Here is a 56,021-nt window from a genome sequence, read left to right on the forward strand (position 1 = left end):
CGCCATGGTCGGCGACGGAGCCATGCAGATGCAGGGGATCAACGGCCTGGTGAACATCGCCAAGTACTGGAAACAGTGGAGCAACCCGAACCTCGTGGTCCTGGTGCTGAACAACGGGGACTTGAACCAGGTGACCTGGGAGCAGCGGGTGATGAACGGCGACGCCAAGTTCGCGGCCTCCCAGGATATTCCGCGCTTCCCGTACGCCGGTTACGCCGAGATGCTTGGCCTCGACGGAATCAGGCTTGAGGACCCGGGGCAGGTGCGTGAGGCGTGGAAGACCGCACTGCGAGCGAAGCGTCCGGTGGTGATCGATGCCATGTGCGACCCGGACGTCCCCCCCCTGCCGCCGCACATAACTTTCGACCAGGCAAAGGGATTTGTCGCCTCGCTCTTCAAAGGGGATCCGAACCTCGGCGGCATCATGAGCCAGTCCGCCAAGCAGATGATGTCCAAGCTCCTCGTGAGCAACGAGAAGTCGTAGATGAGGGAGGGCACTGAAGGAGCAACCTGCGCCCAATGAGCCTCCCGCCGTTTAGCTCTCATTGAAAACCGGGGAAAGTGCGTTAGCCTCAAACTGTCGCAACCGACGAGGAGGGGCGCATGAAAATTTCGACCGAGCAGTTCCGGGTGAAGCCGAAAGACCAGGTGAAGCTGACCAAGTCCCCCACCTTGGTAGATCCTTTCTACCGCTCCAAGGAGGAGTACCGCGAGCTTCTGAACGAGCAGATCGAGCGCATGAGCGCCCTGCAGGGGCTCCTCTACGCGAATAACAGCTGGTCGATCCTGCTCATCTTCCAGGCGATGGACGCGGCGGGGAAGGACAGCATGATCAAGCACGTCCTTTCGGGGATCAACCCCCAGGGATGCGAGGTCTACTCGTTCAAGCACCCGAGCGCGGAAGAGCTCGACCACGATTTTCTCTGGCGCAGCATGAGGCGTTTGCCGGAGCGCGGACGCATCGGAATCTTCAACCGCTCCTACTACGAGGAGGTACTGATCGTCCGCGTTCACGCGGAGATCCTGGCCGGCGAAAACCTGCCGGACGCCCTGGCTGCCAGGAAGGGGATCTGGCGTGACCGTTTCCGGTCCATGGCGGATTTGGAAGCGCACCTTACCCGCAACGGTACACGCATCGTGAAGTTCTTCCTCCACGTATCCAAGGAGGAGCAGCGCAAGCGGTTCCTGGAACGGATCGACAATCCGGAGAAGAACTGGAAGTTCGACCGCGGAGACATCGAGGAGCGCAAGCTCTGGAAGCGTTACATGGATGCCTACGAGGAGTGCCTGAACGCGACCAGCACCAAGGAGTCACCATGGTACGTCGTCCCGGCGGATGACAAGAAGAACGCGAGGCTCATCGTGGCGCAGGTGCTGCTGGACCTTTTGGAGGGACTGAAGATGAAATATCCGGAAGTGTCCGAGGAAAGACGGGAAGAGTTGCAAAGGATTCGTCAGGAACTGGCGAAGGGGTGACAGCGAAGAGGCGGCTTGCGCCGCCTCGATTGAAGGTCGTACCTCGTGCTGTGTCATCGAGTAATGCCGCGGCCAGCCAAGAGAGCTGCCACGAGCATCACTACGGCGATCACCAGGAACAGGTAGAAGAGCAGTTTCGCGATGCCGGCCGCTGCTGTGGCTATTCCACCGAAGCCGAACACCGCAGCGATGATCGAGATGATGAAGAATATCACTGCCCAACGTAGCATGACCTTTCACCTCCCCATGGTTCATTAGCTTCCTTGAATAAAGTGTATCATGGGAGATTTCGGGTTTAATAGCTTGTCTTTTTTTAATAATTGGAGACGGAAAAGTCGCAGCAGGCAAGGAAAGGGCCGACCCATTTAGGGCCGGCCCCGTCTCTACTTGAGCTCCATCGGCTCGTCGCAGCAGGTCGCTTCGATCTCGCATGCGGCACCGCAGGTCTTTGACTTGCAGGCCCGTGTGACGGTCAGTTCAACCTCGCAATCTTCCGTGCTGCAGATCAGGACATCACCCTCTTCCACTTTCATGGCCCCTCCTCCTTTCTTGGATAATTTTAACCAGGCCCGATTATAGCCGTTGTCGCACCGCCCGCAACCGGTCATCCCCCTTCCAGGTTTTCGATACACCGCTCCAGATCGATGCCGGGGCCAAGCACGCCGGCGAAGAGGTCGCCCATCCGCTCCAGGCGCCCCGGCATGGTCCGGATGGTGAACTGAACGGGGTCGAGCCCCGGCTTAACCTCCTCCCACTTGAGGGGCGTGGAGACAGGTGCGCCCGGACGGGGACGGATGCTGTAAGGGGCGGCGAGCGTCTGCCCCGGCTTATTCTGGAGGAAGTCGAGATAGACCCGTTTCTGGCGCAGTTTGGGGCTGCGCACAAGGCTGGTGAACTCGGGAACCTTGTGATGCGCCAGGGTCGCCACGATCTTCGCGAAGCCGCCCGCGGTGTCGTAGTCGTACTTTCCGCCGAGGGGGACGTAGATATGGATCCCGGTGGCGCCGGAGGTTTTGGGGAAGCTTGCGGCGCCCGCCTTTTCCAGCACCTCCCGCACCGCGAGCGCCGCGTCGATGACCTTGGCGAAGGGGATGTCTTCCGGGTCAAGGTCGATGACGAAATAGTCGGGATAGTCGAGCTGCTGCAGGCGCGAAAGCCATGGGTTGATCTCGATGCAGCCGAGGTTCGCCATGTAGATGAGGGTTGCCTCGTCCTGGCAGACGAGGAACTTGATGCTCTTATCGACGTGCTTCGAGTAAATCTCGCGGGTGGCTATCCAGGAGGGGGGAAGATCTCCGGTCTCCTTCTGGAAGAAGCCGGGTTCCGCGATGCCATGAGGGGTGCGGTACAGCGACTCGGGGCGGTCGACGAGGTGCGGTAGCATGGCGTGGGCCACGGTCCGGTAATAGGCGACCACGTCCCCCTTGGTGTATCCCTCTTGCGGCCAGAACACCTTGTCGAGGTTGGTGAGCTCGATGCGATGCCCGTCGAGAAGCAGGGTCTCGTTCCGGCCGTTACCGGCGGAGCGCTCCTTTCTGTGCGAGCTGGTGGGGAGGCTCTGCGCCGATGCGGGGGCGTCATCCGTCTTTGAGGGGGAAGGCGCGACTGTCAACGGCGTAGCGGAGGGCTCCGGTGCCGCGAGAGGGGAGGGTTCAAACTCGGAGCGGACCAGCTCACGCACCACGCTCCTCGGGTCCTTGTCCTCTCGAAGGCCCAGGAAGATCGGATGGCGCATCACGTTCTCTTCGGTCCACTCGGAAAATTCCACTTCGCAGACCAACTCCGGCCTGACCCAGGTAATGGGCATGTCTGATTTCACCGGCGACTCGAAGGGGGACTTCGCCTGCACCAACGGTTGCAGCATGTCGTGCATCTCCTTTAGCCCCGCGTCGTCGAACCCTCCGCCCGCAAAGCCGATGCAGACGAGCCGTTCGTCCTCGTAGACGCCTAGCACCAGCGAACCAAAGCCTTTCCTGCTGCGGCGCGGCTCGGTGAAGCCGCAGATCACCGCCTCCTGCTGCATGCGGATCTTGATCTTCAGCCAGTCCCTGCTTCTGCGGCCGGTCTGGTAGGTGCTCGTCGCACGCTTGGCGAGAATCCCTTCCAGGTTGTTGCGGCGGGCGAGGTCGAAGAACTCGCGGCCGTACTCCATGATGTGGTCGCTGTAGCGGATGTCAGGGAGGTCGGGGAGCAGGGCGCGCAGTCTTTCCTTGCGGGCGAGAAGCGGCCGGCTACGCAGGTCTTCCCCGTTCAGGTACAGGAGATCGAAGGGGAAGTAGCAGATGTTGCCGCGCCCGGTGCGCTGGTAGTTCTGCAGCAGCTGGAAATAGGACCGGCCGCTTTCGTCCAGGACAACCACCTCGCCGTCCAGGACGGCGTTGACGTTCAGTGCGGAAAGGGAGCGCACCAGGGAGGGGAATTTCTTATTGAAGGAGAGGTTGTTGCGGGAGTAGAGGAGCACGTCGGCGCCGGAAAGTTCTGCGATGGTGCGGTAGCCATCCAGCTTGATCTCGTAGAGCCAGTCCGGGTCGTCGAAGGGCTCGGCAGCCGATGTGGCGAGCATGGGCGAGATCTGGTGAGGCATTTCGGCAGGGGGGTGGGTGGTCCCGGCCAGGTACTCCCTGTCCGACTGGTCCGACTGAGCTGGCTGGGCAGTCTGCTCAGACTCAAAGCTGCCGACGCGGCGCGCGGGCACCCTCCCGGCGCGCAGGTCCTCGATGGTCGCGTTGCTCACCACGGAGCGCTCTTGCAGGGTCACATCCTCGCTGCTGGCGAAGCGGTCGTTTTTCTTGATCAGTAGCCAGGAGTTCCCCTTCTCACCCTTGATCCGTACCAGCGCAAACTCACCGCTCACCTTCTCGCCGCGCAGGATGAACTTCAGGTCCCCCTTCCGCAGCCCCTCCCGTAGAAGCTCGAGACTCCGCTCCCGCTCCTCGGAGGCTGCGGCGTGGAAGGTCCCGGTGTCCCAGATGATCACCTCACCTGCGCCGTAATTACCCTTCGGGATGACGCCTTCGAATTCGCCGTACTCGTAAGGGTGGTCCTCTACCATCATGGCAAGCCGTTTCACCGCCGGGTCCAGGGACGGGCCCTTAGGAATTGCCCAGCTCTTCAGCACCCCGTCGATCTCAAGACGGAAATCGTAGTGCAGGTGCGAGGCCGCATGCTTGTGGATCACAAAACGCAGCGCGTTGGCAGCCTTGCCGCCTTGGCCCGCCGGCTCGGGTGTCTTTGCCAGATCTCGCTTGCGATGATATTCCTCCAGCCCCATGAGAACACCTCCCTTTGCTGCACATGAGTCTATCACAGCGAAAACAACGGGCTCGTCAGACGACTTGATCATCAACACACCGTAAAGCAGCGGTTGGCACCCCTCCCCCCTCCGGGCCTACGCCCACCGTAGGAGCTACGGCCCGCAGGCGGGGGCGGGGACGCATAGGCAACTTTATTCCTCATTCGTCTTTGACAACGAGAGCGCGGTGGCTAGATTATTAGGCGTTGTCAATTTTTAGGAAGGGGCGCCCACCGGGGCGCAGAAAGGAGAAGCAAGATGAAGGTCCAGCAGATCAAGGAAATAGCACAACGTATGGAGATCCCCTGCGGCAAGCTGAAAAAGGGCGAACTGATCCGCCTAATCCAATGCATAGAAGGGAATATCGCGTGTTTCGATTCGGGGCAGTCGGGGCAGTGCGGCCAGCAGGGATGTCTATGGGCCGAAGACTGCAACTGACGCCGGGACCGTAAAGGAGGCTCCATGGACTTCGACTACACCAAGTACCGCTACCTCCCTGAGTGCAAGGACGGCTGCGGCGCGATAACCGACTGGCTGGAGAGCAGGGAAATGGCCCGCGAGGCAGGTGAAAACCACAGCAAATCGAAGGGGCACGATTGGGTCCTGCGCGAAAAGATGAGGGAGGAGTAGGAGCTGCAGTCCATGCTATCGGCGCTTCATGCTGCCTGCAGGAGGGAAAACAGTGCGGACAACCAAAATCTATCCGGAGGTAACAGCATGAACAGGGACGACATTCTCGACCAATTGGAAAAACTGATCCAGCTCGACGTCGACGCAACCCATGCCTACGATCAGGCGATCAAGAACGTTAACGAGCCGATCATCAAGGACAAGCTGATCCAGTTCCAGGCTGACCACAGAAAGCACATCGATCTTCTCTCGGCTAAGATGCTGGAACTGGGAGGGACGCCGCCGGAACTCAGTTCGGACTTCAAGGGCTTCCTGATCTCCGGCTTCACCGCACTCAGGAGTCTGACCGGGACCAAGGGTGCCCTCGAGGCGATGGAGAGCAACGAGCGGCTCACCACAAGTCGTTATGAGGAGGCGTCGAAGCTGGATCTTCCCGTCGATATTTCCGCCATCGTGCGCGCCAACTACTCCGATGAACAGCGCCATCTCTCCTTCATTCGCGAGGCGCTCCCGACGGTGCACAAGTAAATCCGGGCAGGTAGATAAAGGAAGGTGCGGTTTTAAGCCCGCGCGGTTGACCGATCAAAAGGGAGCCCGGGTCCGGCAGGATTCGGGCTCCCTTTTGTTAATGAAAAACCAAATGTTAGCGGTCTTACCCTCCGCGGAACCGCGTCTTTTGGGCGTGTTGACACGGGGGGGCTCTCATGTATCGTTGATGAGGTTTTGCGCCGATGCGTAAGGTCCGTGGCGGTGACGTCACGGGGCCGGGAGGTGGCGTATGGTTGCAAGCGGTTGGCGGATGGAATCAGGTGCCACGGTCCTGGAAGAAGGTGGCGTTCAGTTCCGGGTCTGGGCCCCGAAGTCGAAGGCGGCGAGCGTCCTGATCCTGTCAGGCAAGGCGGCGGGGACGGTGCCGATGCAGCCTGAGGGAAAGGGGTATCACTCGGTTACCGTGCCGGGCGCGATGGACGGTGACCGTTACCTTTTTCAGCTGGAATCGGGAAAGACCTATCCGGACCCGTTCTCCCGATATCAGCCCAACGGGGTGCATGAGCCTTCCCAGGTGGTGGACCCGGGGCTCTTCCACTGGATGGATGAGGGGTGGCAGGGTATCCCGCTGGAAGAGTACCGGATCTACGAGATCCACGTCGGCACCTTCACCAGGGAGGGAACCTTCGAGGCGGTCATCGAACACCTCGACTACCTGGTGGAACTGGGTGTCTCCGCAATAGAGCTCATGCCGGTCTCCCAGTGCCCGGGAAGTCGCAACTGGGGGTACGACGGGGTGTACCACTTCGCCCCCCAACACAGCTACGGCGGTCCGGACGGCCTCAGGCGACTCGTGAACGCATGCCATAAAAAGGGGCTTGCCGTCCTGCTGGACGTGGTCTACAACCACTTCGGACCGGAGGGGTGCTACCTCGACGAGTTCGGTCCCTATTTCACCGAAAAGTACCGCACTCCGTGGGGGCGTGCCGTGAACCTCGACGGCGCCGACAGCGATCCCGTGCTGGACTATTTCCTCTCCAACGCAGGTTACTGGATCAACGAGTTCCACTTCGACGGGCTGCGCCTGGACGCCGTGGACTGGATCTTCGACCAAACCCCCAAGCCACTTTTAAGGCGCCTGGCCGACGAGGTGCATCGGCAGCGGGAGCGCCTCGGGCGCGGGATCTACCTTTTCGCCGAGAACGACACCAACGACGTCCGCCTGATCAACTCCCCCGAGAAATGCGGCTTCGGCCTCGACGCCCAGTGGTGCGACAACTTCCACCATGCCCTGCGCGCGCTGCTGACTGGAGAAACCACAGGCTACTACGAGGACTTCGGCCAGTTCGCTCAGTTGCAGAAGGCTTTCAGCGAGGCCTTCGTCTACACCGGTGAGTATTCCCGCTACCGCAGGCGGCGTCACGGCGGCCCGACGGAGAGGCACCCCGGCTTCCAGTTCGTCGTCTTTTCCCAGAATCACGACCAGGTCGGCAACCGCAAATGCGGGGACCGGCTGAGCGCCACCCTTCCCCTCAACCAGCTTCTCCTTGCCGCCTCGGCCGTCATCCTTTCCCCTTACCTGCCGCTTCTCTTCATGGGGGAGGAATACGGCGAGCGTGCGCCGTTCCACTATTTCATCGACCACGGCGACCCGGAGCTGGTCGACATGGTGCGCAAAGGGAAACACGAGGAGCACGCCTCCGGCGTCTGTGAGGGGGAGATCCCGGACCCGGCGGCGGAGGAGACCTTCCTGGAGTCGAAGGTGAGCGTTGCGACTCCGAAAGAAGGAGAACAGGCGGTCATTCTCGAGTTCTACAAGAAGCTCTTCTCCCTGCGCGCCTCGTTGCCCGCCCTGCGGGTCTTCCAGCGCGACGCCATGGAGGTCTTTGGGCTGCCGGAGCAGAAGGTGCTCTTTTTAAGGAGATGGACCGACGGGGATGCCGCCATCTGCCTGTTCAGCTTCAGCAACATCCAGCAGGAGGTCCCGCTTGCCCTTCCACAGGGGAGCTGGGAGCGGGTGCTAGATTCCTCGGCCGCAGAGTGGCGCGGCCCGGGTGAGGAAGCACCGGAAAGGATAGAGGCGGGTAACGAAGGACATCAGGAGACGGTGCGGATCAACCCCTTCAGCGTTGTCGTGTACAGCGCGAAGCTTTGAGGAGGAAGTCATGGCGCAGGAGAACGATACCCAGCGTTACGTGTGCATCCACGGTCACTTCTACCAGCCTCCCAGGGAGAACCCGTGGCTCGAGGCTGTGGAGATACAAGATTCCGCTTCCCCATATCATGACTGGAACGAGCGCATCACCGCCGAGTGTTACGCGTCGAACTCGGCCTCCCGCGTTCTGGACGGCGACAGCCGCGTCATGGACATCTCTAGCAACTACGCGAAGATAAGCTTCAACTTCGGCCCCACCGTCCTCTCCTGGATGGAGCAGGCGGCACCGAGAATTTACCAGGCGATCCTCGACGCGGACAAGCAGAGCATGGAGTGGCGCTCCGGTCACGGCTCCGCCATCGCCCAGGTCTACAACCACATGATCATGCCGCTTGCCAACGCGCGGGACAAGCGGACCGAGATCGTCTGGGGCATCGCCGACTTCGAGAAGCGCTTCCAGCGCTTCCCGGAAGGTATGTGGCTCGCCGAGACCGCGGTGGACCTCGAGACGCTCGACATCCTCGCCGAGCAGGGGATCAAGTACACCATCCTCGCACCGCACCAGGCCGCGGCCTACCGCGCCATTGGCGAGGAGGAGTGGCTCGAGGCGGAGATCGACCCGACCCGCTGCTACCTTTGCAACCTCCCCTCCGGCCGCTCCATCAACCTCTTCTTCTACGACGGCCCCATCTCCCGCGCCGTAGCCTTCGAAAAACTTCTCGAGAGCGGGGAGGCGCTCGCCGGCAGGCTGGTCGGCGGTTTCAACGACGAGCGCGGCTGGTCCCAGCTCATGCACATCGCGACGGACGGGGAAACCTACGGTCATCACCAGAAGTTCGGCGACATGGCGCTTGCCGCCTGCCTGAACCATATCGAGAGCAATAACCTGGCGCGGCTCACCAACTACGGTGAATACCTGGAGCTTTGCCCCCCGGACACCGAGGTGAGAATCCACGAGCGCACCTCCTGGAGCTGCGCGCACGGGGTGGAACGCTGGAATAGCGATTGCGGTTGCTCCGGCGGCATGCCGGGGTGGAACCAGCAGTGGCGTCAGCCGCTACGCGCCTCTCTCGACTGGCTGCGCGACCGCCTCGCCAAGGGGTTTGAGCAGAAAGGGCGCGAACTCTTCAAGAACCCATGGCGGGTGCGCGACGCGTACGTCGAGGTGATCCTGAATCGCGGCATGGAGGTGGCGGAGCAGTTCCTTTCCCGACACGCCTTACGCGAACTCACGGCGGAGGAGAAGATCCGGGCCCTTAAGCTTCTGGAGATGCAGCGGCACGCCATGCTCATGTACACGAGCTGCGGCTGGTTCTTCGACGAGCTCTCGGGGCTTGAGACCGTGCAGGTGATCGACTACGCGAGCCGGGCGTTGCAGCTTTCCGAGGGGGTGGTCGATGGGCCGGTGGAGAAGGGGTTTCTGGAGCGGCTCAAGGAGGCGAAGAGCAACATACCGGACTACCAGGACGGACTCTGGATCTACCGCAACTTCGTGCTCCCGATACGGCTCGACCTGATGAAGGTAGGTGCTCACTACGCGTTCAGCTCCCTCTACGAGGATTACGAGGAGCATTCCCAGATCTACTGCTACGCCATCGCGAGGGAGGAATACCACAAGGCCGCCACTCCCGACGCGGTGATCGCCATGGGGCGCATTCACGTCGCGAGCGAGATCACCGAGGAGAAGAGCTGTCTCACCTTCTGCGTCGTGCGTATCGGGAGTCATGACTTCAAGGGGGGCGTGATGGAGGTCTGCGACCAGGGGGGATACACCGCCATGCGCGAGGAGATGAGCGCCGCCTTCGACAAGGGGCTGTACTCGGACCTGGTGCTCCTCATGGACAAGCACTTCGGCACGCACAGCTTCTCCCTTCTAAACCTCTTCAGCGATGAGCAGCGCAAGATCATCGGTCAGATCATCAACCAGAACCTCGAGGAGAGTATCGCAAGCTACCAGGAGATGTACGAACGTGTCCGCCCCTTGATGGAGTTCGTGAAGGAGACCCGCGTGCCGGTGCCGCATGTCTTCATGGCCGTGGCCCAGCCAGCGCTGAACGAGGCGCTCAAGCACGCCATGAGCGAGGAGGACGTCGACGAGGAGGCGGTGCGGCGCATCGTAGGCCAGATCAGGACCTGGGGAGTGGGGATCGAGGAGCCAGAGACCGAATACTACATGCGGCGTCATCTGGAGAAGCTCTCCGCCCAGTTGGTTCAGGACCCGACCGACGTTAAGGTGATCGGGAGGATGCAAAAGTACATGGATCTTCTGAACGAGATCCCGATCAACATGGTGCTGTGGCAGATGCAGAACGACTATTACACGCTGGCGAAGACCGTTTATCCCGAGTTCCTCGAGCGCTCCGGCCAGGGCGAGGAGGGGGCAACCCAGTGGCTCGAAGCCTTCCAAAGGCTGGGGGACACCTTGCGCTTCAACACAGGAGCGGTGCTGCCGCAAGGATAGACGGGGGAGAGCATGGACCAGCACTTGCCGCAGGCCCGCATACCGAGCGCCACCTACCGGCTGCAATTCAACGCCGGGTTCACCTTCGCCGACGCTGAAAGGATCGTCGGCTACCTGCACGACTTGGGCGTCAGCGACGTGTACGCCTCCTCCTACGTAGCCGCGAAGGAGGGGAGCGTACACGGCTACGACGTAGTGAACCAGACCATCTTCAATAAGGAGCTCGGCGACGAGCAAAGCCACCAGGCCTTCGTCGACGAGCTCTCCCGCCATGACATGGGGCACATCCTCGACTTCGTCCCGAATCACATGTGCATCGAAAGCGGCGACAACGTCTGGTGGATGGACGTACTCGAGAACGGGATGAGCTCCCTCTACGCCCACTTCTTCGACATCGACTGGGAGCCGGTGAAAAAGGAGCTGACCGGGAAGGTGCTGCTGCCTCTTCTGGGTGACCAGTATGGCAGGGTGTTGGAAGGGGGAGGGCTGCAGCTCATCTTCCGTGACGGTGCCTTCTTCGTCCAGTGCAACGCACTGCAGATCCCGGTGGAGCCGCGCAGTTACCTGTTGATCCTGCAGCATCGGCTGGATGCCCTGAAGGAGAAGCTCCCCCCGGAGGCCGGGCCGCTCCAGGAACTACTGAGCATCGAGACCGCCCTGCAGCACCTCCCCCTTCATACCGAGCGGGACTCGGAGAAGATGAACGAGCGGCACCGCGAGAAGGAGATCATCAAGAAGCGCCTCGCTCAGCTCTGCTTCGACTCCGCCGAAGTGGCTGAATTTGTATCGGAAAATGTGATGATCTTCAACGGGACCAAAGGCGACGCCAATTCCTTTGATCTGCTGGACCGGCTGCTGCGGGACCAGGTGTACCGCCTCTCCTACTGGCGTGTTGCCACCGAGGAGATCAACTACCGGCGCTTTTTCGACATCAATGCCCTCGCCGCGATCCGTATGGAGGACCAGACCGTCTACGACCTGACCCATACCCTGCTGTTCCGGCTGATCCGGGAGGGGAAGGTGACCGGGGTTAGGATCGATCACGTGGACGGGCTTTACGACCCGGTCACCTACTTGCAGCACCTGCAGAAAAGCGCCTGGATGAATCTGAGGGAAAGAAGCGAGGGAGCCCCACCCGAGGAGGGCGCCGAAGCAATCCGTGAGGAGTGGGCGCGGCAGTACGACGAGGTGCTGGAGAGGGATCCGGGCTGCAAGCCTTTTTACACCGTGGTGGAAAAGATCCTCATGAAGGGAGAGCTCCTCCCCGAGCAGTGGCCGGTCTGCGGCACCACCGGCTACGAGTTCCTGAACAGCGTGAACGGCATCTTCGTGGCGAGCGATGTCGCGAAGCAGTTCGACCGTATCTACGACCGCTTCGTGAAGCGCGGGTCCGATTTCACCGAGATCGTCTACGAGAAGAAGAAGCTGGTGATGCAGGTCTCCCTCTCCGGCGAGGTGAACATGCTGGCGCACCAGTTGAACAACATCGCCGAGGAGGACCGTCTCACCCGCGATTTCACCCTGAACAGCCTGGCCCGCGCCATCAGCGAGGTGATTGCCTGCTTCCCGGTGTACCGCACCTACGCCAACTCCGCCTCGGTGCGCGACCGCGACGTGCAGTACATCGACGCGGCGGTCTCCAAGGCGAAGCGCCGCAACCCCGCCATTAGCGGCTCGGTCTTCGATTTCCTGCGCGACGTGCTCCTTTTGAGATCCCCCGAGCGCGCAAGCGAGGAGAGCCGCCGCGACTGGCTCTATTTCGCCATGCGCTTCCAGCAGATCACCGGCCCGGTGATGGCCAAAGGGCTCGAGGATACTGCCTTCTACGTCTACCACCGGCTGATTTCCCTGAACGATGTCGGCGGCATGCCGGGGCGCTTCGGCACCACGCTCGAGGCCTTCCACGGGCAGAACCTCGAGCGGTACAAGAACTTCCCCCACGCCATGATCGCGACGGCGACGCACGATTCCAAGCGGGGCGAGGACGTGCGCACGAGGATCGACGCGCTTTCCGAGATCCCGGCGTTGTGGCAGAAGCAGGTGGCGCGCTGGAGCCGGCTCAACAAACGGCGCGGTTCCCTGATCGAGAACGCCAGGGTCCCGGAGCTCAACGAGGAGTACCTCCTGTACCAGACCCTGATCGGAGCCTGGCCGGTCGGCGATGTGGACGATGCCGGATACGAGGCGTTTAGGGGGCGCATCCGGGAGTACATGATCAAGGCGCTCCGGGAGGCGAAGGTGAACACGAGTTGGGTGAGCCCGAATGGGCCTTACGAGGAGGCGGTGGTCGGTTTCGTGGACGCCATCCTCGCGCGGGCCCCCGACAACGAGTTCCTGCGCGAGTTCCTGCCGCTGCAAAGGCGGCTCTCCCGCTGCGGATTCTTCAGCTCGCTCTCCCAGACCCTCCTGAAGATGACCTCCCCCGGCATTCCCGACTTCTACCAGGGGACCGAGCTGATCGAGTTCACCCTGGTCGACCCGGACAACCGGCGCCAGGTGGACTACGGCAGGAGGATCGACGCGCTCGCGGAACTCAAGCGGCGCGAGCAGGAGGAGGGTGCGCCCCGGCTCTTAAGCGAGCTGCTGGAACGGGAGGACGAGAGGGCGAAGCTCTTTCTCATCTACCGGGTGCTCAACTATCGCCGGGAGCATAAGGACGTCTTCGACGGCGGCGAGTATCTGCCGCTGGAGGCGAAAGGGGCGCGGGCCCGGCATCTGTGCGCCTTCGCACGCAAAGCGGGAGGGCGGATGGTGATCGTCGCGGCGGCGCGGCTCGTGGCGACCCTGATGCCGGAGGATGGGGGCAGTCCGCTTGGTGAGGCCGTCTGGCAGGACACGATGCTGCTTCTCCCCGAAGGGGTAGGGGGGCGGTTCCGTAACGTGGTGAACGACGCGGTGATCGACGTCGTCTCCCTCGACGGTCAAAGCGTCCTCCCCCTTGCCGCGCTCTTCGGCGAGGTGAGTGTGGCGCTGCTGGAATCCGAGTGAGGTGATCTATGGAAGGCAGGGCGCGGATAGCTATCGAGGCGGTGCACCCCCAGATCGACTGCGGCAGGTTCGCGGTGCAGCGCGTGGTCGGCGACGAGATGGTGGTGCGGGCGGACGTCTTCAGCGACGGTCACGACGAGGTGGTGGCCGTACTTCTTTACCGCCGCATGGGAGAGGAGCGCTGGCTGGAAACGCCGATGCAGCGCCTGGACAATGACCGCTGGCAGGGCTCCTTCCTACTCGGTACGCCCGGCTTTTACCAATACACCATCATGGGGTGGGTGGACCACTTCCGCACCTGGCAGCGGGACCTGCAGAAGCGTTTCGAGGCGGGACAGGACGTGGCGGTCGATCTGCAGATCGGTGGGAAGATCCTGGAGCAGGCGGTTGCGGAGGCGGGGGAGGAGGACGCGGCCCGGCTGCGCGAGGCGGTGGCGGCGCTCTCTGCCGAGCGGAACCAGGAGGGGGCGGTGGCCTTAGGGCTCGACACGCGGCTCTCCGACCTGGTCAGCACCTGCTGCGCGCGGGGGCTCGCCACGCGCTACCAGAAGGAACTGGTGGTCCGGGTGGATCGCCAGAAGGCGCTTTTCAGCTCATGGTACGAACTCTTCCCACGCTCTTTAGGCGAAGAAGGGCGCCACGGCACCCTCCGCGACTGCATCGGGCTTCTCCCCGACGTAGCGGAGCTAGGCTTCGACGTTCTCTACCTTCCTCCCATCCATCCCATCGGATCCAGCAAGCGCAAGGGGAAGGCCAACGCGGTCGAGGCGGGACCGGACGACCCGGGAAGCCCCTGGGCCATCGGCTCCGAGGCGGGTGGGCACAAGGCGGTGCACCCGGAACTCGGGACCATCGAGGACTTCGGCGACCTGGTGCGGGAGGCCGAAAAACACGGCATCGAGATCGCAATGGATCTCGCCTTCCAGTGCTCGCCGGACCACCCCTACCTGAAGGAGCACCCGGAGTGGTTCAAGTGGCGTCCCGACGGCACGGTGCAGTACGCCGAGAACCCCCCGAAGAAGTACCAGGACATCGTGCCGATCAACTTCGAGACGCCGCAGTGGGAGGAGCTTTGGGAGGAGCTGAAGGGGGTCGTATTCTTCTGGATGGACCAGGGGGTGCGCATCTTCCGGGTCGACAACCCGCACACGAAACCCTTCCCAATGTGGGAGTGGCTCATCGGCAAGGCGAAGGAGAAGTCGCACGACGTCATCTTCCTGGCCGAGGCGTTCACGAGACCCAAGATCATGGCGCGGCTCGCGAAACTGGGCTTCAGCCAGTCCTACAGCTACTTCTCCTGGCGCAACAGCAAGCGGGAGATCACCGATTACCTGATGGAGCTGACTCGCGGCGACACGAGCGAGTTCATGCGTCCGAACTTCTGGCCCAACACACCGGACATCCTCACCGAATTCCTGCAGTACGGCGGGCGCCCCGCCTTCATGATCAGGCTGGTCCTGGCCGGCACCCTTTCCTCCAGCTACGGTATCTACGGGCCGGTGTATGAACTGTGCGTCGGCATGCCGGAAAAGCAGGGCTCGGAGGAATACCTCGACGCCGAAAAGTACGAGATCCGGCAGTGGGACAGGAAGGCCCCGGGGAACATCCGGGAGCTCATCATCACGCTGAACCGGATCCGTCGCGAGTACAGCGCGCTGCAGAGGACCAACAACGTCACCTTCCTTGAATCGGACGACGACAGCGTTCTTTTCTACGTAAAGGTGGCGAAACAGCGGAAGAGCTCGCTCCTGGTGGCGGTGAACCTCGATCCCTTCCGGGCGCGTACCGCGAAGCTGCGCGTGCCGCTCGATCTGTTCGGCTTAGCCCCCGGGCAGTCCTACCTGCTGCACGACCTGGTCAGCGGCGAGCGCTCCATCTGGGAGGGGGGAATGACCACGGTCCGGCTCGACCCGCAGGTGAACCCGGCCTGCATCTACCGCATCAGCACCTGGCAAAAGCGCGAGTCGGACTTCGATTATTATTTCTAGGAGGAAGCCATGCCGTTTCGCAACGAGAAGAATCCGCTCTGGTTCAAGGATGCCGTGATCTACGAGGTGCACATCCGGAGCTTTTGCGACAGTAACGGCGACGGCATCGGGGACTTCCGAGGGCTTTTGCAGAAACTCCCCTACTTGCGCGACCTGGGGGTCACCGCGGTCTGGGTGCTCCCCTTCTACCCCTCGCCGCTGAAGGACGACGGCTACGACATCGCCGACTACCGCACCGTCCACCCAGACTACGGCACGCTGCGCGACTTCCAGGACTTTCTGAAGGGGGCGCACGCCCTCGGCATGAGGGTCATCACGGAACTCGTCTTGAACCACACCTCGGACCAGCACCCCTGGTTCCAGAAGTCGCGCCGAGCGAAGCCCGGCTCCACCTGGCGCGATTTCTACGTCTGGAGCGACACACCGGACAAGTACCTGGACGCCCGTATCATCTTCAAGGACTTCGAGGTCTCCAACTGGACCCGCGACCCGATCGCCAAGAGCTACTACTGGCACCGCTTCTACTCGCATCAGCCCGATCTCAACTACGACAACCCTCGCGTGCACGAGGCGATGTTCAAGGTGATCGACTTCTGGCTCGGCATGGGGGTGGACGGCCTGAGGCTCGACGCGGTCCCCTACCTGTACGAGCGGGAGGGAACCAACTGCGAGAACCTCCCGGAGACCTACGAGTTCCTGAGGAAGCTGCGCGCCTACATCGACGCCAGGTATCCCGACCGGATGCTTCTCGCCGAGGCGAACCAGTGGCCCGAGGACGCCGCCTCCTATTTCGGCGGGGGCGCCGCCTGCCACATGGCGTTCCATTTCCCGCTCATGCCCCGCATGTTCATGGCGCTGCAGATGGAGGATTCCTTCCCGATCGTGAACATCATGCAGCAGACCCCCGCCATCCCTCCGCACTGCCAGTGGGCCATGTTTCTTAGAAACCACGATGAGCTCACCCTGGAGATGGTGACCGACGAGGAGCGGGACTACATGTACCGCATCTACGCCCGCGACCCGCGCGCCCGCATCAACCTCGGCATCCGGCGCCGGCTCGCGCCGCTCATGGGGGATGACAGGCGCAAGATCGAGCTCATGAACGTGCTGCTCTTCACCATGCCGGGGACCCCCATCGTCTACTACGGCGATGAGATAGGCATGGGGGACAACTACTATCTCGGCGACCGCAACGGCGTGCGAACCCCGATGCAATGGAGCCCGGACCGAAACGCCGGCTTCTCGCCCGCGAACCCCCAGAAGCTTTACCTTCCCGCCATCATCGACCCGGAGTACCACTACGAGGCGCGCAACGTCGAGAACCAGGCGAAGAACCCGTCCTCCCTTCTTTGGTGGATGAAGCGGATGATCGACCTCAGAAAGCGCTTCAAGGCGTTCGGCTGGGGGAGCCTCGAGTTCGTGCCGCTGGACAATCCGAAGGTGCTCGCCATGCTGCGCCAGTACGAGGACCAGACCATCCTGGTGCTGATCAACCTCTCTCGCGCCACCCAGTTCGTGCAGGTGAACCAGCCCCGTTTCGTCGGTTTCTACCCGGAGGAGATGTTCAGCCGTAACCGCTTCCCCGCCATCAAGGACTCCCCTTACGGGATCATCATGGGTGCGTACGACTACCATCTGCTCCTTTTGACCGACGGGCGCGAGAAGATCAAGCCGCGCGAGGAGGGGGTGCTGGAGGAGGTCGCGGTGCCGGGAAGCTGGGAGAACGTGCTGAAAGTCGCCTGGCTGCGCCAACTGGAGCAGTCTGTCCTCCCGGACTACCTCAAAAAAGCGCGCTGGTTCCAGGGGAAGAGCCGCATCATGGTCCGCTTCTCCGTCGTCGACCAACTCCCCGTTCCGATCGATGGCTCCTCGGTGATCCTCGCCTTCCTGGAGGTCACCTACAGCGAGGGGATCCCCGAGGTGTACCTGCTACCGCTGCACTACGTCCCGATGGACGGAGGCGGGGAAACGCTTCTGGGCGCATCCCCGGAGGCGGTGATCTGCCAGCTCAAGGTCGGCGACCGACCGGGGCTCCTCTACGACGGTCTCTACAACTCGCACCTGCGCTGGGTGCTCTTCGAGCTCATCTGGCGCAGGAAATCGCTGAAAGGGGATGGCGGACGCCTGTCGGGCCAGCCCGCCATCTCGATTTCGCCGCTCATGGAAGGGAAGGCGCCCCCCTTCCCGTCGCAAGTGGGTAAGACGGAGCAGAGCAACAGTTCCGTTCTTTTCGGCAACAACTTCTTCTTTAAGCTGTACCGGCGCATGGAGGAGGGGGCCCATCCTGAACTCGAGATCGGAAGGTTCCTCGACCGGGTCCGTTTCCCGCATGTCGCGCCGTTAGGGGGAACCTTGGAGTACCGGCGCAACAGCGGCGAGTCCTTCGCCCTCGGGCTCCTGCAGGGGTTCGTGCCGAACCAGGGGGACGCCTGGACCTTCACGCTCGGCGAAGTGGGGCAGTTCGTGGACCGCGTACTTGCTTACCGCGAGGAGGCGAAGAAGTCGGGTTTCGAGCCCCATCCGGGCAACGAGTCAAGCGGCTATACGCCGGCCCTTCTGGAGCTGATCCAGGGGGTTTATCCCGACATGGTGGCCTTGATCGGCAAGCGGACCGCCGAGTTCCACATCGCGATCTCCTCGCGCAGCGACGATCCCGATTTCGCACCGGAGCCGTTCGCGCTCCTGTACCAGCGTTCCGTCTACCAGTCCATGCGCACCCGCTGCAGGAAGGTCTTCGAGCTTTTGCGCAGGAACCTGGCCGCCATCCCGCAGCATACGGCGAGCGACGCGGAGGGGCTTCTCAGCATGGAGAACGACCTATACGCCGTCTTCCAGAAGTTCCTGGTGCGCAAGTTCGGCGCCATGAAAACACGCATTCACGGCGACTATCACCTGGGGCAGCTCCTCTACACCGGCGACAACTTCCTCATCATCGACCTGGAAGGTGAGCCGATAAAGTCGCTGAGCGAACGGAGGATCAAGCAGTCTCCGCTGCGTGACGTGGCCGGGATGATGCGCTCCTTCCACTACGCGGCGCACGCCGTCATCATGCAGCGGACTCAGGTGCGCGACGAGGACATCGCCTACCTTATCCCCTGGGTTCATGCCTGGTACCGCTACAACGCGAAGGTCTTCCTCGATGCCTACCGGGAATGGGTGGCCGGGGCCAATTTCATGCCCACGGAGACGGACGAGATCGAGATCATACTGCAGGCGTTCATGCTGGACAAGGCGATCTATGAGCTTGGGTACGAGCTCAATAACCGCCCGGACTGGGTCTCGATCCCGCTCTCGGGCATTTTGCAACTGCTCGCGCAGGAAACGGGCGTGACGAGATGACCGGCAATCGTGTGCACCACGGAAACAACAGGACCGGAGCACAAAACTGGTAAAAAGGGGAGCGACATGAAAAGACTACTGCTTTCACTTGCTTGCATGCTGACCCTTGCGCAGGTCCCACCGGCCGGCGCGGAACAGAAGATCTTTCGGGCGACGCTTTCCGGGAAGCAGGAGGTCCCGAGCGTGAAGACCCCGGCCCGGGGGGACTTGAAGATGATCTACAAAGATGGCGAGATGAGCTATGAGCTTAACGTGAGCAGGATCACGAGTCCCACCGCGGCGCACATCCACCGCGGCAAACCGGGCCAAAACGGGTCGCCTCTGGTCGGTCTGTTCGGCGGCCCGACCAAGATGGGGGCCTTCAAGGGGATACTGGACGAGGGACTCATCACCAACGAGAGCCTTCTTGGGGAACTGGAGGGGAAAACCGTGGAGGACCTGGTCCGGATCATCGAGGCGGGTGAGGCGTATGTCGACGTGCCTACGGAGACCTACCCGCTGGGCGAGATCCGCGGCCAGATCAAGTAGAAGTGCTGCATCCCTTCCTCTTCATCAAACCGTTTCCCCCTCCCAACCTCCCCCCTCCGGGGGGGAGGAGTAGACCCTTTCATCCGAGGCGTCACGTTTCACGCTGAATCCGGATTCCGTACGAACTCGCTTCGTTCACTTCATGCTCCTGCTACGACCTTGCCGCCTCTTCCTTAGCCTTTTGCTGCGACTCCGCCTTGGAATGCGTGCCGCGTTCGGCGGCGTGCTCCCCTTCCACCTTTTCACCCGGCTCCTTCCCCTCCTCCGAACTGTGCTCGATCACGGCGTTTATTACCGCCCCGATGAGGATGATCAGTCCACTCAGGTAAAGCCAGAGCAGGAGCACGATGACCGCGCCTATGGAGCCGTAGGTCTTGTCGTAGGAACCGAAGTTGTTGATGTAGAACGAGAAAGCGATTGACATGGCGAGCCAGCAGGGGATGGCGACGACGGCGCCGGGGCTGATCCACTTCCATGTGTGCTCCACGTCGGGGGTGAAGTAGTAGATGACGGCCAGGGCAAGCATCAACAGGAACAGGGTCACCGGGACCAGGCCGATGCCCCACGCGACCTTGAAGGGGGTCCCCATTCCGGTAAATCCAGCAATGAACTCACCTATCTTGAAGCCGAACATGAGTAGCGTCATCGAGCTCAGGAAGATCAGGGAGAGCCCTATCACGAGAGCGATGGCGATCAGGCGGACCTTCCAGAAAGGACGTCCCTCCTTCACGTCGTATAGGTTGTTCATGGCGTCCATCACCGAGACGATGGCGTTGGAAGAAGCCCAGAGCGCTAGGAGGATACCGATTGACAGCAGCCCCTGCTTCTTGCTCATGAACAGGGATCGGATGTTGTCTTCCAGCAGCGAGAACGCCTGCCCTGGGAGGAGCTTGGCCGCATATGAGAGGGCGTATTCCATGAGGTTCGGGATGGGGAGGTAGCCGATCAGGGTGGTCAGAAAGAGCAGGAAGGGAAACGACGCGAAGAGGAAGTAGTAGGCCATGGCCGCCGCATGTTCGGGGCAGTCCTCATCGCTGAACTTGCGGAAGACCCGTTTCGCCAGGTCCTTGTAGCTGGTGTCCCCGAGCTTGAAGTAGGCGCGCATAGAGAACATTGTCGCACTCCTTGTGGTAGCGGCGCGGTGCGCCGGATTCTCCCCTTACCCGCCGACAATGGTGCCGCCGTTTGGGTGCAGCACCTGGCCGGTCATGTAGGATCCTCCCTCGGAGGCGAGGAAGACGTAGCTGTGCGCCACTTCAACCGGCTGACCGGCACGTTTTAGCGGCACCTCGGTGCCGAACTTCTCGGTCTTCTCCTCGGGGAAGGTCCCTGGGATGAGTGGGGTCCAGATCGGGCCGGGAGCGACCGCGTTCACCAGGATTCCCCTCTCGGCGAGCGAGAGGGCGAGGGAGCGGGTGAAGGCGACGATAGCCCCCTTCGTGGAGGAGTAGTCGAGCAGCATCGGGCTCCCCTTAAAGGCGGTCACCGAGGTGGTGTTGATGATGCGGGCTCCCTCCTGCAGGTGTTTCAGGGCCGCTTTGGTAAGGAAGAAATAGGAGAAGATGTTGGTGCGGAAGGTGCGCTCGAGCTGTTCCTCCGAGATTTGCTCCAGCTCCTCGCGGTAGTGCTGCTCGGCCGCGTTGTTGACGACGATGTCGAGCCTGCCGAATGCCGCCACGGTCTTCCCCACGATGTCGGCGCAAAACGCTTCCTGCCCAACGTCGCCGCGGAAGGCGAGACAGCGCACCCCCTCGCGTTCCACTATGTCGCGAGTCTCCTTCGCATCCTGGTCCTCCTCGAGATAGGCGAAAGCGACACTCGCCCCCTCGCGGGCGAAGGCGATGGCGACGGCGCGGCCGATGCCGCTGTCGCCGCCGGTGATCAGGGCGACCTTCCCCTTCAGCTTCTCGGCTCCCCTGTATTCGAACTCGCCGCTTTTCGGCTTCGGCGTCATCTCTGCTTCGATCCCAGGCTGCTCCTGGCGCTGGCGCGGGAATGGTTTTTCCTCCTGCGGGGTCATCGGTCACCTCCTGTTAGTTGGACGGCTACCTTTTTCATGCACCTTCGCCTTGCGGCGCCTGCTCCGTAGCCGTTGCGCCTGCGTGCGGGTCGAGGACGATCTTGATGCAGGCGTCCTGTTTGTTCATGAACATCTTGTATCCCGTTGGGGCCTCCTGCAGCGGGAGCCGGTGCGTGATGATCGACGACGGGTTCAACTGCTGCTCCGCGACCAGCTTCACCAAGTGCGGCAGGTATTTGTGCACGTGTGCCTGCCCGCAGCGCAGGGTGAGTCCCTTGGCGAAGAGCGCGCCCATCGGGAATTTGTCAATGAAGCCGGCGTACACGCCGACGATGGAGAGGGTGCCGCCCTTGCGGCAGGCCTTCGCGAGCTGGCGCAGCGCCGAGGCCCGGTCCGTCTCCAGTCTGAGGGCCTGTTTCACAGAGTCGTAGACCCCCTCGAAGCTGGTTCCCACCGCCTCCAGGCCGACGGCGTCGATGCAGGAGTCGGGGCCGCGCCCGCCGGTCATGTTCTGCAGCGCCTCGGCGACGTCTACATCCTCGTAGTTGAGGACCTCCGCCTGGCACTGGGCACGCGCCGCCTGCAGCCGGTCCGGAAAACGGTCGATGCCTATCACGCGCTCCGCGCCCAGGTGCCGCGCCGACATCATCGCCATGAGGCCGACCGGGCCGCATCCCCAGACGGCGACGGTGTCGCCGGGGTTGATGTTGCAGTAGTCGGCGGCCTGGTAGCCGGTCGGGAGGATGTCGGTCAGGAGCACCACGTGCTCGTAGGGGACGCCGCTCGGGATCCTCTCGAGCCCCACGTCGGCGAACGGGACGCGCACGTACTCGGCCTGTCCACCCGCGAACCCGCCGTAGAGGTGGGAGTAGCCGAAGATGCCGCCGCCGGTGTCGCCGTACATATGCTCGAGCATCCAGGCGTTCGGGTTACTGTTGTCGCAAAGGGCCCACAGCTCGTGCTTGCAATACCAGCAGGCGCCGCATGAGATGGGAAACGGGACGATGACGCGGTCGCCGACATGGAAGCGGGTGACGCCGCTCCCCACCTCGACGATCTCCCCGACGAACTCGTGGCCGAGGATGTCCCCCTTCTGCATGGTTGGAACGTAGCCGTTATAAAGGTGCAGGTCGGAGCCGCAGATGCAGGTGAGCGCCACCTTCACGATCGCGTCGTTTTTGCTCAAGATCTGCGGGTCGGCGACCTCGTCCACCCGCACGTCGTGCCTGCCGTGCCAGCAAACTGCCCTCATATCTCCTCCTTTCCCCGCAAGCCGGGGAGCCGTGTTTAGTCGGCGGTGCGCTGCGCCGTGGTTTCCTCGCCCACCTCGAGGATCTGCTTGAGCCGCTTCAGGTCCTCTTCCAACTGCTGGGCGTTGACGCCGTGTGCGATCCTGGCTGCGGCCTTCCCTGCGGCGCCGCCGGGAGGATAGTAGTCGATGGTGACCCTCACCTCGGTGCCGCGGTTGCCCGGCGCCTCCTTGAACTCGACGCTCCCCTTGTTGGGGATGTCCGCCTCGCCCACCGAGTGCCAGCTGATCTGCTGTCCCGGGGTGTCCTCCATCATCTCGGCATCCCATTCCGCGCTGATCCCACCGGGGCCCATCGCCTTCCAGTGCGAGGTGCGCGGGCCGGTGACCTCCACCGACTCCAGGTGTTTCATGAAGCGGGGCAGGTTTTCGAGGTTGCGCCAGAATTCGTAGACCTCGTTCGGCGGCAGGCCGATGGTCACCGCCTTCTCTATCCTGAGCCCGCCCGGTTGCGTGTGCATCGTGTCCACCCCCATCGCGTCGTACAGCCCGCAGTAGCCGGTCTGTCCCCGGTAGAGGAACATCCCCCCTGCTGCGATCATGGCGAGACCGGAGGCGTAGTTTCTCCGGCTAAGATTCCTGAGCCCAGAAAGGGCCAGTGCCGCACCTCCGGCCAGGGACGCTTTCCGCTCCGCGGGACCGACGTTCATCTTCCGCGGCCTTTGCCACGGTCTGGATTCGCTGCGCTCACTTTCGCTTTGTTCCATGCTGATTCCTCCTTGGAAGCTGCTGGGTTTGTTTCTTATTAAGGTAGGGCCCAAAAAAACAATTAGAGAAAGCTAACAGGTCGGGGCGGGTTTGCAACAGGGCAGGGGGGATTTGGGGGCAGGCTGATGGGAGTAATTGGAAGAATGGGGGTGATGGGACTCATGGGACTCATGTGAGGCTTTGTGAGGCTTTGTGAGGCTTTGTGAGGCTTTGTGAGGCGAGGGGGGCGGTTGCTTGGGCTGCGTGGCCCCCTCCCCCGGAGGGGGAGGGGCGGGGAAAGGGGAAGGGGGAAGGGGCTGGAGCTTCCGGCCGCTGGCTACGCGGCTTCCTTGCGCTTTTGCTTCAGGCTTTCCTTCAAAAGCGCCATCATGTCCGCCACCTTGGGCGGGGGCGGTACCTTCGCCGCGACCGGTTGCCGTCCCTGAGCCTTTTCCTCGATCATCCGCTTCAGGTCATCGATATACTGATCCTTGTATTTCCCCGGGTCGAACTTCGCCGTCAACTGGTCGATCAGGGTGAGCGCAAGCGCCACTTCCTGCTCCTTCACGTGCTCGTCGCCGGGAAGCTTCAACTCAGCGGCGTCGCGCACCTCCGCTGCGTACCTTATCTGGTTCAGCACCAGCAGATTCCCGAGCGGGCGCACGATGCCCAGACTGCCGCGGTTTCTCAACACGTAATAGGCAACGCCCACTTTGCCGGAACGCTTCAGCGCCTCGCGTAAAAGCGCGTACGCCTTCGGCCCGCTCTTGTCGGGCTCCAGATAATAGGGCTTCTCGAAGTATCGCGTGTCGATCTCCTTCTCCTCGATGAAGTCGACGATGTCGATGAGATGAGTCTTCTCAAGGCTCGCGTTCTCGAAGTCCTTGTCGGTGAGCACGATGTACTCGCCGTCGCTGTACTCATACCCCTTCACGATCTCCTCGTAAGGGACTTCCTTGTTGTCGAACTTGCAGACCCGCAGGTACTTGATCGGGCAGAGGTCGCTCTTCCGCAGCATGTCCAGGTCGAGCGAGTTACTCTGCGACCCGCTGTAAAGCTTGACCGGGATGTTGACCAGCCCGAAACTGATGGAACCTGACCACATCGCTCTCATATCCACCTCCTCTAGGCACCGAAACCGGGCGCCGTTCTTGCCGGTTCAGCGCACCCCGGCACAGCACGAATTCTACCATGTCTGAGCCTGCTCGCCCCATTCCCAAGCAACGCAGCGTGTTATGGCTCCGCCCGACATCAAAGCGCAGGGGGGAGCGGGCCCCCCTGGTCGCCTTGCGCGAAACAGCTTCCGGCGATTGACAAAACAACGCCGGTGCATACATTTATTAGCGTGTTTTCATCATGCGAGGCGCGCGCAGCGGTAACTTGCGGAGATCATTATGGTTGAAGACAAAGAGTCGCGGGGGCGAACCCGCGGGGGTGCCGTGCCGAAGGTGCTGCTCTGGGTGGTCGGGGTGCTGATCGCCCTGGTCCTCCTCGTGTTCATCGCCAGTTTTTTCATCGACGAACCGCTAAGGCGCACCACGGAAAAAAGGATGAACCAGAGCCTCAAGGGGTATTCGGTTCGTCTCCCAAAGCTGCACTTCAGTCTCATAGGTCTCTCCATCACGCTTAAAGGTCTCACCATATCCCAGCAGGCGCACCCACAGCCTCCGGTGGCCGAGTTCCCGTATCTGCGAGCCAGTGTGCAGTGGCGCGAGATCCTCTCCGGAAAGCTCGTCGGAGACATGAGGCTCGATGCGCCGAAGATCCACGTCAACCTGAACCAGCTCCGTACCGAGGCGGCCAGCAAGGTCCCCATGAAGCAGAAGGGGTGGCAGCAGGCCTTCGAGGCGATCTATCCGTTGAAGATCAACCTCTTGAAGATCACCAACGCCGGCATCACATATATCGACGCGGACGACAAGCGTCCTCTCAAGCTGACCAACCTGTCGCTGGAGGCGGACAACATCCGCAACATCCACCTCCCGGACAAGGTCTACCCATCCAATTTCCACCTGGAGACGGACATCTTCGGCAGCGGTCACGGCACCGTGGACGGCCGGGCGAACTTCCTTGCCGAGCCGACCCCGGCGGTGAAGGCGGCCATCGAGCTCGCCAAGGTTCCGCTCGGCTATTTCGCGCCGATGCTCGCCCGCACGAACATGAAGATCGAAGGTGGGGTGCTGAGTGCGGACGGTAACGTGGAATACGGGCGCAAGGTCCAGACGGCGCGGCTCAAAAAGCTCACCATCCATGGGGTGCGCCTCGATTACATCCATGCACCGGAGACGGCGCGGGCAGAGAAAAGGCGCGCGGAGAAGGTCAAGAAGGCGGCCAAGGAGGTGAGCAACAAGCCGAACCTGATCCTCACCGTGGAGCACTTCAGCCTGACCGATGCGAACATCGGCTTTCTGAACGATTACGGCGGCAAAAAGGTCCGGCTCTTTCTTTCCGATGCCAACCTCTACCTGGACAACTTCTCGAACCAGTTCTCAAAGGGACCAGCCCGGGCTAAGCTTTCCGGCCGTTTCATGGGGAGCGGCGTTACCGAGGCGACCGCCGCCTTCCGCCCGGAGGACAAGGGGCCCGACCTCGACCTCTACGTAAAGATCACCGGGACGCAGCTCGTGTCGCTGAACGACCTGCTCCGCACCTACGGCGATTTCGACGTAACCGCTGGAACCTTCTCCCTGGTGACCGAGCTCCACCTGAAGAACAACCGTGTCAACGGCTATATCAAGCCGTTTTTTAAGGACATGAAGGTCTACGACCGGCGCCAGGACAAGAACAAGGGGTTCTTCCATCAGGTCTACGAGATGCTGGTGGGAGGGATCGCCAAGCTCCTGGAAAACAAGCAGCGCGACCAGGTCGCGACGAAGGCCGATATCTCAGGCCCGCTGCAAAGTCCGAAAACCAATACCTGGCAGGTCGTCGTGGAACTGGTGCGGAACGCGTTCTTCAAGGCGATACTCCCCACCTTCGAGAAGGAGGTGACGGCACTGGGGAGAAAGCGCTGACTTCCGGCGGCGGCAAAACAACCAGACGCAAAAGGAGGACGCTATGAGGTTGATACTGCTGATCATCCTGATCCTGTTGTTGCTCGGTTCGCTCCCCACTTGGCCGTACAGTTCCGCGTGGGGCTACTATCCCAGTGGCGGGCTGGGGCTCATCCTGTTGATCCTGCTGATCCTGATGCTGATGGGTCGAATCTAGCGGCAGGATCAGGTGAGGAAAAGGGAGGCATCGGCCATGGCCAAGTACGGAAAAAAGGCGCAGGAAACGGTGCACGAGGTTATGGACAAGTTCAAGAAAGGGGAATTAAAGAGCGGTGGCAGCGGCAAGAAGGTGACCGACCGCAAGCAGGCCGTTGCCATCGGTCTTTCGGAGGCGCGCGAGAAGGGAGCCAAGGTGCCCGAGCCTCCGAAGAAGAAGTAGTGGGCACCGCAAACCTGTAGAAAGGAAAAGGAGGCTGTCATGGCAAAGAACACCGCAGTTTTCGGGATCTACCGCAGCCGCGAGAGCGTCGAGCACGCCGTCGACTCTCTGCGTGCCGCGGACTTTCGCAACACGGACATCTCGGTGCTGTTCTCCGAGAACGTAGGCACCAAGGACTTCGCCCACGAAAAGCACACCAAGGTGCCTGAAGGCTCAGCTACCGGCGCCGGGACCGGTGCGGTGATCGGCGGCGCCCTCGGCTGGCTCTCGGGTATCGGTGCCCTCGCCATCCCCGGTGTGGGCCCGTTCATCGCGGCAGGCCCCATCGTGGCCGCCCTGGCGGGGCTCGGTGCGGGCGGGGTGATCGGCGGGATCGCCGGCGCCCTGGTAGGCATGGGGATTCCCGAGTACGAGGCGAAGCGTTATGAAGGGAGGGTGAAGGAAGGAGGTATCCTCCTATCGGTTCACTGCGATAACGCGGACTGGAAAAAGCGCGCCATGGAGATCCTGAGGGAGACCGGAGCGCAGGACATCGGGTCCGAAGGTGAGGCGAAGGCGGATTTTGCTTCCTCCGACAAACCTAAACCGAGGGGAATGGCGTAAGCTCGACCGTGGAGGCGGCGCAAGCCGCCTCCACCTGCCGATAACGGCGCAGGAGGAGACGAGATGCCAACGGGCCAGAATACGAGCGAGTCGCACGGCAAAGCGGAGATGACCATCTTCGACGTGCTGAAACAGGATCACGAAAAGGCGCGTTATCTCTTCGATAAGGCGCAGAAGGCGGGGAAAAAAGAGATCGCCTCGCTGCAGAAGCTCTTCGCCCAGATAGAGGAAGAGCTGGAACTGCACATGGAGGGGGAAGAGCGCTTCTTCTACAGTGCCCTCGAGCAGGACGAAGAGATGCGCGACCACGTCCTGCAGTCCTACGAAGAGCACCAGGTTGCCAAGACCATGCTCGGCACCTTTAAGTCGCTGGCGGTGGATGACGAGCGCTGGGTGGCGAAGCTCAAAGTGCTTGGTGAGATCGTCGAGCACCACATGCAGGAAGAAGAGCGCGAAATCTTCAAGATGGCAAGAAAGGCTCTGGGCAAGGAGCAGCAGCACGAGATCGCCATGTCGTTCCAGAAGAGCAAGCGGGAAGGGCACCGGCCTTCGCGGGGGGCACCCGTGGAAGGTTAGCGGTATGACGGTACGCGGGGAAAAGGCGCCGCACCGGCGTGATTGGCCGGGCGGCGCATTTTTTGTCTTACAGCTTGAAAAAAGAATGCTTGTGTGTAGCTTAATGTATGTTATAAAATAATTTGCAGCTCACAGGGGCGGCGGTACAATGTCATAGCGATACTCACAACTTCCGTTACTGGCCGTTTCCCTATAAATAACAGCGACATTTCAATGGTATGAGTAAAATCACGAGGCAGCCTCGGTGCCTGTGTCATCGCTATGAGGACCACGCCAGGTCCAGCTCGGGTGGATATCAATTCATGCAAGGTTTGAATGTGCTTAATAATTACTGCCAAATTTTAAACCGAGAATCCCAGTATGCCGGTCTGACCGGCCCCCGGAACGCAGTTTGTGGAGGCGCTATGCAAGACGCTGAGATTTTGTTGGTCGAAGATAACAGCAATTGCGAAGAACTCGCCTTGCGGGCCTTGAGAAAGGCGGGCTACAGCAATGTTGCGGTCGCGCGCGACGGTGCGGAAGCTTTGGGGATGCTCTTGGGCGGGGAGGTCGGCGGTGGGCACCACCCCCATTTCGTGCTTCTGGACATGAAACTGCCAAAGATAGACGGTGTGGGGGTGCTGCAGAAGCTGCGCAGTAACGAGCGCACCAGGAAGCTGAAGGTCTTCGCCCTCTCTTCGTCCGAGGACCCGGAGGACCTGGAGCAATGCCGCAACCTGGGCGTGGTGGCGGTGCTGCCCAAACCGCTCGATGCCGAACAGCTCAAGCGCTGGCTGCACTGACCGCTGCGACTGCCGTCAGGAGGATAGCACCGGGGTCTTGGCGTTATCCTCGATGATGATTTCCAACTCGGCGAGGGCCGTTTCCTTAAGCCCCAGCACCTGGGCCTCACTCGAGGCGAACAGGAGCACGGACGGGTCTCTGTTGAGGCCCACGCCGATTTTTCTGCAGGTGAGATTCGAGAGCCGCACCATGGCGAGCAGCACGTTCGCCTGGTCCCAGCGCTCCTGCTGGTGCCCGGCGACTATGTCGCAGTAGATCTGCGGCAGTTGCCACTGCACCATCAACTGGTGCCCCTGCTCCACGTGCAGGGTGGCCAGGACCTCCCTGAGCACCGGTTGAATCACCCCTCCCTTGAAGCTCTCCTCGCGCGACACTTCCTCCAGACACTTCAAAAGGAACAGCTTACCCAGGTCGTGCAGGAGCCCGCCCAGGAAAGCCTCCTGGGCCTGCGCGCCGAACCCGACCTTTTGCGCCAGCCAGCGGCTTCCCACGGCGCAGCAGAACGCGTGCTTCCAGAGAGTCTGCATGATCGCGTTGAACCTGATGTCGTCGGACTTGTACAGGTCGCGCTGCGTGGTGACCATGGCGAGGTTCGCGACCTCCTTCGAGCCCAGCCGTATGATGGCCTCCCGGATGGTGCTCACCTTGCTGAGCCCGGAATAGAAGGAGGAGTTGGCGGCCCTCAGCACGCGGGTGGCGACCCCCGGGTCGGCATTGAGGAGCTGGTGCACCTCCTTTATGTCGTAGTCGGGTCTGGCCAGCGCCTGTTGCAGCTTCACCGCCACGGCATGAAAGACCGGGACGCTGAGCGTGCCGGCGGCGAGCCGTTCCTTGATCACCTCTACGATAGAGGCCTGTTCGTTCATTTCGCAGTATCTCCTTGCTGCTTTCCGTCAGCTCCCCAGGATGCGCTTCAATTCACGCAGAGGGCGGGGCGTCCCCATGCGCGGCAGGTCACGCAGTACTTCCTGGATCGAGATCTTCCCGTCGGCGGCCTTCACCAGCCCGTCCTCGAACAGGGTAACCATCCCGGAGGTCTCGATGCTGAGCCGCCGGATCTCCGCCGAAGACTTGCTCTGCAGGATGGCCTCCTTCACAGGCTCGTTCATGATCAAAAGCTCGAAGACGGCGGTCCTGCCCCGGAACCCGGTAAAGCGGCACTGGGGGCAGCCGCGCCCGGTGCGGAAGGTGGAGCCGGCCAGGTCCTTCGCGGAGTACCCCATCCTGCCGTACTCGGCCGGTGTGGGGACGTAGACCTCAGCGCAGTCGTTGCAGACCAGGCGAAGCAACCGCTGCGCCACCACGCAGACCACGGTGGATGATATCAAAAAGGACTCGATCTGCATGTTCATCAGCCGCAAAAGGCCGCCGATACTGTCCTCGGTGTGGAAGGTGGTGAGCACCTTGTGCCCGGTGAGCGCCGCCTGGATCGCGGTCTCGGCGGAGAAGGTGTCGCGGATCTCGCCGAGCACGATGACGTCCGGGTCCTGGCGCACCATGTGGCGCAGGGTCTCCTCGAAGGTGACGCCGATCTTCTGGTTGATCGAGCACTGCGACACCCCCTCGATGACGAACTCGACCGGGTCCTCGGCGGTGATGATGCTGGTGTTGATGTTGTTCAGGTGGCTTACGCACCCGTAGAGGGTCGATGTCTTGCCGCTGCCGGTGGGGCCGGTGATGATCATGACCCCGGAGGGGGTTTCCAGGGCGTCGTCCACGAACTGTTTGAGCATACGCGGCGCCATCCCGATGTCGGAGATGGCGAGGATGGCCTCTTTCTTGTTGAGCAGGCGCAGGACGATCTTTTCGCCGAAGAGGGTGATGTAGAAAGAGACCCTCATGTCGAGGTTGAAGCCGTGCTGCCTGCTTTCATAGAGGGTGCGGCCGTCCTGGTGGCGCCTTTTCTCGGCGATGTCCGCCTGTGACATGACCTTGATCCTGGAGGAGATCTGCGGCGCGAGCTCCAGGGGAAGCTCTAGGTGCGGCATCATGACGCCGTCGTGGCGCATCCGGATACGGAGCCGATCCCTGAGCGGCTCTATGTGGATGTCGCTGGCGCCGAGGGTCATGGCGTCGTCAAAAAGCTTGTTGATCATGCCGACGACGGTGCTCTCGTCGGGGGCGGCGCTTTCGCTCCCCGCCGACTTCTGCGCGGAGGCGACCGCGGTGAGTATAGCGCTCCGTGTGGCTATCGCGGGTTTCACCGTCCTGCCGAAGATGCGCTCTGCGCTCAGCCGCGAGTAGGTCTCCAGCGGGTTGGCGAAGGCGACCAGGACGGCACCCTCGTCGTCGGTGGCGTACGGTACGAACAGCTCGTCACGGAACACCTCGAAGGGGGCTTTCGCGAAGAGCTTGCGGTCCAGCTTGCGGAACTCGAGCTCGGCGACCGGAAAGCCTAGCTGAAACGAGAGCACCTCGACCAGCTTGCGCTCCTCGATGAACCCTTTCTCGATGATGATGTCGCCCAGCATCTTGCGCGGCGCCCCTTCCTGCTTCTGCAGGTTCAGGGCGGTAAGGAGCTCACTCTGTTTCAGGTAGCCGAGCTCCACCAGGAGGTCGCCGATCCTTACCGAGAGGCTGTGCTCGCGCAGAATGCGCGCCACGTCCTCGCGTTTCAGAAACTCGAGTTCCTGGAGGACATCGATGAGCGTCTTCGCGGACTGCAACTTGCCGTGCACGCGCTGGGCGTAGAGGAGCTGGTCCCGGGTTATCACGCCGGTGCTGACGAGAAGCTCGACGATCTGGCCGGCGCCCTGGGACGCGTGCGAATCCTTCTTTTTCATGATCCCCTCGGTGTCCCGTGCGGCGTCTTTACCGGCAGCCTGAAAACAAAGAGGTCCCCACAAGCTTCAGCGGGGACCTCTGTTTCGACGGGGCGAAAACTAATGAGCTGGAGCTAGCTCCCTTTCTTATCGTCATCCGGGCGGGTTGCTTTAATCTCGATTTCATCCTTGCCGCTGGAGGCCTTCTTGAAGTTCCTGATGCTTTTGCCTAGCGCGCCGCCGATCTCGGGAAGCCGGCCTGCGCCGAACACCACGAGTACGATGACGAGAATTATGATGAGCTCCGGCATTCCGAATCCGAACATGTGACCCTCCCTTTGTGAGTTCCCTAAACGCGTGCAGTATCGCACATGGCCGTCGGAAAAAGCAACATTTGGATTAAAGGTCTATTTAGAGGAAAATTATTAAAATTATTGCATCATGCTGTAGGAATTGTTATACAGCTGCAGTCGCCATCTCTACTACAAAGGAGAACTACGGTGAACAAGACCATCCTGCTGGTCGAGGACAACCCGGACGATGAGGCCCTGACCCTGAGGGCGATCAGAAAGCACATGCCGTACGGCATCGTGGTGGCGCGCGACGGCGCCGAGGCGCTGGAGCACCTGTTCGGCGGGGGGCAAGGCCCCGGCCGGCGCGAGGTCCCGGTACCCATCCTCGTGCTGCTCGACCTGAAGCTTCCCAAGGTGAACGGCCTGGAGGTGCTCCGGCGCATGCGGGAGGAGTCCCGCACCCGCTCCATCCCCGTCATCGTGTTCACCTCCTCCACCGAGGAACAGGACATCCTCGACAGCTACCGACTGGGCGCCAACAGCTACATCAGGAAGCCGGTGGATTACGGCCAGTTCTGCGACAACATGAAGCATGTGATGAACTACTGGCTGAGCGTGAACCAGCTTCCCCCCTCTCGAGGCTGCGCCGCGGCCTGATCCCCTGTTGCCAAGGCGCACCCCCTCCTGTTAGTATCGTCGCCATGGAAAAATTCGAACTGGTAACGGAATTCCAGGCGCGAGGCGACCAGCCGCGCGCCATCGACGAGCTCTCGGAAGGGATACTGCGCGGCGACCGGCACCAGGTCCTGCTCGGGGTGACCGGCTCCGGCAAGACCTTCACCATGGCGCAGGTGATCGCCCGGTGCAACCGACCCGCCCTCGTGCTTGCCCCCAACAAGACCCTGGCCGCCCAGCTTTACGGCGAGTTCAAGGAGCTCTTCCCCAACAACGCGGTCGAGTACTTCGTCTCCTACTACGATTACTACCAGCCGGAAGCCTACATCCCCGCCTCCGACACCTTCATCGAGAAGGACTCATCGATCAACGACGAGATCGACAAGTTTCGCCACGCCGCCACCAGGAGCCTGCTGACCCGGCGCGACACCATCATCGTCGCCTCGGTCTCGTGCATCTACGGCATCGGCTCTCCCGAGTCGTACCAGCAGATGCAGATCCGCCTGCGCGAGGGGGACGAGCTCGGGCGCGACGACCTCCTGAAACGCCTGGTCGAGATCCAGTACGAGAGAAACGACATCGACTTTCACCGCGGCAGCTTCCGGGTGCGCGGCGACACCGTCGAGATTTTCCCGGCGCACGACGACGAGCGCGCCATCCGCGTCGAGTTCTGGGGCGACACCATCGACGCCATCTCCGAGATCGACCCATTGCGCGGCGTGCAGCTGCAGAAGCTCGCCCGCTTCGCCATCTACCCCGCCTCGCACTACGTGGCGACGCGCCAGACCCTGGAGCGGGCCGTGGAGCAGATCAGGCTCGAAGTGGAGGAGCGCATCCGTCACTTCAAGGAGCAGAACATGCTCCTGGAGGCGCAGCGCATCGAGCAACGCACCTTCTTCGACATCGAGATGATGGAGCAGATGGGCTTTTGCCAGGGGATCGAGAACTACTCGCGCCACTTCGACGGCAGAAACGCGGGAGATCCTCCGTACACCTTGATCGACTACTTCCCGGACGACTTCCTGCTGGTGGTCGACGAGTCGCACATCACGGTCTCCCAGGTGGGGGGGATGTACCGCGGCGACCGCAGCCGGAAGGAGACCCTGGTGAACTTCGGTTTCCGGCTCCCCTCGGCGCTGGACAACCGGCCGCTCACCTTCCAGGAATTCACGAAGAAGTTGAACCAGGTGATCTACGTCTCGGCGACACCGGCGGATTACGAGCTGAAGATGTCGGGTGGCGTGGTGGTCGAGCAGCTCATCCGTCCCACCGGGCTCATCGACCCGATCATCGAGGTGCGCCCGGCGGCGGGGCAGGTGGACGACCTGCTGCACGAGGTGCGTGTCACGGTCGAGCGGGGCGAGCGCATCCTCGTTACGACGCTCACGAAGAGGATGGCCGAGGAACTCACCGATTACTACCGCGAGCTCGGCATCCGGGTGCGCTACCTGCACTCGGACATCGACACCTTCCAGCGCATGGAGATCCTGCGCGACCTGCGTCTGGGCGAGTTCGACGTGCTGGTCGGCATCAACCTGCTCCGCGAGGGTCTCGACCTTCCCGAGGTCTCGCTGGTAGCGATTCTGGACGCCGACAAGGAGGGCTTCCTGCGTTCGACGCGCTCGCTGATCCAGACCTGCGGTCGTGCGGCGCGCAACGTCTTCGGGCGGGTGCTCATGTACGCCGACAAGGTGACCGGCTCCATGCGCGAGGCGATCGACGAGACGCTGAGGCGCCGCGAGCTGCAGCAGGCCTACAACGCCGAGCACGGCATCACGCCTGAGAGCGTGAAACGGGTGATCGGCAACGCGCTGCAGGCGCCCGAGGAGAAGGACTGGGTCACCGTGCCGGTCAAGGCGGAGGAATTCCTGAGTCCCAAAGAGCTTGAAAAGACACTGAAGCGGCTGAGAAAAGAGATGCTCGCGGCGGCGAAGGCGCAGGAGTTCGAGCGGGCGGCCGAGTTAAGGGACAAGATCAAGCGGCTTGAGGTGGCGGAAATCACCTAGGCGATTGACGATGGACAATTGACGGTTGACAACAAAAAGCCCCTCGTCCCGTTGCGGGAGAGGGGCTTTTTGTTTTATGTGTCTGCTGCTTGCTCCCTCCCCGGAGGGGGAGGGTCGGGGAGGGGGAAGCGGGTAAAGATGAGACGTTATTCCGGCATCGGCCCCGGTTTCTTGCGCCGCTTTCTCCGTCTGCGCTTCTTCTTCGGGGCCTCAACGGCCGCTTCGCTTCCGGCGGCTTCGACAGGCGCTCCCTGGGCCTCGAGCTGCTGCGCAACGTAGCGCTCCCACCACTCCGCGAGCGAGCGCTTGGGAGGTGTGAGTCGCTCCGTGAAGCGCAGGTACTGCAGTGCGTCGCCGAACGAGGGGCGCGCGATCACGCCGCGGCCATTTCTCCCTGGTGTCTTGTGGAAACGCTGCTGCAGGTTGAGGATGTCCCGCACCGTTACGAGCGCCCGGTTCGGAACCGCCACGGTTGGCGAAAGCTCTCCGGCAAAGGCAGCCACCGCCGCGTCGGTCGCCTGCTGAGGCGGCAGCCCCGCCTCACGAAACGCGGCGACCTTCTCCTCCAGGTATTCGCCGAACATGAGGGCGATGAGGAGCGGCGCCGACACCGGCACCCCTTGGCCCAACTGGTCGTCGACCCATTCCAGCGCCTTGCTCACGCGAACGTGCGGGTACCCGTCCGATTCGCGGGAGAGCCAGGCGTCAAAGTGCGGGAAGAGCGGCTCGAACAGGCCGTTGTGACGCATCATCTGGTAGGTGCGCTCCCCGGCTCCCATGAGGAGCAGCTTCAACACCTCCTCGTAGAGGCGCGGGGGCGTTGCCTTGTTGATGGTGCCGCAGAGCGCCTCGATGGCTGCCTCGGTACGGGGCTCGATGTTGAAGCCGAGCATGGAGGCAAAACGGATCGCGCGGATCATGCGCACCGGGTCCTCGGTGAAGCGGACCAAGGGATCGCCGATGGTGCGGATGAGGCCGTTTTTCAGGTCCTCCATGCCGCCCACGTGGTCGATGATGGAGAAGTCGGAGATGTTGTAGAAAAGCGCGTTCACCGTGAAATCGCGCCGAATGGCGTCCTCCTCGGGAGTGCCGAAGACGTTGTCCCTGAGGACCATGCCGTCCTCGCTTTTCAGGATGGGAGGCCCATGATGCTGCCTGCGCCTTCTCCTGCCGCGCTCGTCTTCGAGTTGCTCCGCCTCGGAAACGGCCTCGGTCGGCTCTTCCGGCGGCGCATCGGCGGCCTCCTCGATGGCGGCCTCAGCCGCATCGACCGTGGAGCGGAAGGTGGCGACCTCTATGATTTCATCGTGGAAGTGGACGTGGGCCAGGCGGAAGCGGCGGCCGATCAGGCGACAATTGCGGAACAGCTTCTTGAGCTGATTGGGAGTGGCGTCGGTGACGACGTCGAAGTCTTTGGGCTCGCGCCCAAGGAGCAGGTCGCGGACTCCGCCGCCGACGAGGTAGGCGATGAAACCGTGCTCCCTGAGTTTGTACAGTACCTTCACGCCGTTCGGGCTGAGCAGTGCGCGTGAGATGGAGTGTTCCGCCCGCGGGATGATGACTTTTTCCATGTTAGTGTTCATTCGCGGGAAAATAGCACAGTTTACGTGCAAAGGCAAAGGGTGCGTACTTGATTTTATTGACTTAAGTCATGAAGATGTGGGATTTCTTCTGTTATGGTTGCCAGCATGGAAAAGAAAGAGAAACAGGAAAAGGACATCAGGGTCCTGGACACCTTCATCGGTTTTTACTGCCGCAGCAAGCACAAGAGCCCGAAGGGCGTGCTCTGTGAGGAATGCAAGGGGCTTCTCGATTACGCGAAGCTGAAGCGGGAGAAGTGTCCGCTCGACCCTAAACCGACCTGCAAGAACTGCCACGTGCACTGCTACGGCAAGCTCCAGCGTGCGAAGATCCGCGAGGTTATGGCCTATTCCGGCAAGCACCTCATGCTGCGCGGCAGGCTTGACCTCCTCTGGCACTACTTTTTTTAACGGACGTTCTACGTTCCGCGTTCTACGTTCTACGTTCTACGTTCTACGTTAGAACCGGATGTTTAGGAAAATGGTGGCAGGCAAAAGAGTTGTGAGTTTTCAGTTTTTTAACGTAGAACATAGAACTTGTTTAGGGGGGGTGCAGATGATCAGGAAAATCGTAAATATCGACCAGGAAAAATGTGACGGCTGCGGGCTCTGCGTTCCGTCCTGTGCCGAAGGGGCGATTAAAATAGTCAACGGCAAGGCACAGATCGCCGCGGACAACCTGTGCGACGGGCTGGGCGCGTGCCTGGGTGAGTGCCCGCAGGATGCCATCACCATCATCGAGCGCGACGCCGACGAATTCGACGAGGTCGCCGTTGAAAAACACCTGCATGCCCAGGGCGCACCCACACCCACACCCGCCCACGCCCACGGTCACGGTCACGGTCACGGTCACGGCGGTTGCCCCGGTTCGCGCGTCCAGAGCTTCGCCCCGGCCCAGGCGGCGCCTGCTCAGCCCGCAGGCGCGGTGCAGAGCCAGCTCGCACAGTGGCCGGTTCAGTTGCACCTGGTGCCCGTGACGGCACCGTACTTCAAGGGTGCCGAACTGCTCATCACGGCTGACTGCGTCCCCTTCGCCTACGCGAACTATCATCAAGACTTCCTCGCCGGAAAGGCGGTGGTGGTCGGCTGTCCGAAGCTGGACGACAACAACGCCTACCTGCAAAAGCTCACCGAGCTGTTCCGGGTCTCCGGCATCACGGGTATCACCGTGCTCAGGATGGAGGTCCCCTGCTGCGGCGGCATCGTGATGGCGGCACGTCAAGCCCTGGCCGCCTCCGGGATGGAGATCCCCTTCCGCGAGGTAACCATCAGCATTCGCGGCGAAATCATCGAACGCTAGGCGTGCAGGGTAGGAGGGAATCGGACGGCGCGACAGGTTAAAAGGACAAATAGGACGCTTTTGATCTTTTTTGATTGACAGAGGATTAGGAGGCTGGTACAGTTGCCTCCATTAGAAATCCCAATCAGCTGAAAGGAGAACAGCACTTATGAGTCTCACTACCTTGGTTACTAAGGAAGCCCCCGATTTCACGGCGCAGGCGGTAATGCCCGACAACTCCTTCGCAGAGCTCACTCTGTCCAAATACCGCGGCAAATACGTCGTGCTCTTTTTCTACCCGCTCGACTTCACCTTCGTCTGCCCCTCCGAGATCCTCGCGTTCAACAAGAGGGTTGCAGAGTTCAAGGAGAAGAACTGCGAGGTGATCGGTGTTTCCGTCGACTCAAGGTTCACGCACCTGGCCTGGAAGAACACCTCGGTCGAGAACGGCGGTATCGGCAACGTCCAGTACCCGCTGGTCGAGGACCTCGACAAGTCCATCGCCAAGGCCTACGGGATCCTGCTCAACGAGTCGGTGGCACTGCGCGGGCTCTTCCTGATCGACACCAAGGGTGTTGTTCGCCACACCGTCATCAACGATCTGCCGCTTGGCCGCAGCGTCGGTGAGGCCTTAAGGATGCTGGATGCGCTTCAGTTCGTCGAGACCCACGGCGGCGAAGTCTGCCCGGCCAACTGGCAGGAAGGCGAGGATTCCATGAAGGCTTCCACCGCCGGCGTTGCCGAGTATCTCGCCAAGAAGCACGGCAACAAGTAACTCGGATAAAACAGTAACAAAGTGACGAGGGTGCGGTTCGAGAGGACCGCGCCCTTTTCTTTTATGCGTGAAAGAAAGGCAGAAACAGTGTCGTCTTGCCAATGAGAGACATCTATGCTAAAAGAACAGTGCATTTACCGACATGTAGCTCAAAAGGAGTCAAAATGCGCACCAAGGCGACTTTGTTTTCCCTGTTGCTGCTCATGGTTTTTGCCACCTCGTCTTTCGCCCTGGAGGGACAGCAGCCGGAGGCGATCGCCGAGAAGATGGCTTTCAAGCTGGTGCGCGGCGTGACGAACACGGCCACCTCCATCGTGGAAATTCCCAAGCAGTCCTACCTGACGGTGCGCGACCGTGGGGCCATCGGCTACGCGGTGGGGCCGCTTAAGGGTGTGGGGATGGCTTTCTACCGACTGCTTACCGGTCTGACGGAAACCGTCTTCTTTGCGGTGCCCCAGCCAGGTTATTACGATCCCATGATCACCCCGGAGTTCGTCTGGGAGGGGTGGGAGGAAAAACGCGTTGAACCGAGAGGGCAGAGCGAGGCCCAGCCGGTCGAGGCCAAGGGAGAATAGATGATGTACAAGCGGTTTGTCTTTGTCGCCATGCTGGCGCTTGCCTTTGCCTTGGCAACGGGAGGGAAGGCGCAAGCTGAAGGCCGTGACCTCGAGTCAGCTTCACCGCAGGAGGTTGTGGACGGCATGGCCAACAAGCTGGTCCGCGGCGTCGCCAACGTAGCGACCGGATGGTTCGAGTTTCCCAAGCAGATCTATCTGACTTGCCGGAACGACGGAGCCGCCAAGTGTGTCACCGTTGGGCCCTTGAAGGGGGTCGGCATGACGCTGGTGCGCACCGTGGCGGGGGTGGGCGAGACCGCTACCTTCTTCCTTGCCTACCCGGGCTTCTACGATCCCTACCTGGACCCCGGCTACGCCTGGCAGAAAGAATAGGCTGCAAAGACATAAAGGTAAAAAAGATCCAAGGCAGATGCCCTGGATCTTTTTTTTGTGTCTGCTTTCGGGAATAAAAAAAGGCCGCATCGTGAGATGCGGCCTTTCGCAATTACCCGTTACGGGGAAATTACTTTGCAGCCGGAGCAGCTTCAGCAGCCGGAGCTTTCTCGTCTTTCTTCTCGGCTTTCTTAGCTTTCTTAGCAGCTTTTTTCTTCTTCGGAGCAGCTTTCTTAGCCGGAGCTTTTTCTTCTTTTTTTGCTTCCGGAGCAGCCGGAGCAGCCGGAGCAGCGTCAGCAGCGAAAACAACACCAGCGAAAGCAACAGCAACGAGAGCAGCAACTACGGAGGAAATGATCTTTTTCATGGGTAAATCTCCTTTACTGAAATGGGTTGGTATTTCGGATATTAGCAGGTAGCGTGCCAGCGTCTCATTATAACCGTAAACACTTAATAAACCGCGGTAGGCGGTGGGGGGAGGGGGGCTGCCTCATGCAAACCTCACCCCATATGCTCCAGTCGATACCCCAAATGGGGTATACGCTTCCCCTGCAGACCGTCCAGCGGCGGGTATTTGCCTTGCCAGGTATCAGGATAGTTTGTTATTATGGCCGGTCATGGCTTGACCGAGCTATCTGGGGGATTTTTGAGCAATAACATACTTTTGTCAGTAGAAAAGCCGGCCCGTTACATGGGCGGCGAGATGGGAACCGTTGCCGACCGGGAAGGGGCGCTCCGCTTCGTCCTTGCCTTTCCGGACGTATATGAAATAGGGATGAGCCATCTCGGGTTGCAGGTGCTCTACGGCGTGCTGAAAGAGCAGGCGTGGATCATGCCCGAGCGCGCCTACGCCCCGTGGCCTGATCTGGAAGCGTCGCTGCGCGCCGAGGGAAAATCTCTGGCGACCCTGGAAGCCGGCACCCCGCTGGCAAAGGTTGATATCCTCGGCTTCACCCTGCAGTACGAGCTTTCCTACACCAACATTCTGAACATGATGGACCTCTCCGGGATCCCGCTTTTGGCTGCCGAGCGACCGGACGGATATCCGCTCGTCATCGGGGGCGGCCCCTGCGCCTACAACTCCGAGCCCCTTGCCGACTTCTTCGACGCCTTCCTGATCGGTGACGGCGAGGAGGCAGTGATCGAACTGGCCGCGTGCGTCCGGACCGCCAAGGAAGAAGGGCTCTCGAAAGGAGAGCTCCTCGAGCGGCTGGCGCGGATAGAAGGAGTGTACGTCCCCTCCTTCTTCGAGGTGAGCTACTTCCCGGACGGCCGGGTCGAGCGCATCACCCCCGTGCATGAGAACTACCGCAGCGTGCGCCGTCGCTTCGTCGCCGATCTGGAAACCGCCTACTACCCGACCTCTCCCATCGTTCCGTTCCTTAAGACGGTGCACGACCGGGTGAGCGTCGAGATATCCCGCGGCTGCACCAGGGGGTGCCGCTTCTGCCAGGCAGGCTACATCTACCGTCCCGTGCGCGAGCGCAGCCCCGAGCGTGTCTTCGAGATCATGGAGGAGGCGCTCGAGAACACGGGGTACGACGAGATCTCCCTCCTCTCCCTCTCCACCGGCGACTACGGCTGCCTCACGCCGCTTTTGAAGGGGCTCATGGACCGCTACTCCGCGAAGAAAAAGGCGGTCTCCCTCCCTTCCATGCGCGTCGGGAGCCTGAGCGACGAGATGGCCGAGGAGATCCGCCGCGTGCGCAAGACCGGCTTCACCCTCGCCCCCGAGGCTGGGAGCGAGCGCCTGCGCAGCGTCATCAACAAGGGGATCACCGAGGAGGCGCTCCTCGATAACGCCCGCTCCGTGTACAGCAACGGCTGGCGCCTGATCAAGCTCTACTTCATGATCGGCCTACCGACCGAGACCATGGAGGACGTGGACGGCATCGTGGAACTCTCCCGCGAGGTGAAGCGCCAGGGGAAGTTCGCCGGCAACGGCGGCGACGTCAACGTGTCGGTATCGAGCTTCGTACCTAAGCCGCACACCCCGTTCCAGTGGGAGCCGCAGATCACCGAGGCGGAGATCGTCGAGAAGCAGCGCCACCTGCGCGACGCCCTCAAGAAAAAAAAGCTGATCATGAAGTGGCAGGACGCCTCCCTCTCCGGCATGGAAGGAGTCTTCGCCCGCGGCGACCGGCGCCTGTCGCGCCTTCTCATCGAGGCGCACCGGCTCGGGTGCCGCTTCGACGGCTGGTGGGAGCATTTCGACCGCAGCAAGTGGGCGCAGGCCTTCGAGAATTGCGGGATCGACCCCTCCTTTTATCTCAGGCGGCGCGAAGTCGACGAGGTGCTCCCCTGGGATCACATCGACTGCGGCGTGACCAAGGAATTCCACCTGAAGGAGCGCGAGGCGGCGCTTGTCGGGGCGGCGACGCCCGACTGCCGTTTCGACCGCTGCACCGGGTGCGGCGTCTGCGACTTCAAGGAAGTGAAGCTGAGACTGAACGATCCCGTCCCCTTCGGCACCTATGCCAGCGAAGCCGCGCAGCAGGAGCAGACCGAAGAGGGGACCAGGATCCGTATCCGCTTCGAGAAGGTGGGGCGTATGCGTTTCCTGAGCCATCTCGAGATGCTGACCCTCTTCACCAGGGCGGTCGGCCGCTCCGGCATCCCGATCCGCTACTCCCAAGGGTTCCATCCGCACCCGAAGTTTTCCTTTGCCACTGCGCTGTCGGTCGGCATCGAGTCCTACGCGGAGTACATGGACTTCGAGGTTAACACTGGCTACACGGCGGACGAGCTGAAAGAAGCACTGAACGCGACCCTTCCCGAAGGGGTTCGGGTGCTGGAGTCGAGCGAGATCCCGCTGCGAGCCCCGGCACTTTCCGTCATCATGGACAAGGTGCGCTACCGCGTCACCCTCCCCGATGAGCTGGCCGTATCGCTTCCGGAGAAGGTAGCCGCGTTCCTTGCCCTGGAGTCCGTGCCGCTTCGGCGCGAGAAGAAGGGGAAGGTGATCGAGTTCGACCTGCGTCACGAGCTGGTGGAACTGAAGGCGGAAGGGAACGCCCTGGAGATGGTGGTCGGGCGCGGTAAGCCCGTCGAGTTCGCCTCCGCCATCCTGGACGTGCCCGCCGAAGCCCTGAAGGATGCCCGGCTGGAGAAGGTGGAAGTCCTATTTACTGCGTAAAGCGTTCTATGTTCTACGTTCTAGGTTCTACGTTAACGGCGCTGACAGCGTCGCGACCGCGAGCCTCATTCCGTGTAGTGCCTGAGGGTATAGCGTTTTGTAGCGCCCCAGAGGGCCATGCATTCACGTAGAACGTAGAACATAGAACTTAGAACTGTTTTGTTTTTGAATTTATATACAGGAAGGGGTTCACATGGGAAACGAGCTGGTTATCAACACCACCTCCCACGAGACCCGCATCGCGCTCATCGAAAACGGCACCATCGCGGAGCTGTACGTCGAGAGGAGCAGGGTGAAGGGGATCATCGGCAACATCTACAAGGGTAGGGTGGTCCGGGTGCTGCCGGGTATGCAGGCGGCGTTCGTGGACATCGGGCTGGAAAAGGCGGCATTTCTTTACGTGGCGGACGTCTTCGACGCCATGGACGAGTACGACAGTTACATAGAGCCGGAGCAGGGTGAGGAGCCGGTGCCGCACCCGCTGCACCCGATCGAGGATCTCCTCCAGGAAGGGCAGGAACTCCTGGTGCAGATCTCAAAGGAACCGATCGGCACCAAGGGGGCGCGCATCACGGCGCACATCTCGCTCCCCGGGCGTCACCTGGTCTACATGCCGACCGTGGACCACGTCGGCATCTCCCGCCGCATCGAGGACGAGGAGGAGCGCGAGCGCCTCAAAGAGATCGTCGACCGCATCAAGCCGGTCGGCGGCGGCTTCATCGTCCGGACCGTCTCGGAGGGAAAGAGCGAGGAGGACCTGGTCGCCGACCTGCACTACCTCACCAAACTCTGGGACGAGATCGCCAAGAAGAAGGACAAGGCGGGCGCGCCGACCCTGATCCACTCGGACCTCGACGTCACCCAGAAGGTGGTGCGCGACATCCTCACCGAGTCGGTAGAGCGCATCGTCGTCGACTCGAAGCCCGAACACGACAAGATCGTCCAGTTCATCAGCACCTTCATGCCCAAGATGAAGTACTCCATCGAGCTGTACGACGAGGAGGAGCCGATCTTCGACCACTTCGGTCTCGAGGTTGAGATCAGCCGCGCCCTCGGCCGCAAGGTCTGGCTCAAATCGGGCGGCTACATCATCATCGAGCAGACCGAGGCGCTCACCGCCATCGACGTGAACACCGGGCGTTACGTCGGCAAGCACAACCTCGAAGACACCATCCTGAAGACAAACCTCGAGGCGGTCAAGGAGATCGCTTACCAGCTGCGCCTGAGAAACCTGGGCGGCATCATCATCATCGACTTCATCGACATGGAGAAGGAGGTGAACCGGGAGAAGGTCTACGGCGCGCTCGAGGAGGCGCTCAAGAGCGACAAGTCGAAGACCAACATCCTGAAGATCTCCGAACTGGGCCTCGTGGAGATGACCCGGAAGCGCGTGCGCGAGAGCCTCGGGCGCATGATGTGCGAGCCCTGCCCTTACTGCGAGGGACGCGGCTACGTGAAGTCGAAGATCACCGTATGCCACGAGATCTTCCGCGAACTGCGCCGCGAGATGCTGGATATCCGGGGCACCAAGGTGATGCTCACCGTGCACCCGCAGGTGGCCGACCTCCTCTACGACGAGGAGCGCCGCGGCCTCGAGGAGCTGGAGAAGAACTTCAAGAAGCGGATCACGGTCCGCGCGAAGCCCGGCTTCCACCAGGAACAGTTCGAAGTAGCCGTAACCTAATACACAGTCAGGAGAGAAGATGATCGGTACGCCGCTGAAGACAGGTGCGACGAGGATGATGCTTTTGGGCTCGGGGGAGCTCGGCAAGGAAGTGGCCATCGAGGCCCAGAGGTTCGGGATCGAGGTGGTGGCGGTGGACCGCTACGCGAACGCTCCGGCGATGCAGATCGCGCATAGAAGCCACGTGATCGACATGCTGAACCGTGAGGAGCTGGACCGGGTGGTGCGCCTTGAAAACCCCGCCTACATCGTCCCGGAGATCGAGGCGATCAACACCGAGTACCTCCTGGAGCTCGAAAAGGAAGGCTTCAACGTCATCCCGACCGCGCGCGCCGCGAATCTCACCATGAACCGCGAGGGGATCCGCAGGCTCGCCGCCGAGGAGCTCGGCCTCCCGACCGCGGCGTACCGTTTCGCCACCAGCATGGAGGAGTTCGCCGAGGCCGTCGCCGCCATCGGACTTCCCTGCGTGGTGAAGCCGATCATGAGCTCGTCTGGCAAGGGGCAGAGCGTCCTGCGCGACGCGGCTGACATGGAGCGCTCCTTCCGCTACGCCATCGAGGGGGCGCGCGGTGCCTCCAACAAGGTGATCGTGGAGGAGTTCATCCCGTTCGATTACGAGATCACCCTCCTCACCGTGCGCCATGTCGGCGGCACCACCTTCTGTCCGCCGATCGGTCACCGCCAGATCGACGGCGACTACCACGAGTCATGGCAGCCGACCCCGATGGTTCCCGCCGTGCTCGCCGAGGCGCAGCGCCAGGCCGAGGCGGTGACCGCCGCCCTTGGCGGACGCGGCATCTTCGGCGTGGAGTTCTTCGTGACCGGCGAGAAGGTCTGGTTCTCCGAGGTCTCCCCCCGTCCTCACGACACCGGGATGGTCACCATGGTCTCCCAGAACCTCTCCGAGTTCGAATTGCACGTACGCGCTATCCTGGGGCTTCCCGTCCCTGAGGTTGAGAGCCTTGGCTGCGCCGCGTCGCACGTCATTCTCGCGGAGGATGCTGTTGGTGAGGTCGCTTTCGAAGGGGTTGCCGAGGCGCTCGCGATACCTGCGAGCAAGCTGCGTCTTTTCGGCAAGCCGGACACCAGGAAGGGGCGCCGCATGGGCGTGGCACTCGTATTGGGCAAGGATTGTGACGATGCGAGGGAGAAGGCCGAGCAGGCGGCGCACTGCGTGAAGATTGTGAAGCGCTAGATCGAAGATCAGGCTGTTTCTACCGGGGGCGAACTACTAAAGTTCGCCCCTCTTTTTTTGCATATTCGGGACTTTTGGGGGGACGTTCGGAAATTGCTGGAAGGCGGGTACATGAGCTACGAAGCGCCATACGTGAACTCGCGCTCCCCCCTTTGCGAAGGGGGGACGGGGGGGATTTGCTCTTTGCTCTTGGTTCCCGTCGGTTGAATGGATCCCGAGAGTTGCTTTCACGCAAGACGGAACCACCAGGGTCGTTCGGCATCTGTGATTTAACTTGCGCAGCGTGGGGCATCGCAGCGTCAGAAAGAGCTTGCATGCTCTAACGAAAGGCAAATCCCCCCTGACCCCCCTTCGCAAAGGGGGGAACGCTGAGGCTCATGCATTGCTTCGCGGCAACACACCCCTTCCTTCCTGGAATGTTCCGATGATCCTTATTGCGCCTTCTATTCCTTGATCCCGAGGAAATCAAGCAGCCGCTCCCACGAAGCGTTGACCACCTGCCCTTCGGCGATACCCGCCTCTGCCGCCAGCTTCAGCGCCTCGTCAAACACCCCGACCCCCTGGCAGATGTGCGCGTCGCTTCCTATCATCACCCGCGCCCCGATCCGCGCGCAGAGACGGGCGATCTCGGTGCAGTTTCCTTCGCTCCCCTTGCGGCTCACCGCCGAGAGCGAGGAGTTGTTCAGCTCGAGCGCCGTGTCGGTGGCAAGTGCACCCATGACGATCTCCTCGTAGTCGAGCGGGAAGACGGGGTTACCCGGGTGGGAGATGCATTTTACCAGCGGGTTTTCCATCACGGCGAGGAGGGTCTTCGTGTTGCGCGCGCGGTCCTGGCCGCAGATGCCGCAGTCCTCGTGGAAGCCGGCCATGACGAAGTCGAGCGTCTCTAGGACGTCCGGCTCGAGGTCGAGCCTACCCGTGTGGTCGAGGATGTTCGCCTCGACGCCGCGGAAGATCCTGACCCCGGAGATGGTTGCCGGGACGAAGCGCATGGCGCAGAAATGGAAGCGGTGCGGTCCGCCGGGGAGCCCCGGGCCGTGGTCGGTCACCGCGAGTCCGCGCAGTCCGGCCTGGGCGGCGGCATTTGCCAGTTCGTTGATGGTGGAGTAGGCGTGCCCTGAAGCGAGCGTGTGAGTGTGCATGTCGGCTATGATTTTCATGGCCGGACTATTTCATAGCGGCTTTGAAATGTCAAGGGACCCCCCATCCCCTCGCCCTTCGGGAGAGGGTGCCCGAAGGGCGGGTGAGGGCGTTGCTACGAAGTGATGCCGCCGGTCGAATGAATAAGAAACAGGTGCCGTTCGGGGACAAGTTACGCAGCGGATATAAAAAAAGGGCACACCTTGCGGTGTGCCCTTTTTCAAGCTTCGTGCGGTAACGAATTACTTCGCGACAGCTTTAGCCAGCTCGAGAGCTACTTCTTTGTACGGGTTGGCGAAGAGGATGATGAGGCAGACGACCAGTGCGTAGATCGCCAGGGACTCGATCATTGCCAGACCGATCATCATGGTGGTGAGGATTTTGCCGGAAGCGCCCGGGTTACGGGAAACGCCTTCAACAGCGCTCTTAACTGCGAGACCCTGGCCGATGCCGGTGCCGAGGGTGCCGAGAGCCATGCCGATGCCTGCTGCGAGTACACACATAGTAAAGAATTCCATTTGTTTCTCCTTTGCTGCGTATTTTTCCTAAATAGTATAGGAAGTAAAGTCCGTTCAATGTTCAACGTTCAACGTTCCAGCGTCCTCGGTGTTAACCTTGAACGTTGAACGCTGAACGTCTTTTTGGTTTTAGTGCGCGTGCTCCAGCGAGCCCTGGATGTAGATCATCGCGAGGAGCATGAAGACGAAGGCCTGAATGAAGGAGACCAGCACGCCCATCAGCATCATCGGCAGCGGTACCAGGAACGGAGCCAGACCGAAGAAGATGATCAGGACGAGCTCGTGGCCGTTCATGTTACCGAAGAGACGCAGGGTGAGCGAGATAACGCGGCTCAGGTGACCGATCACCTCGATGAAGAACATCATCGGTGCCAGCCAGGCGATGGGGCCCAGGAAGTGCTTGATGTAAGCGGCGCCGTGGTGCTTCACGCCCACGATGTGGGTGGTGACGAACACGACGACCGCGCAGGCCGCGGTGGTGTTGATGTTAGCGGTCGGCGGGAAGAAGCCCGGGACGAGGCCCATCAGGTTGGACACCAGGATGAACAGGGCCAGGGTGGCCACCAGCGGGAAGAACGGACGGCCGTGCTCGCCCATGGTCTCCACCAGCATGTTCTCGATGCCGCCCACGATCACTTCCATGAAGTTCTGGAGGCCGGAGGGAACCGCCTGCAGCCTCTTGGTTGCCGCGATGGACAGAAGCACCAGGCCGAGCATGAGCAGCCAGGTGTAGACTACGGCGTCGGCACCTGCCTCGGAAAAGCCGAGGGGGTGGAGCAACTCGCGGAAGAACTGAAGGAATAAAAACGGATGAACCATGAAGCTAGCCTCCTTTACGGGTCGACAAATATATCGAAAAAGCGATTATGTTGATCACGAGGACCGAAAGTCCGATCAAAAGGCCGAAGATGTCTGCCTTTAGGACCACGATCGCCAGGTACAAAAGCGCCGCCATGATGGCCAGCCGCAGGATGTAGCGTAATACGGCGAAGCGCGAGGCGTTGCGCGGCTGCAGGCGAAGCGCCGCTTCCAGACCGTTGCGGATCCAGAAGAAGTTCGCGATGGCGAGCATGCCGCCCGCGAAGAGCGAAACTCCGAACCTCGGTGAGACCAGCAAGGCACCGGCGGCGCCGAAAGCCCCGCTCAGCAGGAGACTCCCACGCACCAGCCAGGAGAAGATGTTACTCTCGTTTATCCTTGTCGGACCCGTCATCGCGCAGCTCTTTTCCCGCTAATATGAATATGTTGCGGAAACCTGCCGCAATGCCGAAAAACATGAAGATGAAGAAAAACCACGGGTCAGTGCCGAGCCAATGGTCCAGTTTCAACCCCACGTAGACGCCGATGGCGATGGCCACCGCGAACGCGATCCCCATGGTGGAGATCATGCCCAGCGTCCTGAGCAGGTTCTTCTTTTCTTCATTCATAACTGTGCGTCCTCTGTCCCGTATACAAATCACGGGTAGAAAACCAAGGCTAAATAGCACGTCGGCGGTACTAATGTCAATTAATTTCCAAGACGCGCCTCAACAAAAATAGCGATTTATCGCGGCGTCTTGCCCTTTATGTTACCTCAGGACGCTATGGCGCGGTGGGAAAAGGTTGCCCGTTGCGGGAAAGGTGGTACCATCAGTTGCGTTGTGCGCTTTTGGTATAACGGATGCGTCCCAAGGGAAGGAGCTGCAATGACGGACCACAGCCGCGATGACAGCTGCGGAAAGGATGGAGCGAGGGAGAGCCGTACCGGTGCCGCTCGTTCGAGACTCTGCGTCCGCTCCAAGATCTGGATCGAACTGGATGGGGAACCGGTGCTGGGACAGGGGCGCCTCGAGCTGCTGCGACTGGTGGGGAAGAGCGGCTCCATAAACGCCGCCGCCAAGGAGATGGGGATCCCCTACCGCAAGGCCTGGACCTACATCGACTCCATGGAGAAACGGCTCGGCTTTCCGCTTGTGCTTCGCTCCAAGGGGGGGAGCGGAGGTGGAGCGTCGACGCTCACCCCCGAGGCGGAAAGCCTGCTCCAGAAGTTCGAAGCGCTACAAAAGGGGTTCGAAGAGCTCGTGAACGGCAAGTTCGCCGGCCTGGGGTTTGCCCTATGACGCTCACCCTGCTGGCAGCGCTCTTCGTCTGTATCCTGGTGGTCGCCGTCCTCTACTCGAGCGTGGGGCACGGCGGTGCATCCGGCTACATCGCCCTCATGGCCCTTTTCGCCCTGCCGACCGCGTCGATAAAGCCGACCGCACTCGTCCTAAACATCCTGGTCGCCGGTATTGCCACCTGCACCTACCGGCGCGCTGGCCAGTTCCGCTGGTCCGTCTTCTGGCCCTTCGCCGTGACTTCCATCCCGATGAGTTTCGTTGGCGGTGCGCTGCAACTCCCCGCGATCTACTTCAAGCCCCTGCTTGGGGCGGTGCTTCTTTTCGCCGCCTTCCGGCTGGTCTACCGCCAGGTCGAAAATCCGGTTCCCCCCTCGTCTCCTCCGCAGGCGGTCGCGGCGGCGATCGGCATGGTCTTAGGTTTCGTCTCCGGCCTCATCGGCGTCGGGGGAGGGATCTTCCTGAGCCCGCTCCTGCTTTTATTCGGCTGGGCCACGCCGCGCCAGACCGCCGGCATCTCGGCGCTCTTCATCCTGGTCAATTCCATCGCCGGCCTGCTCGGTCACGTGAGCTCCTTGGGAAACGTCATGCACGGTTCCGCATGGCTCGCCGCAGCGGCAGTCTTGGGCGGCCTGTTGGGCTCGGCGCTTGGCAGCCGACTCTTACCCGTGCCGGCCATACTGAGGACCCTTTCCCTGGTCACCTTTTCGGCGGCTCTGAAGCTGATCCTGACCTAGCCGGGACCAGGCGGAGCGCCACTTCGGCGAGCGGACAGCAGGAGACGCACGCGCCGCACCCGGTGCAGAGCCCCTCGTCGATGACGATGCCGACCCCCGCGGCGAAGGAGAGCGCCCCCGCCTCGCACCTGTCGAGGCAGGTAAAGCAGCCGCAGCTTCCGGCCGGGCAGTGCTCGGGATCGACCCGCGCCACCCTGACCACCCCCGCTTCGTCGTCTCCCGCCGCATGCGCCGACAGGCCCGGCTCCCGGTCGCGCATCTCCCCGGGATCAGCCAGGACCCGGCTGGAGTTCAGCAGGAAATCCCCCACCGCGTAGAAGCTGCCGCGAAAAAAATCCTTCCGGCTCACGGTCATTTCTTGCCGCGCTTTCCTTTCTTCACGCTTTCCTTTCCCCCCTGCACATGGCACTGGGTACAGTTGAGCCGCTCGGGGTGACTCGTGGCGGGCGCCCCCTTCACTCCGTCGCGATGGCAGGCGTTACACTCCTCGCCGTCCTGGTTCGCCTTCACGGCGTGCGGAATCACCGGGGGATCTCCGGGAGACTGCTGCGCATCCGCGGCGAGGTCGGGCGCAGACTCTTCCGCCTCGTCGCCCCATGCCGGGGCCTGTAGTGCCAGCGCCAGGAAGGCGCAAAGGATGAGGGGGAGCACGTTTTTCTTCATATGAGACCTCCTATGGGGCGGACTTCTCGATCGGTATCCCCTCGTCCGTTACGGAGTGGGGCTCTTTCTTGAAACGGAACCCGACGCTTAAGGCGCGCTCGGGGCAGATGTCGAGGCAGGCAAGGCAGCGGGTGCACTCTCCGGCGCGCACCCGGCGCGCCCCCTGGTCCCAAAGCGGCTCGAGCACTTCCGGGACCGGGCAGACCGCAACGCAGTCGCCGCACCCCGTGCAGCGCTCCCTGTGGAAGCCGACCTTCAGCGGACTGAAGCGGGCGATGAGTGCGTAGAACGCGCCCAGCGGGCAGAGCGAGCGGCACCAGACCCGCGGCGCAGCAACGCCTTCCACCAAGAGGATCGCAGCCGGGACCAGAAGCGGGACGAGGGAGGCGAAAGCGATGGCGCGCCCCATGATGCCGATGGGCGACAGCACCTCGAAAAGGGGGACCCCGGTCGCCGCCACGGTCACCAGCACGGCCGCAAGGATGTAGCGGCCGGTGGCAAGCGGCAGGAATCGTCCCCCACGCCTCATCCTTCTCGAGAACTTCTCCCCCAGCTCGGTGAGAAAGCCTACCGGACAGACCCAGCCACAGAAGCTGCGCCCTCCAAAGACGAAGTAGCCGGAAGTCACCAGGAGCGCCCCGAAGAGGAAGGAGGGGATAAGGACGCCGGAGCCGATCACCGCCTGCAGGCAGGCGAGCGGGTCCGAAAGGCGCACCCCGGCAAGTTCCGCGGAGGCGAGGTTGCCGCTGAAAAAGGTGAATCCCGCCACCGGAGAGGCGAGCAGCAAAATGGTGCCGGTCTGCACCGCCCGGCGCGGCAGCCACCACCTAGAAGTCATAGCTGTCCCTCTGGACCTCTACCGTCTCCCGCACCACGATCACCGGCTTGGGGAGCACGCAGGCGTTCTCGCAGACCCCGCAGCCGACGCACTTCTCCCGGTGCACCACCGGCTCCATGATGGTGTGTTCCCCGGTCCGCGGGTTGTGCCGCGGCTCCAGGGTGATCGCCTGGTCGATGAGCGGGCACTGGCGGTAACAGACCTCGCAGCGCAGCCCGCGTATCGAGAGGCATCCCTCCCGGTCTACGATCTGCGCGGTTCCCATGCGCACCTTTTCCACCTCGGTGGTCTTCGGGTCGAGCGCGCCGGACGGGCAGGCCTTGACGCAGGGGAGGTCGGGGCAGAGGTAGCAGGGAGTCTGTCGCGCCGAGATGTATGGCGTCCCGATCCCTACGCCCCGATCCTGGAGCCTGATCGCGTGATACGGGCAGGCCTGGGCGCACTTGCCGCAGCGCACGCAGGCGGCCAGGAAGCGACGCGCCGCGATGGCGCCGGGGGGCCTGAGCACGAAGCCGTGCGCCTCCCCCGGCCGCAGGTAGACCGAGGCCCCCCCGGCGGTCGCGAGCGCGAGCGCGAAGGGTGCCAGCGCTCCCCCCTTCAGGAACCGGCGCCGCGAGATGCCGCTGTCGTCCCGCTCTTTCGGCATCTTCCTACGCCTTTTGCACCTTGACCGCGCACTTCTTGAAATCCGGTTCCTTGGAGAGCGGATCGAAGGCGTCGATGCAGATCTCGTTCACCAGCTTCTTCTCGTCGAAGAAGGTTGTGAAGACGGAGCCGCGCTCCGGGGTCCCTCTGCCGCCGATCTCGGCGGTCAGCACGATCGAGCCGCGCCGCGAGGTGATGCGCACCTGGTCGCGGTTTCTGATGCCGAGCCGCTTCGCGTCTTCCGGATGCAGCTCCACCGTCGCCTGGGAGACAGCCCTCCTAAGCTCGGGGACGCGCCCGGTCATGGTGCCGGTGTGCCAGTGCTCGAGGAGCCGCCCGGTGCAGAACCAGAACGGGTAGTTGCGGTCCGGGACCTCGGCGGGGGGCTCGTAGGGGCGGAACCAGGCCGATACCTTGTTGTTGGGCGCCTTGTAGAACTTGATCCCCTCGCCTTTGGCGACGTGCTCGTCGTCCGCCTCGGTGTAGCGCCACCTCGTCTCCGTGCCGTTCGCCTTGACCGGCCAGCGAAGCCCGCGCACCTTGGCGTACGTGCCGTAGGGGGCAAGGTCCTTGCCGGTACCCAAGGTGAACTTGCGGTACTCCTCGAAGATCGCCCGGTGCATCCCCTTCTCCGGGTAGGGGAAGAGCGCGCCGTGCCCCATGCGCTTCGCGAACTCGATCAACTGCCAGACGTCCTCTTTTGACTTGCCAGGGGCGTTCACCATCTTGAACCACTGCTGGGTGCGCCTTTCCGTGTTGCCGAAGACCCCCTCCTTCTCCACCCAGGAGGCCGAGGGGAGCACCACGTCGGCGAGCTCGGTGCTGCGGGTCGGGTAGATGTCCGAGACGACGATGAAGGCCTTTCTCGACTGGGCCGCCTTGCGCACCCGGTTCAGGTTCGGGAGCGACTGGAAGGGGTTCGTGCACTGGATCCAGATGCACTTAAGCTCGCCGCGGTCGATGGCGCGGAACATCTCGACGGTGTGCAGCCCGACCTTGGCCGGTATCTTTTCTGCAGGAACCCCCCAGATCCCCGCCGCCTTCTTGCGGTGCGCCTCGTTCATCACCACCATGTCCGCCGGGAGCCGGTGCGCGAAGGTGCCGACCTCGCGGGCCGTGCCGCACGCCGAGGGCTGGCCGGTGAGGGAGAGCGGGTTCTCACCGGGCTTGCAGATCTTACCGGTCAAAAGGTGCAGGTTGTAGATCAGGTTGTTCACCCAGACCCCGCGGGAGTGCTGGTTCACCCCCATGGTCCAGAGCGAGTTCACCTTCCGGGACTTGTCCCCGTAGACCCTGGCGAGCTCCTCGATCTTCGCGGCGGGGATGCCGGAGACCTTCTGCGCCCACTGCGGGGTGTAAGGTTTCATGAGCGCCTTGTACTCCTCGAAGGAGAGGTTCTTCACGTCGGCCGGGGTCTCGTTGAACGCCTCCTTGTCCTTCAGGCCGTAAGGGGCGTTCTCCTTCCCCCTCTTGAAGGAGACGTGCTTGGCCACGAACGCCTCGTCGTAGAGCTTGTCGCGCAGGATCACGTGGATGATGGCATTCAGGGCGGCCAGGTCGCCGTGTGGCTTGATGGCGATGAACTCGTCCGCCATCTTCGTGGTGCGCGTGCGCCTCGTGGCAATGTCGATCAACTTCACCTTCGGGTGCTTCAGCTTGTTGTCGATGAGACGCGAGAAGAGGACCGGGTGCGCCTCGGCCATGTTGGCGCCCCAAAGGACGTAGGTGTCGCCGAGGTCGAGATCGTCGTAGCACCCCATCGGCTCGTCCGAGCCGAAGGTGTTCATGAAGGCCACCACGGCGCTTGCCATGCAAAGCCTCGCGTTCGGTTCCAGGTTGTTGGTGCCGATCCCCCCCTTCATCAGTTTCGAGGCGACGTAACCCTCCTGGATGGTCCACTGCCCCGAGCCGTAGAGGGCGACCGAGTCGGGCCCGTGCTCGGCGATCGCCTTCTTGTACTGCGCGGCGATCAGGTCGAGCGCCTCGTCCCAGCTCGCCTCGACCATCCTGTTCCCCTTGCGGATCAGAGGCGTGGTGAGACGGTCCTTGCCGTAGAGCGCCTTCGAGAGGAAGTACCCCTTGATACAGTTGAGCCCCTTGTTCACCGGCCCGGCCGGGTCCCCCTTGGTGCTCACGATGCGTCCCCCCTTCACACCCACCAGGACCGAGCATCCGACGCCGCAGTACCGGCAGGGAGCCTTGCCCCAGGTGATGCCGTCCTCCGCCGCTTCCGCCCACTCGGGTCGTGCCACCGAAGCGCCTGCCGCGGCAAATGCGGCCGCAGCGGCACAGGCCTTGATGAAGTCTCGTCTGGAAAGTCCCATCGCGTCCTCCTTGAGAGTATTGAATGCGTTAAAAACCGGCCGGGTGGGCCCCCTCGGGAGCCGCATCCTCGAAGTTGTGGTAGGCAAGCTGCACCGAGATCACCCCCTCCATCTGCTGCAGCCCTTTCACCAGGTCGACCTCCGCGTCGATGGTGTCCGCCTCGATGACGGCCACGATCTTGCCGTCGGCAAGCACGCCGTGCACCTCTATCCCCTGGTAGACGGCGAGTTTTTCGGCGACGCCGCCGGCCTCATCGGGTCTGCATGACACAACGATTCCTGAAATAGGCATATCTCCTCCGGGCGAATACGGATTACTGGCATAGCAGTGTCCAAAACGAAGAAATACTACCATGCCCGCTGAATTCCGCAGGTCGATGCAGAAAAATCATTACATTAGGGTAAACTCAATCAGTCATAGGTGTTGCGGCCGAGCTGTTACGGGGAGCATGAGGATCTCAAGTAAGCTTCAGGATACGTTAGCGGTGCTTCCGGTGGCGGGGGCAGGTAGCACAACCCGTCCGGCAGATAGGTCTAGCGACAGACGGGTTGCAGAACTTTATTGCATCATAAGACAGTATTAAGTAGAATGTGCCAACTTTGATGTTGCGGCTGTACCGTTTGGAGAAATCGGCGCAAGGAAACCAGGAGGTAAACGGATGTCGGCGAAGCTTGGCGAGATGCTGCTCAAGGTTGGGGCCCTGACGAAAGGCCAGCTGGAACAGGTGCTGAAGGCGCAGGTGGTCTACGGGGGGAGGATAGGGACCAACCTCGTGGAGATGGGGCTCGTGTCTGAAGAGGAACTCGCCCATGTCCTGAGCGAACAGTCCGGGGCGCCCTGCGTCGAGCCTTTCGAACTCGGCGAGATCCCGAAAGAGGTTCTTCAGTTGGTCCCGATGGAACTGGTGCGCAAGTATCGCGTGGTGCCCCTGGCGCTCGACGGCAAGCGGCTCTCCCTCGCCATGGCCGATCCCCATGACTTCGATGCCGTGGAGGAGATCGGGTTCGTCACCGGGTACGTCGTGAAACCGAGGATCTGCACCGAGCTCAGGCTGAACGCGGCGCTCGAGAGGTACTACCGCATCGCCCGTCCCACCCGCTTCATCAAGGTCGAAGGGGGGATGAGAAGCTCCTTTGAGGCTGGCGCCGCAAGCGCCGCTTCGGCGCCGCTCACCGCGGGAACGCGGTGGGTGAGCATGCCGGAAGATAAGGCGCCGGCGGAACAGTTCACCGTGAAAGATGTCGCCGAGATGCTGGCGGCTGCGGCGACCGAAATGGAGGTGGTGCAGGCCTTGGTCTCCTACATGGGAGGCGAGTTCGATCGCGGCGGTTTTTTGAGCCTGAAAACCGGCAAGGTCTCCGGCGTGCAGGCCGTCGCCGACGGCGAGGCCGTGGAAGGGTTCGCGCGCTTCGAGGCGGATCTGGAGCAGTTGCCGCAGATGGCGCGCATGGTGGAGGAAAAGGGGCTCGTCATGTGCGAGCTTGCCAAGGGAGACGCCGACGGCCTGTTGGTCCGCTCACTGGGGGGGACGCTCCCCGCACCCGCCCTGCTGCTCCCCGTTTCCATGGGAGGGCACGTGGTGGCGGCGATCTGTGCGAGCGACGGCAAGGGGCGGTTAGGCGGGGGGGCCTTCGAGCTGCAGCGCGTAGGCGTCATGGCCGAGCTGAGCCTCGAGATGCTCTCGTTACGCAGGAAGATAAAATCCTCCTAGGCGGCCATCCGTTCACCCGCAACAACACCAAAGAAAAAGAGGCGCCCGCGTCGCGGGCGCCTCTTTTTTTGCGCAAGGTGAAAAGTTCGGCCTAGAGAGACTTGAAGCACTTCGCGGCGGCGGCGATGGTCTTCTCGAGGTCCTTCTCGGTGTGGGACGCACCCACGAAGGCGGTCTCGAACTGGGAGCAGGCGAGGTAGACCCCCTCTTCCAGCATGCCGCGGAAGTAGGTGGCGAACGCCTTCGTGTCGCAC

The 56,021-nt window shown here is 61.9% G+C and carries 55 protein-coding genes (2 of these 55 running past the window's edge); 30 read left to right on the forward strand and 25 right to left on the reverse strand.

The genetic code is table 11. The annotated features are described in order from the left end of the window. Together E4633_RS04585 and E4633_RS04590 are read left to right on the forward strand one after the other, a co-directional pair. Positions 1-484: the 3' portion of a thiamine pyrophosphate-requiring protein gene (locus E4633_RS04585; protein ID WP_135869066.1), read on the forward strand. It extends 1,310 nt beyond the left edge of the window; the window shows 484 of its 1,794 coding nt (coding positions 1,311-1,794); the start codon falls outside the window, past its left edge; its stop codon occupies positions 482-484. Between the two features lie 119 nt (positions 485-603). Further along, entirely contained in the window at positions 604-1,476 is an 873-nt protein-coding gene (locus E4633_RS04590) for an ADP-polyphosphate phosphotransferase (RefSeq protein ID WP_135869067.1), read from the forward strand. Positions 1,477-1,529: 53 nt separating this feature from the next. Here E4633_RS04590 and E4633_RS04595 read toward each other — a convergent pair whose 3' ends face one another. The 3 genes from E4633_RS04595 to ligD all read right to left on the reverse strand — a co-directional run bounded on the left by E4633_RS04595 (position 1,530) and on the right by ligD (position 4,747). Next, complete coding sequence (locus E4633_RS04595; RefSeq protein ID WP_135869068.1) at positions 1,530-1,706, reverse strand: DUF1328 family protein; 177 nt, start codon at positions 1,704-1,706, stop codon at positions 1,530-1,532. A gap of 153 nt (positions 1,707-1,859) precedes the next feature. Further along, positions 1,860-2,009: a hypothetical protein gene (locus E4633_RS20415; RefSeq protein WP_162604664.1), complete on the reverse strand. Its 150-nt coding sequence runs from the start codon at positions 2,007-2,009 to the stop codon at positions 1,860-1,862. Between the two features lie 71 nt (positions 2,010-2,080). Further along, complete coding sequence (gene ligD / locus E4633_RS04600) at positions 2,081-4,747, reverse strand: DNA ligase D (RefSeq protein ID WP_135869069.1); 2,667 nt, start codon at positions 4,745-4,747, stop codon at positions 2,081-2,083. Between the two features lie 279 nt (positions 4,748-5,026). On the opposite strand from ligD, the gene E4633_RS04605 reads away from it, so the two are divergent. From E4633_RS04605 to E4633_RS04640, 9 genes are all read left to right on the forward strand, one after another. Then, positions 5,027-5,206, forward strand: coding sequence for an SAP domain-containing protein (locus E4633_RS04605; protein ID WP_135869070.1), 180 nt, complete (start codon positions 5,027-5,029; stop codon positions 5,204-5,206). Positions 5,207-5,230: 24 nt separating this feature from the next. Further along, a complete protein-coding gene (locus tag E4633_RS20510; RefSeq protein WP_198419383.1) occupies positions 5,231-5,398 on the forward strand; it encodes a hypothetical protein in 168 nt (55 codons plus the stop codon). A gap of 87 nt (positions 5,399-5,485) precedes the next feature. Further along, a complete protein-coding gene (locus E4633_RS04610) occupies positions 5,486-5,926 on the forward strand; it encodes a ferritin-like domain-containing protein (protein WP_135869071.1) in 441 nt (146 codons plus the stop codon). 250 nt (positions 5,927-6,176) lie between these two features. Further along, a complete protein-coding gene (gene treZ, locus E4633_RS04615; protein ID WP_135869072.1) occupies positions 6,177-8,042 on the forward strand; it encodes a malto-oligosyltrehalose trehalohydrolase in 1,866 nt (621 codons plus the stop codon). 10 nt (positions 8,043-8,052) lie between these two features. After that, entirely contained in the window at positions 8,053-10,503 is a 2,451-nt protein-coding gene (locus E4633_RS04620) for a DUF3536 domain-containing protein (RefSeq protein ID WP_135869073.1), read from the forward strand. Between the two features lie 12 nt (positions 10,504-10,515). Next, positions 10,516-13,491, forward strand: a complete 2,976-nt coding sequence (locus E4633_RS04625) for a malto-oligosyltrehalose synthase (protein ID WP_135869074.1) — start codon at positions 10,516-10,518, stop codon at positions 13,489-13,491. 8 nt (positions 13,492-13,499) lie between these two features. Beyond that, positions 13,500-15,479 (forward strand): alpha-1,4-glucan--maltose-1-phosphate maltosyltransferase, encoded by a 1,980-nt coding sequence (locus E4633_RS04630; protein ID WP_135869075.1) that lies wholly within the window; start codon positions 13,500-13,502, stop codon positions 15,477-15,479. 9 nt (positions 15,480-15,488) lie between these two features. After that, positions 15,489-18,818 (forward strand): maltose alpha-D-glucosyltransferase, encoded by a 3,330-nt coding sequence (gene treS, locus E4633_RS04635; protein ID WP_135869076.1) that lies wholly within the window; start codon positions 15,489-15,491, stop codon positions 18,816-18,818. A gap of 66 nt (positions 18,819-18,884) precedes the next feature. After that, entirely contained in the window at positions 18,885-19,346 is a 462-nt protein-coding gene (locus E4633_RS04640) for a CHRD domain-containing protein (protein WP_246037906.1), read from the forward strand. A 151-nt stretch (positions 19,347-19,497) separates the two neighbouring features. On the opposite strand, the gene E4633_RS04645 is transcribed toward E4633_RS04640, so the two are convergent. From E4633_RS04645 to ku, 5 genes are all read right to left on the reverse strand, one after another. Then, positions 19,498-20,460 carry a YihY/virulence factor BrkB family protein gene (locus tag E4633_RS04645; RefSeq protein ID WP_135869077.1) on the reverse strand — a complete coding sequence of 321 codons (963 nt, stop codon included), beginning with the start codon at positions 20,458-20,460 and terminating at the stop codon, positions 19,498-19,500. A gap of 45 nt (positions 20,461-20,505) precedes the next feature. Continuing rightward, complete coding sequence (locus E4633_RS04650) at positions 20,506-21,366, reverse strand: SDR family oxidoreductase (RefSeq protein WP_135869078.1); 861 nt, start codon at positions 21,364-21,366, stop codon at positions 20,506-20,508. Between the two features lie 34 nt (positions 21,367-21,400). Continuing rightward, positions 21,401-22,618: a zinc-dependent alcohol dehydrogenase gene (locus E4633_RS04655; protein WP_135869079.1), complete on the reverse strand. Its 1,218-nt coding sequence runs from the start codon at positions 22,616-22,618 to the stop codon at positions 21,401-21,403. A gap of 35 nt (positions 22,619-22,653) precedes the next feature. Continuing rightward, positions 22,654-23,382, reverse strand: a complete 729-nt coding sequence (locus tag E4633_RS04660) for an SRPBCC family protein (RefSeq protein ID WP_135869080.1) — start codon at positions 23,380-23,382, stop codon at positions 22,654-22,656. A gap of 317 nt (positions 23,383-23,699) precedes the next feature. Then, positions 23,700-24,476, reverse strand: a complete 777-nt coding sequence (ku, locus tag E4633_RS04665) for a non-homologous end joining protein Ku (RefSeq protein WP_135869081.1) — start codon at positions 24,474-24,476, stop codon at positions 23,700-23,702. Between the two features lie 280 nt (positions 24,477-24,756). On the opposite strand from ku, the gene E4633_RS04670 reads away from it, so the two are divergent. The 6 genes from E4633_RS04670 (at position 24,757) to E4633_RS04695 (ending at position 28,755) form a co-directional block, all read left to right on the forward strand. After that, a complete protein-coding gene (locus tag E4633_RS04670) occupies positions 24,757-26,376 on the forward strand; it encodes a DUF748 domain-containing protein (protein WP_135869082.1) in 1,620 nt (539 codons plus the stop codon). A 43-nt stretch (positions 26,377-26,419) separates the two neighbouring features. After that, positions 26,420-26,572, forward strand: a complete 153-nt coding sequence (locus E4633_RS04675) for a DUF3309 family protein (RefSeq protein WP_135869083.1) — start codon at positions 26,420-26,422, stop codon at positions 26,570-26,572. A gap of 36 nt (positions 26,573-26,608) precedes the next feature. Further along, positions 26,609-26,794 (forward strand): DUF6496 domain-containing protein, encoded by a 186-nt coding sequence (locus tag E4633_RS04680; protein WP_129124983.1) that lies wholly within the window; start codon positions 26,609-26,611, stop codon positions 26,792-26,794. A 39-nt stretch (positions 26,795-26,833) separates the two neighbouring features. Beyond that, a complete protein-coding gene (locus E4633_RS04685; RefSeq protein WP_135869084.1) occupies positions 26,834-27,397 on the forward strand; it encodes a quinol:electron acceptor oxidoreductase subunit ActD in 564 nt (187 codons plus the stop codon). Positions 27,398-27,460: 63 nt separating this feature from the next. Continuing rightward, positions 27,461-27,973 carry a hemerythrin domain-containing protein gene (locus E4633_RS04690; protein ID WP_135869085.1) on the forward strand — a complete coding sequence of 171 codons (513 nt, stop codon included), beginning with the start codon at positions 27,461-27,463 and terminating at the stop codon, positions 27,971-27,973. A 404-nt stretch (positions 27,974-28,377) separates the two neighbouring features. Next, complete coding sequence (locus tag E4633_RS04695; RefSeq protein WP_135869086.1) at positions 28,378-28,755, forward strand: response regulator; 378 nt, start codon at positions 28,378-28,380, stop codon at positions 28,753-28,755. Positions 28,756-28,770: 15 nt separating this feature from the next. Here E4633_RS04695 and E4633_RS04700 read toward each other — a convergent pair whose 3' ends face one another. From E4633_RS04700 to E4633_RS04710, 3 genes are all read right to left on the reverse strand, one after another. Then, positions 28,771-29,622, reverse strand: coding sequence for an HDOD domain-containing protein (locus E4633_RS04700; RefSeq protein ID WP_135869087.1), 852 nt, complete (start codon positions 29,620-29,622; stop codon positions 28,771-28,773). Positions 29,623-29,649: 27 nt separating this feature from the next. Beyond that, positions 29,650-31,539, reverse strand: a complete 1,890-nt coding sequence (locus E4633_RS04705) for a GspE/PulE family protein (protein WP_135869088.1) — start codon at positions 31,537-31,539, stop codon at positions 29,650-29,652. 113 nt (positions 31,540-31,652) lie between these two features. Then, positions 31,653-31,844: a twin-arginine translocase TatA/TatE family subunit gene (locus E4633_RS04710; RefSeq protein ID WP_135869089.1), complete on the reverse strand. Its 192-nt coding sequence runs from the start codon at positions 31,842-31,844 to the stop codon at positions 31,653-31,655. Positions 31,845-32,018: 174 nt separating this feature from the next. Here E4633_RS04710 and E4633_RS04715 point away from each other — a divergent pair, with 174 nt between their 5' ends. Further along, on the forward strand, positions 32,019-32,468 hold the full coding sequence (locus E4633_RS04715; protein ID WP_135869090.1) for a response regulator: 450 nt from the start codon (positions 32,019-32,021) through the stop codon (positions 32,466-32,468). A gap of 44 nt (positions 32,469-32,512) precedes the next feature. Further along, positions 32,513-34,492, forward strand: a complete 1,980-nt coding sequence (uvrB, locus tag E4633_RS04720; protein ID WP_135869091.1) for an excinuclease ABC subunit UvrB — start codon at positions 32,513-32,515, stop codon at positions 34,490-34,492. Between the two features lie 146 nt (positions 34,493-34,638). On the opposite strand, the gene pcnB is transcribed toward uvrB, so the two are convergent. Beyond that, positions 34,639-36,075: a polynucleotide adenylyltransferase PcnB gene (pcnB, locus tag E4633_RS04725; RefSeq protein ID WP_135869092.1), complete on the reverse strand. Its 1,437-nt coding sequence runs from the start codon at positions 36,073-36,075 to the stop codon at positions 34,639-34,641. A 105-nt stretch (positions 36,076-36,180) separates the two neighbouring features. Here pcnB and E4633_RS04730 point away from each other — a divergent pair, with 105 nt between their 5' ends. The 5 genes from E4633_RS04730 (at position 36,181) to E4633_RS04750 (ending at position 39,076) form a co-directional block, all read left to right on the forward strand. After that, positions 36,181-36,483, forward strand: a complete 303-nt coding sequence (locus E4633_RS04730; protein WP_246037908.1) for a nitrous oxide-stimulated promoter family protein — start codon at positions 36,181-36,183, stop codon at positions 36,481-36,483. Between the two features lie 145 nt (positions 36,484-36,628). Continuing rightward, positions 36,629-37,372: an ATP-binding protein gene (locus tag E4633_RS04735; RefSeq protein ID WP_135869094.1), complete on the forward strand. Its 744-nt coding sequence runs from the start codon at positions 36,629-36,631 to the stop codon at positions 37,370-37,372. A 148-nt stretch (positions 37,373-37,520) separates the two neighbouring features. Continuing rightward, positions 37,521-38,126, forward strand: coding sequence for a peroxiredoxin (locus E4633_RS04740; RefSeq protein ID WP_129124971.1), 606 nt, complete (start codon positions 37,521-37,523; stop codon positions 38,124-38,126). Positions 38,127-38,290: 164 nt separating this feature from the next. Beyond that, on the forward strand, positions 38,291-38,701 hold the full coding sequence (locus tag E4633_RS04745; protein WP_135869095.1) for an exosortase system-associated protein, TIGR04073 family: 411 nt from the start codon (positions 38,291-38,293) through the stop codon (positions 38,699-38,701). Positions 38,702-38,704: 3 nt separating this feature from the next. Further along, positions 38,705-39,076, forward strand: a complete 372-nt coding sequence (locus E4633_RS04750) for an exosortase system-associated protein, TIGR04073 family (RefSeq protein ID WP_135869096.1) — start codon at positions 38,705-38,707, stop codon at positions 39,074-39,076. 130 nt (positions 39,077-39,206) lie between these two features. Here E4633_RS04750 and E4633_RS04755 read toward each other — a convergent pair whose 3' ends face one another. Then, positions 39,207-39,443 (reverse strand): hypothetical protein, encoded by a 237-nt coding sequence (locus tag E4633_RS04755; RefSeq protein ID WP_135869097.1) that lies wholly within the window; start codon positions 39,441-39,443, stop codon positions 39,207-39,209. Between the two features lie 279 nt (positions 39,444-39,722). On the opposite strand from E4633_RS04755, the gene E4633_RS04760 reads away from it, so the two are divergent. The 3 genes from E4633_RS04760 to purT all read left to right on the forward strand — a co-directional run bounded on the left by E4633_RS04760 (position 39,723) and on the right by purT (position 45,094). Beyond that, on the forward strand, positions 39,723-42,212 hold the full coding sequence (locus tag E4633_RS04760; RefSeq protein WP_135869098.1) for a TIGR03960 family B12-binding radical SAM protein: 2,490 nt from the start codon (positions 39,723-39,725) through the stop codon (positions 42,210-42,212). A gap of 193 nt (positions 42,213-42,405) precedes the next feature. Next, the gene (locus E4633_RS04765) at positions 42,406-43,896 is read left to right on the forward strand and encodes an Rne/Rng family ribonuclease (RefSeq protein WP_135869099.1); all 1,491 of its coding nucleotides are present in this window, start codon (positions 42,406-42,408) and stop codon (positions 43,894-43,896) included. A gap of 19 nt (positions 43,897-43,915) precedes the next feature. Beyond that, on the forward strand, positions 43,916-45,094 hold the full coding sequence (gene purT, locus E4633_RS04770) for a formate-dependent phosphoribosylglycinamide formyltransferase (RefSeq protein ID WP_135869100.1): 1,179 nt from the start codon (positions 43,916-43,918) through the stop codon (positions 45,092-45,094). 443 nt (positions 45,095-45,537) lie between these two features. Here the strand turns inward: purT and E4633_RS04775 are convergent, their stop codons facing one another. From E4633_RS04775 to E4633_RS04795, 5 genes are all read right to left on the reverse strand, one after another. Next, the gene (locus tag E4633_RS04775) at positions 45,538-46,254 is read right to left on the reverse strand and encodes a phosphatase (RefSeq protein WP_135869101.1); all 717 of its coding nucleotides are present in this window, start codon (positions 46,252-46,254) and stop codon (positions 45,538-45,540) included. A gap of 222 nt (positions 46,255-46,476) precedes the next feature. Beyond that, positions 46,477-46,752 carry an ATP synthase F0 subunit C gene (gene atpE, locus E4633_RS04780; RefSeq protein ID WP_015722622.1) on the reverse strand — a complete coding sequence of 92 codons (276 nt, stop codon included), beginning with the start codon at positions 46,750-46,752 and terminating at the stop codon, positions 46,477-46,479. Between the two features lie 129 nt (positions 46,753-46,881). Next, the gene (gene atpB / locus E4633_RS04785) at positions 46,882-47,571 is read right to left on the reverse strand and encodes a F0F1 ATP synthase subunit A (protein ID WP_135869102.1); all 690 of its coding nucleotides are present in this window, start codon (positions 47,569-47,571) and stop codon (positions 46,882-46,884) included. A 4-nt stretch (positions 47,572-47,575) separates the two neighbouring features. After that, positions 47,576-47,965, reverse strand: coding sequence for an ATP synthase subunit I (locus E4633_RS04790; protein WP_135869103.1), 390 nt, complete (start codon positions 47,963-47,965; stop codon positions 47,576-47,578). Next, positions 47,934-48,179, reverse strand: a complete 246-nt coding sequence (locus tag E4633_RS04795) for an AtpZ/AtpI family protein (protein ID WP_135869104.1) — start codon at positions 48,177-48,179, stop codon at positions 47,934-47,936. Before E4633_RS04795 ends, E4633_RS04790 begins: the two co-directional genes overlap by 32 nt. 258 nt (positions 48,180-48,437) lie before the next feature. Here E4633_RS04795 and E4633_RS04800 point away from each other — a divergent pair, with 258 nt between their 5' ends. After that, positions 48,438-48,851 carry a winged helix-turn-helix domain-containing protein gene (locus E4633_RS04800; protein WP_135869105.1) on the forward strand — a complete coding sequence of 138 codons (414 nt, stop codon included), beginning with the start codon at positions 48,438-48,440 and terminating at the stop codon, positions 48,849-48,851. Then, positions 48,848-49,585, forward strand: a complete 738-nt coding sequence (locus tag E4633_RS04805) for a sulfite exporter TauE/SafE family protein (RefSeq protein WP_135869106.1) — start codon at positions 48,848-48,850, stop codon at positions 49,583-49,585. The genes E4633_RS04800 and E4633_RS04805 overlap by 4 nt, the downstream gene beginning before the upstream one ends. Here E4633_RS04805 and E4633_RS20515 read toward each other — a convergent pair. The 6 genes from E4633_RS20515 to E4633_RS04835 are packed head-to-tail and all read right to left on the reverse strand — an operon-like array spanning position 49,548 to position 54,347. Continuing rightward, entirely contained in the window at positions 49,548-49,934 is a 387-nt protein-coding gene (locus tag E4633_RS20515) for a hypothetical protein (protein WP_198419384.1), read from the reverse strand. The two genes, E4633_RS04805 and E4633_RS20515, sit on opposite strands and share 38 nt — an antisense overlap. A gap of 2 nt (positions 49,935-49,936) precedes the next feature. After that, on the reverse strand, positions 49,937-50,248 hold the full coding sequence (locus E4633_RS04815) for a hypothetical protein (RefSeq protein ID WP_135869107.1): 312 nt from the start codon (positions 50,246-50,248) through the stop codon (positions 49,937-49,939). Positions 50,249-50,258: 10 nt separating this feature from the next. After that, positions 50,259-51,086, reverse strand: coding sequence for a NapH/MauN family ferredoxin-type protein (locus tag E4633_RS04820; RefSeq protein ID WP_135869108.1), 828 nt, complete (start codon positions 51,084-51,086; stop codon positions 50,259-50,261). Then, positions 51,076-51,732, reverse strand: a complete 657-nt coding sequence (locus tag E4633_RS04825) for a MauM/NapG family ferredoxin-type protein (RefSeq protein ID WP_135869109.1) — start codon at positions 51,730-51,732, stop codon at positions 51,076-51,078. The genes E4633_RS04820 and E4633_RS04825 overlap by 11 nt, the downstream gene beginning before the upstream one ends. A 4-nt stretch (positions 51,733-51,736) precedes the next feature. Continuing rightward, positions 51,737-54,055, reverse strand: coding sequence for a molybdopterin-dependent oxidoreductase (locus tag E4633_RS04830; RefSeq protein WP_135869110.1), 2,319 nt, complete (start codon positions 54,053-54,055; stop codon positions 51,737-51,739). Between the two features lie 28 nt (positions 54,056-54,083). Next, complete coding sequence (locus E4633_RS04835) at positions 54,084-54,347, reverse strand: chaperone NapD (protein ID WP_135869111.1); 264 nt, start codon at positions 54,345-54,347, stop codon at positions 54,084-54,086. 367 nt (positions 54,348-54,714) lie between these two features. Here E4633_RS04835 and E4633_RS04840 point away from each other — a divergent pair, with 367 nt between their 5' ends. After that, entirely contained in the window at positions 54,715-55,767 is a 1,053-nt protein-coding gene (locus tag E4633_RS04840; RefSeq protein ID WP_135869112.1) for a GspE/PulE/PilB domain-containing protein, read from the forward strand. 91 nt (positions 55,768-55,858) lie between these two features. Here E4633_RS04840 and hemL read toward each other — a convergent pair whose 3' ends face one another. After that, positions 55,859-56,021: the 3' portion of a glutamate-1-semialdehyde 2,1-aminomutase gene (gene hemL / locus E4633_RS04845; RefSeq protein WP_135869113.1), read on the reverse strand. The gene runs 1,121 nt beyond the window's last position; 163 of the gene's 1,284 nt are visible here — the last part of the coding sequence; the start codon falls outside the window, past its right edge — the gene reads right to left on this strand; the stop codon is at positions 55,859-55,861.

The organism is Geomonas terrae (assembly GCF_004791675.1).
Classification (GTDB): Bacteria; Desulfobacterota; Desulfuromonadia; order Geobacterales; family Geobacteraceae; genus Geomonas; species Geomonas edaphica.

Coding starts and splice junctions, on each gene's coding strand:
- E4633_RS04590 (WP_135869067.1), top strand. CDS start 604: ATGAAAATTTCGACCGAGCAGTTCCGGGTGAAGCCGAAAGACCAGGTG.
- E4633_RS04595 (WP_135869068.1), bottom strand. CDS start 1,706: ATGCTACGTTGGGCAGTGATATTCTTCATCATCTCGATCATCGCTGCG.
- E4633_RS20415 (WP_162604664.1), bottom strand. CDS start 2,009: ATGAAAGTGGAAGAGGGTGATGTCCTGATCTGCAGCACGGAAGATTGC.
- ligD (WP_135869069.1), bottom strand. CDS start 4,747: ATGGGGCTGGAGGAATATCATCGCAAGCGAGATCTGGCAAAGACACCC.
- E4633_RS04605 (WP_135869070.1), top strand. CDS start 5,027: ATGAAGGTCCAGCAGATCAAGGAAATAGCACAACGTATGGAGATCCCC.
- E4633_RS20510 (WP_198419383.1), top strand. CDS start 5,231: ATGGACTTCGACTACACCAAGTACCGCTACCTCCCTGAGTGCAAGGAC.
- E4633_RS04610 (WP_135869071.1), top strand. CDS start 5,486: ATGAACAGGGACGACATTCTCGACCAATTGGAAAAACTGATCCAGCTC.
- treZ (WP_135869072.1), top strand. CDS start 6,177: ATGGTTGCAAGCGGTTGGCGGATGGAATCAGGTGCCACGGTCCTGGAA.
- E4633_RS04620 (WP_135869073.1), top strand. CDS start 8,053: ATGGCGCAGGAGAACGATACCCAGCGTTACGTGTGCATCCACGGTCAC.
- E4633_RS04625 (WP_135869074.1), top strand. CDS start 10,516: ATGGACCAGCACTTGCCGCAGGCCCGCATACCGAGCGCCACCTACCGG.
- E4633_RS04630 (WP_135869075.1), top strand. CDS start 13,500: ATGGAAGGCAGGGCGCGGATAGCTATCGAGGCGGTGCACCCCCAGATC.
- treS (WP_135869076.1), top strand. CDS start 15,489: ATGCCGTTTCGCAACGAGAAGAATCCGCTCTGGTTCAAGGATGCCGTG.
- E4633_RS04640 (WP_246037906.1), top strand. CDS start 18,885: ATGAAAAGACTACTGCTTTCACTTGCTTGCATGCTGACCCTTGCGCAG.
- E4633_RS04645 (WP_135869077.1), bottom strand. CDS start 20,460: ATGTTCTCTATGCGCGCCTACTTCAAGCTCGGGGACACCAGCTACAAG.
- E4633_RS04650 (WP_135869078.1), bottom strand. CDS start 21,366: ATGACCCCGCAGGAGGAAAAACCATTCCCGCGCCAGCGCCAGGAGCAG.
- E4633_RS04655 (WP_135869079.1), bottom strand. CDS start 22,618: ATGAGGGCAGTTTGCTGGCACGGCAGGCACGACGTGCGGGTGGACGAG.
- E4633_RS04660 (WP_135869080.1), bottom strand. CDS start 23,382: ATGGAACAAAGCGAAAGTGAGCGCAGCGAATCCAGACCGTGGCAAAGG.
- ku (WP_135869081.1), bottom strand. CDS start 24,476: ATGAGAGCGATGTGGTCAGGTTCCATCAGTTTCGGGCTGGTCAACATC.
- E4633_RS04670 (WP_135869082.1), top strand. CDS start 24,757: ATGGTTGAAGACAAAGAGTCGCGGGGGCGAACCCGCGGGGGTGCCGTG.
- E4633_RS04675 (WP_135869083.1), top strand. CDS start 26,420: ATGAGGTTGATACTGCTGATCATCCTGATCCTGTTGTTGCTCGGTTCG.
- E4633_RS04680 (WP_129124983.1), top strand. CDS start 26,609: ATGGCCAAGTACGGAAAAAAGGCGCAGGAAACGGTGCACGAGGTTATG.
- E4633_RS04685 (WP_135869084.1), top strand. CDS start 26,834: ATGGCAAAGAACACCGCAGTTTTCGGGATCTACCGCAGCCGCGAGAGC.
- E4633_RS04690 (WP_135869085.1), top strand. CDS start 27,461: ATGCCAACGGGCCAGAATACGAGCGAGTCGCACGGCAAAGCGGAGATG.
- E4633_RS04695 (WP_135869086.1), top strand. CDS start 28,378: ATGCAAGACGCTGAGATTTTGTTGGTCGAAGATAACAGCAATTGCGAA.
- E4633_RS04700 (WP_135869087.1), bottom strand. CDS start 29,622: ATGAACGAACAGGCCTCTATCGTAGAGGTGATCAAGGAACGGCTCGCC.
- E4633_RS04705 (WP_135869088.1), bottom strand. CDS start 31,539: ATGAAAAAGAAGGATTCGCACGCGTCCCAGGGCGCCGGCCAGATCGTC.
- E4633_RS04710 (WP_135869089.1), bottom strand. CDS start 31,844: ATGTTCGGATTCGGAATGCCGGAGCTCATCATAATTCTCGTCATCGTA.
- uvrB (WP_135869091.1), top strand. CDS start 32,513: ATGGAAAAATTCGAACTGGTAACGGAATTCCAGGCGCGAGGCGACCAG.
- pcnB (WP_135869092.1), bottom strand. CDS start 36,075: ATGAACACTAACATGGAAAAAGTCATCATCCCGCGGGCGGAACACTCC.
- E4633_RS04730 (WP_246037908.1), top strand. CDS start 36,181: ATGGAAAAGAAAGAGAAACAGGAAAAGGACATCAGGGTCCTGGACACC.
- E4633_RS04735 (WP_135869094.1), top strand. CDS start 36,629: ATGATCAGGAAAATCGTAAATATCGACCAGGAAAAATGTGACGGCTGC.
- E4633_RS04740 (WP_129124971.1), top strand. CDS start 37,521: ATGAGTCTCACTACCTTGGTTACTAAGGAAGCCCCCGATTTCACGGCG.
- E4633_RS04745 (WP_135869095.1), top strand. CDS start 38,291: ATGCGCACCAAGGCGACTTTGTTTTCCCTGTTGCTGCTCATGGTTTTT.
- E4633_RS04750 (WP_135869096.1), top strand. CDS start 38,705: ATGTACAAGCGGTTTGTCTTTGTCGCCATGCTGGCGCTTGCCTTTGCC.
- E4633_RS04755 (WP_135869097.1), bottom strand. CDS start 39,443: ATGAAAAAGATCATTTCCTCCGTAGTTGCTGCTCTCGTTGCTGTTGCT.
- E4633_RS04765 (WP_135869099.1), top strand. CDS start 42,406: ATGGGAAACGAGCTGGTTATCAACACCACCTCCCACGAGACCCGCATC.
- purT (WP_135869100.1), top strand. CDS start 43,916: ATGATCGGTACGCCGCTGAAGACAGGTGCGACGAGGATGATGCTTTTG.
- E4633_RS04775 (WP_135869101.1), bottom strand. CDS start 46,254: ATGAAAATCATAGCCGACATGCACACTCACACGCTCGCTTCAGGGCAC.
- atpE (WP_015722622.1), bottom strand. CDS start 46,752: ATGGAATTCTTTACTATGTGTGTACTCGCAGCAGGCATCGGCATGGCT.
- atpB (WP_135869102.1), bottom strand. CDS start 47,571: ATGGTTCATCCGTTTTTATTCCTTCAGTTCTTCCGCGAGTTGCTCCAC.
- E4633_RS04790 (WP_135869103.1), bottom strand. CDS start 47,965: ATGACGGGTCCGACAAGGATAAACGAGAGTAACATCTTCTCCTGGCTG.
- E4633_RS04795 (WP_135869104.1), bottom strand. CDS start 48,179: ATGAATGAAGAAAAGAAGAACCTGCTCAGGACGCTGGGCATGATCTCC.
- E4633_RS04800 (WP_135869105.1), top strand. CDS start 48,438: ATGACGGACCACAGCCGCGATGACAGCTGCGGAAAGGATGGAGCGAGG.
- E4633_RS04805 (WP_135869106.1), top strand. CDS start 48,848: ATGACGCTCACCCTGCTGGCAGCGCTCTTCGTCTGTATCCTGGTGGTC.
- E4633_RS04815 (WP_135869107.1), bottom strand. CDS start 50,248: ATGAAGAAAAACGTGCTCCCCCTCATCCTTTGCGCCTTCCTGGCGCTG.
- E4633_RS04820 (WP_135869108.1), bottom strand. CDS start 51,086: ATGACTTCTAGGTGGTGGCTGCCGCGCCGGGCGGTGCAGACCGGCACC.
- E4633_RS04825 (WP_135869109.1), bottom strand. CDS start 51,732: ATGCCGAAAGAGCGGGACGACAGCGGCATCTCGCGGCGCCGGTTCCTG.
- E4633_RS04830 (WP_135869110.1), bottom strand. CDS start 54,055: ATGGGACTTTCCAGACGAGACTTCATCAAGGCCTGTGCCGCTGCGGCC.
- E4633_RS04835 (WP_135869111.1), bottom strand. CDS start 54,347: ATGCCTATTTCAGGAATCGTTGTGTCATGCAGACCCGATGAGGCCGGC.
- E4633_RS04840 (WP_135869112.1), top strand. CDS start 54,715: ATGTCGGCGAAGCTTGGCGAGATGCTGCTCAAGGTTGGGGCCCTGACG.